This is a genomic window from Dorea sp. YH-dor226 (assembly GCF_039832105.1).
Lineage (GTDB): Bacteria > Bacillota > Clostridia > Lachnospirales > Lachnospiraceae > Dorea_A.
In genome coordinates this window covers 230,686-288,356 of sequence record NZ_JBDOHS010000002.1, presented here as the reverse complement: position 1 = coordinate 288,356, position 57,671 = coordinate 230,686, and the positions used below count along the sequence as shown (strand labels likewise).

Annotated in this window: 53 protein-coding genes, 1 tRNA gene, 2 pseudogenes and 1 other annotated feature (2 of these 57 only partly in view); of the genes and pseudogenes, 49 read left to right on the top strand and 7 right to left on the bottom strand. The window is 42.1% G+C overall.

The window, feature by feature from the left end; translation table 11 throughout:
• From ABE547_RS03180 to ABE547_RS03110, 15 genes and pseudogenes are all read left to right on the top strand, one after another.
• Window positions 1-1,137: the 3' portion of an alpha-glucosidase gene (locus ABE547_RS03180; RefSeq protein WP_347377409.1), read on the top strand. 522 nt of this gene lie to the left of the window's left edge; the window shows 1,137 of its 1,659 coding nt (coding positions 523-1,659); the start codon falls outside the window, past its left edge; it ends in the stop codon at window positions 1,135-1,137.
• Window positions 1,138-1,152: 15 nt separating this feature from the next.
• Window positions 1,153-2,649 (top strand): glycerol kinase GlpK, encoded by a 1,497-nt coding sequence (gene glpK, locus ABE547_RS03175; RefSeq protein WP_347377408.1) that lies wholly within the window; start codon window positions 1,153-1,155, stop codon window positions 2,647-2,649.
• Between the two features lie 2 nt (window positions 2,650-2,651).
• Entirely contained in the window at window positions 2,652-2,819 is a 168-nt protein-coding gene (locus ABE547_RS03170; protein WP_347377407.1) for a hypothetical protein, read from the top strand.
• A gap of 82 nt (window positions 2,820-2,901) precedes the next feature.
• The gene (locus ABE547_RS03165) at window positions 2,902-4,152 is read left to right on the top strand and encodes a 6-phosphofructokinase (protein WP_235249842.1); all 1,251 of its coding nucleotides are present in this window, start codon (window positions 2,902-2,904) and stop codon (window positions 4,150-4,152) included.
• A gap of 207 nt (window positions 4,153-4,359) precedes the next feature.
• Entirely contained in the window at window positions 4,360-5,865 is a 1,506-nt protein-coding gene (locus ABE547_RS03160) for a hypothetical protein (RefSeq protein WP_347377406.1), read from the top strand.
• Window positions 5,850-7,664 carry a hypothetical protein gene (locus tag ABE547_RS03155; RefSeq protein ID WP_347377405.1) on the top strand — a complete coding sequence of 605 codons (1,815 nt, stop codon included), beginning with the start codon at window positions 5,850-5,852 and terminating at the stop codon, window positions 7,662-7,664. The genes ABE547_RS03160 and ABE547_RS03155 overlap by 16 nt, the downstream gene beginning before the upstream one ends.
• A 258-nt stretch (window positions 7,665-7,922) precedes the next feature.
• Window positions 7,923-8,939: a glycosyltransferase gene (locus ABE547_RS03150; protein WP_347377404.1), complete on the top strand. Its 1,017-nt coding sequence runs from the start codon at window positions 7,923-7,925 to the stop codon at window positions 8,937-8,939.
• A 68-nt stretch (window positions 8,940-9,007) separates the two neighbouring features.
• Window positions 9,008-9,625, top strand: a complete 618-nt coding sequence (locus tag ABE547_RS03145; protein ID WP_347377403.1) for a rubrerythrin family protein — start codon at window positions 9,008-9,010, stop codon at window positions 9,623-9,625.
• Window positions 9,626-9,667: 42 nt separating this feature from the next.
• Window positions 9,668-11,416 carry a S8 family peptidase gene (locus ABE547_RS03140; RefSeq protein ID WP_347377402.1) on the top strand — a complete coding sequence of 583 codons (1,749 nt, stop codon included), beginning with the start codon at window positions 9,668-9,670 and terminating at the stop codon, window positions 11,414-11,416.
• A gap of 181 nt (window positions 11,417-11,597) precedes the next feature.
• Window positions 11,598-11,837: a DUF3791 domain-containing protein gene (locus ABE547_RS03135; RefSeq protein ID WP_347377401.1), complete on the top strand. Its 240-nt coding sequence runs from the start codon at window positions 11,598-11,600 to the stop codon at window positions 11,835-11,837.
• On the top strand, window positions 11,834-12,304 hold the full coding sequence (locus tag ABE547_RS03130; protein WP_347377400.1) for a DUF3990 domain-containing protein: 471 nt from the start codon (window positions 11,834-11,836) through the stop codon (window positions 12,302-12,304). Before ABE547_RS03135 ends, ABE547_RS03130 begins: the two co-directional genes overlap by 4 nt.
• Window positions 12,301-12,537: a DUF3791 domain-containing protein gene (locus ABE547_RS03125; protein ID WP_347377399.1), complete on the top strand. Its 237-nt coding sequence runs from the start codon at window positions 12,301-12,303 to the stop codon at window positions 12,535-12,537. The genes ABE547_RS03130 and ABE547_RS03125 overlap by 4 nt, the downstream gene beginning before the upstream one ends.
• A gap of 651 nt (window positions 12,538-13,188) precedes the next feature.
• A complete protein-coding gene (locus ABE547_RS03120) occupies window positions 13,189-14,772 on the top strand; it encodes a hypothetical protein (RefSeq protein ID WP_347377398.1) in 1,584 nt (527 codons plus the stop codon).
• 262 nt (window positions 14,773-15,034) lie between these two features.
• Window positions 15,035-15,304 (top strand): annotated as a pseudogene (locus tag ABE547_RS03115) (polyphosphate kinase 1); the annotation flags it as partial.
• 283 nt (window positions 15,305-15,587) lie between these two features.
• Window positions 15,588-16,844, top strand: a complete 1,257-nt coding sequence (locus ABE547_RS03110; RefSeq protein ID WP_347377397.1) for a saccharopine dehydrogenase C-terminal domain-containing protein — start codon at window positions 15,588-15,590, stop codon at window positions 16,842-16,844.
• Here the strand turns inward: ABE547_RS03110 and ABE547_RS03105 are convergent.
• A complete protein-coding gene (locus ABE547_RS03105; RefSeq protein ID WP_347377396.1) occupies window positions 16,839-17,726 on the bottom strand; it encodes an RluA family pseudouridine synthase in 888 nt (295 codons plus the stop codon). The two genes, ABE547_RS03110 and ABE547_RS03105, sit on opposite strands and share 6 nt — an antisense overlap.
• 72 nt (window positions 17,727-17,798) lie before the next feature.
• Between ABE547_RS03105 and ABE547_RS03100 the strand changes: the two genes are divergently transcribed.
• The 4 genes and pseudogenes from ABE547_RS03100 (at window position 17,799) to ABE547_RS03085 (ending at window position 23,854) form a co-directional block, all read left to right on the top strand.
• The gene (locus ABE547_RS03100; protein WP_347377395.1) at window positions 17,799-18,821 is read left to right on the top strand and encodes an NUDIX domain-containing protein; all 1,023 of its coding nucleotides are present in this window, start codon (window positions 17,799-17,801) and stop codon (window positions 18,819-18,821) included.
• A gap of 163 nt (window positions 18,822-18,984) precedes the next feature.
• A complete protein-coding gene (locus tag ABE547_RS03095) occupies window positions 18,985-20,358 on the top strand; it encodes a peptide MFS transporter (protein ID WP_347377394.1) in 1,374 nt (457 codons plus the stop codon).
• A gap of 132 nt (window positions 20,359-20,490) precedes the next feature.
• The gene (locus tag ABE547_RS03090; protein ID WP_235248995.1) at window positions 20,491-22,278 is read left to right on the top strand and encodes an aminopeptidase P family N-terminal domain-containing protein; all 1,788 of its coding nucleotides are present in this window, start codon (window positions 20,491-20,493) and stop codon (window positions 22,276-22,278) included.
• 232 nt (window positions 22,279-22,510) lie between these two features.
• A pseudogene (locus ABE547_RS03085) lies at window positions 22,511-23,854 on the top strand (aminopeptidase P family N-terminal domain-containing protein).
• Window positions 23,855-23,955: 101 nt separating this feature from the next.
• On the opposite strand, the gene ABE547_RS03080 reads toward ABE547_RS03085, so the two are convergent.
• Window positions 23,956-24,663 (bottom strand): GntR family transcriptional regulator, encoded by a 708-nt coding sequence (locus ABE547_RS03080; RefSeq protein ID WP_347377393.1) that lies wholly within the window; start codon window positions 24,661-24,663, stop codon window positions 23,956-23,958.
• A gap of 260 nt (window positions 24,664-24,923) precedes the next feature.
• Here ABE547_RS03080 and trxA point away from each other — a divergent pair, with 260 nt between their 5' ends.
• A complete protein-coding gene (gene trxA / locus ABE547_RS03075; protein WP_235249922.1) occupies window positions 24,924-25,235 on the top strand; it encodes a thioredoxin in 312 nt (103 codons plus the stop codon).
• Between the two features lie 77 nt (window positions 25,236-25,312).
• Here the strand turns inward: trxA and ABE547_RS03070 are convergent.
• A tRNA-Pro gene (locus ABE547_RS03070) sits at window positions 25,313-25,387 on the bottom strand.
• 123 nt (window positions 25,388-25,510) lie between these two features.
• Here ABE547_RS03070 and dapB point away from each other — a divergent pair.
• Window positions 25,511-26,308 (top strand): 4-hydroxy-tetrahydrodipicolinate reductase, encoded by a 798-nt coding sequence (gene dapB, locus ABE547_RS03065; RefSeq protein ID WP_347377392.1) that lies wholly within the window; start codon window positions 25,511-25,513, stop codon window positions 26,306-26,308.
• Between the two features lie 42 nt (window positions 26,309-26,350).
• Here dapB and ABE547_RS03060 read toward each other — a convergent pair whose 3' ends face one another.
• Window positions 26,351-26,947 (bottom strand): nicotinate-nucleotide adenylyltransferase, encoded by a 597-nt coding sequence (locus ABE547_RS03060; RefSeq protein WP_235249919.1) that lies wholly within the window; start codon window positions 26,945-26,947, stop codon window positions 26,351-26,353.
• 173 nt (window positions 26,948-27,120) lie between these two features.
• Window positions 27,121-27,376: a binding site (T-box leader), on the top strand.
• A gap of 88 nt (window positions 27,377-27,464) precedes the next feature.
• On the opposite strand from ABE547_RS03060, the gene ABE547_RS03055 reads away from it, so the two are divergent.
• The 10 genes from ABE547_RS03055 (at window position 27,465) to ABE547_RS03010 (ending at window position 34,169) form a co-directional block, all read left to right on the top strand.
• Window positions 27,465-28,037 carry a 2-oxoacid:acceptor oxidoreductase family protein gene (locus ABE547_RS03055; protein ID WP_347377391.1) on the top strand — a complete coding sequence of 191 codons (573 nt, stop codon included), beginning with the start codon at window positions 27,465-27,467 and terminating at the stop codon, window positions 28,035-28,037.
• Window positions 28,037-28,339: a 4Fe-4S binding protein gene (locus ABE547_RS03050; RefSeq protein ID WP_235249916.1), complete on the top strand. Its 303-nt coding sequence runs from the start codon at window positions 28,037-28,039 to the stop codon at window positions 28,337-28,339. Before ABE547_RS03055 ends, ABE547_RS03050 begins: the two co-directional genes overlap by 1 nt.
• Window position 28,340: 1 nt before the next feature.
• Window positions 28,341-29,522: a pyruvate ferredoxin oxidoreductase gene (porA, locus tag ABE547_RS03045; protein ID WP_347377390.1), complete on the top strand. Its 1,182-nt coding sequence runs from the start codon at window positions 28,341-28,343 to the stop codon at window positions 29,520-29,522.
• Window positions 29,523-29,534: 12 nt separating this feature from the next.
• Window positions 29,535-30,473, top strand: coding sequence for a thiamine pyrophosphate-dependent enzyme (locus ABE547_RS03040; RefSeq protein WP_347377389.1), 939 nt, complete (start codon window positions 29,535-29,537; stop codon window positions 30,471-30,473).
• A gap of 86 nt (window positions 30,474-30,559) precedes the next feature.
• Window positions 30,560-31,489 (top strand): carbamate kinase, encoded by a 930-nt coding sequence (gene arcC / locus ABE547_RS03035; RefSeq protein WP_347377388.1) that lies wholly within the window; start codon window positions 30,560-30,562, stop codon window positions 31,487-31,489.
• Between the two features lie 63 nt (window positions 31,490-31,552).
• Entirely contained in the window at window positions 31,553-31,738 is a 186-nt protein-coding gene (locus ABE547_RS03030; protein WP_347377387.1) for a ferredoxin, read from the top strand.
• Window positions 31,739-31,820: 82 nt separating this feature from the next.
• Window positions 31,821-32,072 (top strand): YlmC/YmxH family sporulation protein, encoded by a 252-nt coding sequence (locus ABE547_RS03025; protein ID WP_347377386.1) that lies wholly within the window; start codon window positions 31,821-31,823, stop codon window positions 32,070-32,072.
• 77 nt (window positions 32,073-32,149) lie between these two features.
• Complete coding sequence (gene nrdR, locus ABE547_RS03020) at window positions 32,150-32,599, top strand: transcriptional regulator NrdR (protein ID WP_347377385.1); 450 nt, start codon at window positions 32,150-32,152, stop codon at window positions 32,597-32,599.
• A gap of 25 nt (window positions 32,600-32,624) precedes the next feature.
• Entirely contained in the window at window positions 32,625-33,359 is a 735-nt protein-coding gene (truA, locus tag ABE547_RS03015; protein ID WP_347377384.1) for a tRNA pseudouridine(38-40) synthase TruA, read from the top strand.
• Window positions 33,360-33,416: 57 nt separating this feature from the next.
• A complete protein-coding gene (locus ABE547_RS03010) occupies window positions 33,417-34,169 on the top strand; it encodes an exodeoxyribonuclease III (RefSeq protein WP_347377383.1) in 753 nt (250 codons plus the stop codon).
• Here the strand turns inward: ABE547_RS03010 and ABE547_RS03005 are convergent.
• Complete coding sequence (locus ABE547_RS03005; protein ID WP_347377382.1) at window positions 34,166-34,900, bottom strand: SDR family NAD(P)-dependent oxidoreductase; 735 nt, start codon at window positions 34,898-34,900, stop codon at window positions 34,166-34,168. The two genes, ABE547_RS03010 and ABE547_RS03005, sit on opposite strands and share 4 nt — an antisense overlap.
• A 113-nt stretch (window positions 34,901-35,013) precedes the next feature.
• On the opposite strand from ABE547_RS03005, the gene ABE547_RS03000 reads away from it, so the two are divergent.
• The 7 genes from ABE547_RS03000 (at window position 35,014) to ABE547_RS02970 (ending at window position 44,743) form a co-directional block, all read left to right on the top strand.
• Complete coding sequence (locus ABE547_RS03000) at window positions 35,014-38,784, top strand: efflux RND transporter permease subunit (RefSeq protein ID WP_347377381.1); 3,771 nt, start codon at window positions 35,014-35,016, stop codon at window positions 38,782-38,784.
• Between the two features lie 14 nt (window positions 38,785-38,798).
• The gene (locus ABE547_RS02995) at window positions 38,799-39,335 is read left to right on the top strand and encodes an HD domain-containing protein (protein ID WP_347377380.1); all 537 of its coding nucleotides are present in this window, start codon (window positions 38,799-38,801) and stop codon (window positions 39,333-39,335) included.
• 15 nt (window positions 39,336-39,350) lie between these two features.
• Window positions 39,351-40,295, top strand: a complete 945-nt coding sequence (locus ABE547_RS02990) for a DUF1848 domain-containing protein (protein ID WP_347377379.1) — start codon at window positions 39,351-39,353, stop codon at window positions 40,293-40,295.
• A 126-nt stretch (window positions 40,296-40,421) separates the two neighbouring features.
• Window positions 40,422-41,330, top strand: a complete 909-nt coding sequence (locus tag ABE547_RS02985) for a trans-4-hydroxy-L-proline dehydratase activase (protein ID WP_347377378.1) — start codon at window positions 40,422-40,424, stop codon at window positions 41,328-41,330.
• Between the two features lie 4 nt (window positions 41,331-41,334).
• Complete coding sequence (gene hypD / locus ABE547_RS02980) at window positions 41,335-43,710, top strand: trans-4-hydroxy-L-proline dehydratase (RefSeq protein ID WP_347377377.1); 2,376 nt, start codon at window positions 41,335-41,337, stop codon at window positions 43,708-43,710.
• Between the two features lie 153 nt (window positions 43,711-43,863).
• The gene (locus ABE547_RS02975) at window positions 43,864-44,133 is read left to right on the top strand and encodes an acylphosphatase (RefSeq protein ID WP_347377376.1); all 270 of its coding nucleotides are present in this window, start codon (window positions 43,864-43,866) and stop codon (window positions 44,131-44,133) included.
• A gap of 7 nt (window positions 44,134-44,140) precedes the next feature.
• Window positions 44,141-44,743: a TetR/AcrR family transcriptional regulator gene (locus tag ABE547_RS02970; protein WP_347377438.1), complete on the top strand. Its 603-nt coding sequence runs from the start codon at window positions 44,141-44,143 to the stop codon at window positions 44,741-44,743.
• 65 nt (window positions 44,744-44,808) lie between these two features.
• Here ABE547_RS02970 and ABE547_RS02965 read toward each other — a convergent pair whose 3' ends face one another.
• Complete coding sequence (locus tag ABE547_RS02965) at window positions 44,809-45,450, bottom strand: GntR family transcriptional regulator (protein ID WP_347377375.1); 642 nt, start codon at window positions 45,448-45,450, stop codon at window positions 44,809-44,811.
• A 228-nt stretch (window positions 45,451-45,678) separates the two neighbouring features.
• On the opposite strand from ABE547_RS02965, the gene proC reads away from it, so the two are divergent.
• The 10 genes from proC to ABE547_RS02915 all read left to right on the top strand — a co-directional run bounded on the left by proC (window position 45,679) and on the right by ABE547_RS02915 (window position 55,633).
• Window positions 45,679-46,473 (top strand): pyrroline-5-carboxylate reductase, encoded by a 795-nt coding sequence (gene proC / locus ABE547_RS02960; RefSeq protein WP_347377374.1) that lies wholly within the window; start codon window positions 45,679-45,681, stop codon window positions 46,471-46,473.
• Window positions 46,474-46,618: 145 nt separating this feature from the next.
• Window positions 46,619-47,260 carry a hypothetical protein gene (locus ABE547_RS02955; protein ID WP_347377373.1) on the top strand — a complete coding sequence of 214 codons (642 nt, stop codon included), beginning with the start codon at window positions 46,619-46,621 and terminating at the stop codon, window positions 47,258-47,260.
• Window positions 47,261-47,348: 88 nt separating this feature from the next.
• On the top strand, window positions 47,349-47,867 hold the full coding sequence (locus ABE547_RS02950) for a peptidylprolyl isomerase (protein WP_347377372.1): 519 nt from the start codon (window positions 47,349-47,351) through the stop codon (window positions 47,865-47,867).
• A 111-nt stretch (window positions 47,868-47,978) separates the two neighbouring features.
• Window positions 47,979-48,830, top strand: a complete 852-nt coding sequence (locus ABE547_RS02945) for an energy-coupling factor transporter ATPase (protein ID WP_347377371.1) — start codon at window positions 47,979-47,981, stop codon at window positions 48,828-48,830.
• Window positions 48,815-49,672, top strand: coding sequence for an energy-coupling factor transporter ATPase (locus tag ABE547_RS02940; protein ID WP_347377370.1), 858 nt, complete (start codon window positions 48,815-48,817; stop codon window positions 49,670-49,672). The genes ABE547_RS02945 and ABE547_RS02940 overlap by 16 nt, the downstream gene beginning before the upstream one ends.
• Complete coding sequence (locus ABE547_RS02935) at window positions 49,665-50,489, top strand: energy-coupling factor transporter transmembrane component T (RefSeq protein WP_347377369.1); 825 nt, start codon at window positions 49,665-49,667, stop codon at window positions 50,487-50,489. Before ABE547_RS02940 ends, ABE547_RS02935 begins: the two co-directional genes overlap by 8 nt.
• 1 nt (window position 50,490) lies before the next feature.
• Window positions 50,491-51,234 (top strand): tRNA pseudouridine(38-40) synthase TruA, encoded by a 744-nt coding sequence (truA, locus tag ABE547_RS02930; protein WP_347377368.1) that lies wholly within the window; start codon window positions 50,491-50,493, stop codon window positions 51,232-51,234.
• Between the two features lie 158 nt (window positions 51,235-51,392).
• The gene (locus ABE547_RS02925) at window positions 51,393-53,375 is read left to right on the top strand and encodes a sodium-translocating pyrophosphatase (protein ID WP_347377367.1); all 1,983 of its coding nucleotides are present in this window, start codon (window positions 51,393-51,395) and stop codon (window positions 53,373-53,375) included.
• A gap of 203 nt (window positions 53,376-53,578) precedes the next feature.
• Window positions 53,579-54,670, top strand: a complete 1,092-nt coding sequence (locus ABE547_RS02920; protein WP_347377366.1) for a CobW family GTP-binding protein — start codon at window positions 53,579-53,581, stop codon at window positions 54,668-54,670.
• A 21-nt stretch (window positions 54,671-54,691) separates the two neighbouring features.
• Window positions 54,692-55,633, top strand: coding sequence for a GTP-binding protein (locus ABE547_RS02915; RefSeq protein ID WP_347377365.1), 942 nt, complete (start codon window positions 54,692-54,694; stop codon window positions 55,631-55,633).
• A gap of 98 nt (window positions 55,634-55,731) precedes the next feature.
• On the opposite strand, the gene ABE547_RS02910 is transcribed toward ABE547_RS02915, so the two are convergent.
• A complete protein-coding gene (locus ABE547_RS02910; protein ID WP_347377437.1) occupies window positions 55,732-56,880 on the bottom strand; it encodes a sodium-dependent transporter in 1,149 nt (382 codons plus the stop codon).
• Window positions 56,881-57,421: 541 nt separating this feature from the next.
• Here ABE547_RS02910 and nifJ point away from each other — a divergent pair.
• On the top strand, window positions 57,422-57,671 hold the 5' end (the start) of the coding sequence (gene nifJ, locus ABE547_RS02905; RefSeq protein ID WP_347377364.1) for a pyruvate:ferredoxin (flavodoxin) oxidoreductase. 3,287 nt of this gene lie beyond the right edge of the window; only the first 250 of its 3,537 coding nucleotides appear in the window; it begins with the start codon at window positions 57,422-57,424; the stop codon falls past the right edge of the window.

Below are 57,671 nucleotides of genomic sequence, written 5' to 3'. Positions count from 1 at the left end.
AAAGTCAGAAAAGAAGTCTATGATATGATGACCTGGTGGTGTGAAAAAGGAATCGATGGATTCCGTATGGATGTTATCAACATGATTTCAAAAGATCAGACTTTCCCGGATGGCCCGGTGGAAGACGGACTGTATGGCAATCATCAGCCATATGTGTGTGACGGACCGAAAATACACGAATACTTAAAAGAGATGAACCGGGAAGTTCTCAGTAAGTATGATATCATGACGGTCGGAGAAGCCTTGAACACAAAAATAGAGCATGCAATGCAGTATGCCGGAGAAGAGTCCGGAGAACTGAATATGGTTTTCCACTTTGAACATGTATCTCTGGGCGAGACTCTGGTTGGAAAATGGACAAATAAAAAGGTGCCTCTTAAAGAACTGAAGCAGACGCTGAATAAGTGGCAGACACAATTTGAGGGGAAAGCATGGAACAGTCTGTACTGGGATAACCATGATCAGCCAAGAGTGGTGTCAAGGTTTGGAAATGACAGTCCGATGTACCGTGTTGTGTCTGCAAAGATGCTTGCAACCTGTCTGCATATGATGAAGGGAACACCATATGTATTTCAGGGAGAAGAACTTGGCATGACGAATGCTTACTACGACAACCTGGAAGATTACCGCGATATTGAGACAATCAATGCCTATCATGAGCTGACGGAAAACGGGCTGATCACAGAAGAAGAGATGATGGAGTGTATAAAAAATATTGGTCGTGATAATGCAAGAACTCCGATGCAGTGGGATAAGACAGCAAATGCCGGATTCACAACAGGAACTCCATGGCTTAAGGTGAATCCGAATTATCTGCTGATTAATGCGGAAGATGAGAGAAAAGATCCGAACAGTGTATTCCATTATTATAAAAAACTGATTGCACTTCGCAAAGAATATGAGATAATTGTGAATGGAAGATTCGAAAGCCTGATGGATGACAGCGAAGAAATCTATGCATACGAAAGAATCCTGGGGGATGAAAGGATGCTTGTTGCATGTAACTTCACGGATAAGGAAGTAGAATGCTGTCTGTTCGATGCTGTCAGTCAGGGAAAAGAGCTGATATCAAATTATAAGCAGCACAAGAAAGGAATCCTCAGACCTTATGAGGCACGTGTTCTGCTTTATAAATAAAAAGAGGTGAATGGTATGGCAAAATATGTAATGGCACTGGATGCCGGGACCACAAGTAATCGCTGCATTCTGTTTAATGAAAAGGGAGAGATATGCAGCGTTGCACAAAAGGAATTTACCCAGTATTTTCCGAAACCGGGCTGGGTAGAGCATGATGCGGATGAAATCTGGTCCACGCAGCTTGGAGTGGCGGTAGAGGCGATGAGTAAGATTGGGGCGACTGCAAAAGATATTGCAGCAATTGGAATCACCAATCAGAGAGAGACGGTGATCGTCTGGGATAAGAAGACGGGAGAGCCGGTCTATCATGCAATCGTATGGCAGTGCAGGAGAACGGCGGAGTATTGTGACGGATTGAAGGAACAGGGGCTTACGGACATGATCCGTAAGAAGACAGGACTGATCATTGATGCGTATTTTTCCGCAACAAAGATTCGCTGGATTCTGGAACATGTAGAAGGTGCCAGAGAAAGAGCAGAACGAGGGGAACTGCTCTTCGGAACGGTGGAGACGTGGCTGATCTGGAAACTGACCGGAGGAAAAGCTCACGTAACAGATTATTCGAATGCGTCAAGGACCATGTTATTTAACATTAATACACTGGAATGGGATGAAGAGATTCTGAAGATTCTGGATATTCCACGTTCCATGCTTCCAAAGCCCATGCCGTCAAGCTGTATATATGCAGAGACAGACCCGGCTTACTTTGGCGGGGCGATTCCGATCGGAGGAGCAGCCGGAGATCAGCAGGCTGCATTGTTCGGTCAGACCTGTTTTCAGGCAGGAGAAGCAAAAAATACATATGGAACAGGCTGTTTTCTGTTAATGAATACCGGAGAAAAGCCCGTTTATTCGGAAAATGGTCTGGTGACTACGATTGCATGGGGACTGGATGGTAAAGTGCATTATGCACTGGAAGGATCTATCTTTGTCGCAGGAGCAGCGATTCAATGGCTTCGCGATGAGATGAAACTGATTGATTCGGCGGCAGATTCTGAATATATGGCAAAAAAAGTCAACGATACCAATGGATGTTATGTAGTACCGGCATTCACCGGTCTGGGGGCACCGCACTGGGATCAGTATGCACGTGGAACGATTGTGGGAATTACACGGGGAGTCAATAAGTATCATATTATCCGTGCAACACTGGAGTCACTCGCATATCAGGTCAATGATGTGTTAAGAGCCATGGAGGCAGATTCCGGAATATCTCTCAGTGCATTAAAGGTTGACGGAGGAGCAAGTGCCAATAATTTCCTGATGCAGACACAGGCAGATCTTATTGCGGCACCGGTCAAACGTCCGAAATGCATTGAGACAACAGCAATGGGAGCTGCTTATCTGGCAGGTCTTGCGGTCGGATACTGGAAAGACAAGGAAGAGGTTGTCAGAAACTGGGCAATTGATCAGACCTTTGAACCGGAGATTGAAGAGACGACAAGGGAGAAAAAGATCAAAGGTTGGAATAAGGCGGTCAGATATGCATTTGACTGGGCAAAGGAAGATTAGATATGGCAGGGGGAAGTATGATGGAGAAAGAAAAAATAACCTGCCATGGATGCTCAAATGAATGCCAGATGGAAGTGTATATAGAAGACGGAGAGGTTATGGATGTCACGGGAAACCGTTGCATGAAAGGCTATGCTTATGCACAGGAAACGGTGAATATGCATAGATAATCATCATTTTTTCTGGACTTTTCTATCAATATATACTAATATAGTATTTATCGAGAGCAATTTTGGAAGGAAGGAAGAAAAAATGAAAAAAAATGTTATTGTAGGACAATCTGGAGGACCAACAGCTGCGATTAATGCCAGCCTTGCCGGTGTTTATCGTACAGCAAAAGACCGTGGAGCTAATAAAGTATATGGTATGCTTCATGGAATTCAGGGGTTATTAGAGGAAAAATATATTGACCTTTCAGAACACATTAAAACAGAACTGGACGCAGAGCTTCTGAAAAGAACACCGGCAGCGTTCCTGGGATCCTGTCGTTTTAAACTGCCGGAAATTCATGAGAACAGAGAAGTATATGATAAAATCTTTTCTATTCTTGATAAGCTTGAAATTGAAGCATTTATCTATATCGGCGGAAATGATTCCATGGATACGATTAAGAAATTATCCGACTATGCAATTATTACAGGTCATCCGACCAGATTTGTAGGATGCCCGAAGACGATCGATAATGACCTTGCACTGACAGACCATACACCAGGATATGGAAGTGCTGCAAAATATATCGGTACTTCTATGAAGGAGATCATCCGCGACAGCTTCTGTCTGGAATATGCAAAAGGAGTTGTTACAATCGTAGAGATCATGGGACGTAATGCAGGATGGCTGACAGGTTCTGCCGCATTATCCAAGGGAGAGGATTGTGAAGGTCCGGATCTGATCTATCTTCCGGAGATTCCGTTCGATCTGCAGAAGTTCAGCGCGAAGATCAAAGAACTTCTCGAAGAAAAGACTTCTATCGTTGTTGCGGTATCTGAAGGTATCCGTACAGAAGATGGTACATACGTATGTGAACTTGGAAACAGCATTGATTTTGTAGACGCTTTTGGACACAAACAGCTGTCAGGAACTGCATCTTATCTGTCAAGCTTCGTTGCTGGTGAGATCGGATGCAAGACACGTGCAATCGAGCTCAGTACACTTCAGCGTTCTGCATCACATGCTGCATCTCGTGTAGATATACTGGAAGCTTATCAGGTGGGCGGTGCTGCTGTCAAAGCCGCTGATGAAGGTGATTCCGGAAAGATGGTAGTTCTTCAGAGACTGTCTGATGATCCATATCAGTGCGGAACAGAGGTAAAGGATGTTCATAAGATTGCCAACGATGAAAAGCTTGTACCGAGAAACTGGGTAAATGAAGAAGGTACTTATGTAACAAATGAGTTTATCTCTTATGTAAGACCGTTGATTCAGGGTGATGTTTCACCGGTTATGGTAGATGGTATTCCGAGACATCTGTATACACCAAAGGAACTGAGTCACAGAAAATAAAATCACAGGTGCTGTCTGCAATATAGCAGACAGCATTTTTTTCAAAAAATGTAAAAAAGGACTTGTATTTTTACAAAGAATCTAGTAATATATGATTAATCTATATTTCTGAATGAATCCAAATTAATCAATCTGTTAATTTGGAAAATCTATGATCTTTTATCTGATGATCCGGTTAAATTCCCTGAGAAAAAGAGGTGGTGATGAGTGGCACCAGGAAAAGAAGGATATGATGTGCTTCGTCTGATTGAACATGGTCAGATCTGTTATGTAAGTTCTGAACATGTTTATGGAACGACACTGGCACAATATCTAAGGCAGAACCCTTGTGTGGAAAAGAAACAGTTATTTCTGTGGATGCAGGAGATTACCAGACAGTTGGAACTGATCCACAGATGTCGCGGGAATCCCAGTTATAAGTATGTGAATCCATATAGTATCATTATATCAAAAGACAGAAAAATATATTTTATGGATGTTGAGTCCGGGACGAATCAGGAGATGCTTCGTCAGATGAGAAAGCGTAAAGTACGGGAATATTTTCTCCCGGAAGAAGAACGTTATTATCAGAATACCAGTATACAGCTGGACATCTATGGGCTTGGAAGAACGCTGCAATATCTTCTGGCGCACACGGTGCCGGATGAAAAACTTGGCAGGCGTGAAGAAATTAAAATTCAAAGAATGATATCAAAATGCCTGAAATGGCAATCTAAGAAATCGTATCAGAATGTATCAGAAATTCGTCAACAGATCCCAGAATATAAAGTGAAAAGAGAGAAGTTAAAGATCAGATGGAAGTTGCTGGCAACAGTTGGAATCCTGATTGTCGCAGTCCTGGGAAAATATTGGCTTTCCCAGGGCAATCTGGAGGAAAAGACTGCACAGACAGCAAAAGAAGAGGCGAAACTGAAAGAAGAGGTTTCAGAAGAAACGATTACAGTTACTGCAGACAACGAAGAAACTGAGGAAGCGTATATGGATCTGGCAATGGCTTATTTTCTTGATATCGGAGATTACGAAAAATCTCTAGAATATCTGAAAAAAGCAAAAAATACAAATCCATGTGCGAAAGAGCTGGAAGTAGTTGTTTTGTGGTTTTCCGGTGAGAAAATGTCAGAAAAAGATAAAAAAAGTTACCAGGAGCATCTGGAAAACCTGGAAAAAAATGTGCCGGAAAAAGGAGCATATCGATATTTACAATGTCTGATCCGTGGATATCAGATGATGAATACAGAAAAAGCAGCGTCTCATATGATTCGGCTTGGAAACAGATTTCTGCAGTCTGATGAAGCAAAAGAAGATGATGTCGCGGAAGTAAAAGAAGCAATGATCACAGCGTACGAGACACTGGGACAGACAGAAAAAGCGGCAGAATTCTGCGAAGAAGTTCTGGAGAAAGAAACACAGGATGAAAAACGGGAAGGGTTATATAAAAGAGCTGTGATGCTGTATGAAGAATGTGGAAGTATAGATACAGCACTGGAGATATGTTCCAGAGGCGTGAAGGAGATGAATGGTTCAACAGAATTGAAACTGCTGCATATACGGCTGCTATGCGCAGAAGAAAGTATAGGAAGAGATATCTGTGCACAGACGATTCAATCGTATGCAGAGCAGAATCCGGAGATTCTGGAATCCGAAGAATTTGTAAAACTGCAGAGAGAATATGAAATACAAGTGGAAGGAGATACAATATGGGTTGGAAAATGAAACGAGTGGCTGCATTGATAATTATACTGGTGATGCTCTTTGTGCAGTATTCGGGAGGCACAAAGATATCATATGCACAGAATAATGATTTCAGGGTATCTGATGAGGACATGGGAGAAGAGGGAGAAGAGGGAGACATGGAGTCTGAAACAGAGACGGAAAAAGAGCAGGATAAAGAAGATAAGGAAGACAAGGAAGAGGATAGAGAAGAAGAGCTCATAGAGTGCTATCAGCTGCAGATTCCGGAAGAAAACGGAAAAAATGGGTATTATATATCGAAGCCGGAGATAAAAATCATACATATCAGCAACGCAGGAAGCACGAGATACTGTCTGATCAATGAAAAGGGCCAGATAACCGAAGGACTGATAAAAACGAAGGGAGAGGAAGCGGTACTGGCAGATGATGTCTGGTCGGAAGGCAGGAACAGGCTTTCTGTCTGGATGGAAGATGGAGAGGGAAAGATCTTAGATGCGTATTACTGTGAAAAGAGCATCATGATAGATACGCAGAAACCGAAGCTAAGCCTTCAGACACCATATGGTTATGATGCCTGGTATCAGAAAGAACTGCCGCTCAGTGTATCTGCAGAAGAAGAGGAGGGCGGAAGTCAGATTGCGGAAATCGTATGTTATGCAGAGGAGCAGTTTGTCGGAAAAAGTACGGAAAGAACAGCAGTTTTTTCCATTACCAGTGCTTCTGTAAAGGGAAAGGGTGTACATATCAGAGTTACAGCGTCAGATTATGCGGGAAATTATACAGAAGCATGCTGTGAAGTATATATTGACCAGAGTCTGCCAACAGCAGTTCTTGAAGGAATCTCAGATTATAAGATTACAAGTGAACCGGTTCAATTTGCATATCAGGTGACGGAAGAGAACCTGATAGGGGATCTGAAAGCGTGTACGACATGGGAACATACAGATGGGGAAACAACAGAGATACCGGTACAGGTATGGGAAGATACAGAGAACGGGAAAAAGGCTGTACAGATTTTGAGTGAGAACGGGACTTATCGAATGAATCTGAGTGTAAGAGATTGCGCCGGTTATGAAGCCGATGCTTCAGCTCAGGTGATTATCGATAAAGATAACCCGGTGATCCGGTATATCGATCAGCTGAACGGAAGATATCTGAAGAAATTTTGTTGGGAATATCAGACAGAAGACTGGATTCATGATTATACCAGTTTCAGTTATACGGTTCAGCTGGATGGAAAGAATTATCATATGGGAGAGACTGTTGTAAAAGAGGGCAGACACATCCTGACGGTAAAAGCGATTGATTCAGCCGGGAATGTCGGTGAGGCAAAAGCAGAATTTGTGATAGACCGTACGGAACCCAAAATATGTTTTGAGGATGTAGAAGACGGAGAATCTTATGAAAAAGAAAAAACATTTCGTATATCTACAGAGGATAAAACAGACAGAATCGAAGAAATAAGGATGAATGGAGAACTGCAGAAGATCCGCCAAAATAATGGTATCTGTCAGTTCCATGTCCAGGAAGTGAAAAACTATGAGATAGAAGTAAAAGCAGTTGATATGGCAGGAAATCAGAAAATCGCAAGAATCGGCTTTCAGGTGATCCCGGAGAAAACAATGCTGCAGAAGTTAACATGGCCGATCAAAACAAAGATTCTAAAGGAAGAAAAAGCAGAACCGACAGAAGAGAAGAAAGAAACGGAAGGAAATACATACAGGGGAATTATAACAGGAGGCCTGTTGATTATAATTCCGGCTGTGATACTGGGAATCCGGCATCTGAAAAAGCGCCGTAAAAGGGAGGATGCCGGGTAACTGTTTTACCAGTTCCCGGCATGTATTATGAAAAAGTTTATTCAAATAGTATATAAATACTAGATAGCGTCTTTTGTATTTCTTTCATGGTTATAGTATAAGAGAAACCTATGAAGAAAGAATGTTGTAGAAGTGAAAGAATTTTGAAAGATAAATGAACAAATTGTTAACACGGATATTTTGCAAAGATTTTGTTGGAAAATCCAAGAAAATGCTTTATACTTTAAAACAGTTATCGATAAGAAAGGAAGTAGGAGCATGAAATACATTTCATTTGCGATTCCGTGTTATAATTCACAGGAGTATATGGCACATGCGATTGAGAGCATCCTTCCGGGAGGAGAGGACGTAGAGATTATTATTGTAAATGACGGATCGAAAGACAGAACATCTGAAATTGCACATGAATATATGGAAAAGTACCCGAGTATCATTAAAGTGGTTGATAAAGAAAATGGAGGCCACGGAGATGCGGTAAATGCAGGACTTGCCAATGCACAGGGGAAATATTTTAAAGTAGTGGACAGTGATGACTGGGTAGATACAGAGGCACTGGAAAAAATACTTCAGTTTCTGCACCGGTTGGAGGATGAGCAGGAAAGTATTGATATGCTGGTTTCGAATTATGTGTATGAAAAAGTCGGAGCAGCGCATAAGAAGGTAATACATTACCGGAATGTTCTTCCACAGGAAAAGATATTCCGCTGGGATGAGATCGGACGTTTCCACCTGGATCAGTATATTCTGATGCATTCTGTAATCTACCGGACGGATATGCTGAAACTGAGTCAGATCAGTCTGCCAAAGCATACATTTTATGTGGACAATATCTATGTATATTATCCGCTGCCATATGTCCGTAAGATCTATTATCTGGATGTGGATTTTTACCGGTATTATATCGGAAGGGAAGATCAGTCTGTCAATGAAAAGGTCATGATTAAGAGACTGGATCAGCAGATCTTTGTTACCAGAAAGATGATAGACATGTATCAGATGAAGGATATCCAGAGTAAAAAACTTCGTCAGTATATGATGAATTATCTTGCAATTATGATGACAGTATCATCTATATTGTGTATCCGGTCAAAATCCAAAGAAAATCTTGAGAAAAAGAAAGAACTCTGGGAGTACCTGAGTCAGAAAGATTTCAAGACGTTCTTAAGAATCCGTTATGGAATTCTGGGGCAGACGATGAATATTCCGGGAAAGCCGGGAAGAAAGATCTCATCGATGGCATATTCTGTAGCCAGAAGACTGATCGGATTTAATTAAATCAAATCTATGAATAATATAACAGCCATATCATATACTAAGGATAGTGAAGAAAAGGAGTATATGATATGGCTGTTGATTTTAAGAATAGTGAAACAAAAGTAAATTTAATGAAGGCCTTTGCAGGGGAAAGTCAGGCAAGAAACAGATATACAATTGCAGCACAGGAGGCCAGAGAGAAGAAATACTATGCGATCGGGGAAGTGTTTTTGTTTACTGCAGATCAGGAGAGGGCACATGCGAAAAGATTCTATGACCTTCTGAAAAATCTGAATGGAGAGACGATCGATATTGAGGGGAGTTATCCGGTAGATTATGACGACAGTATTACAGGATTACTGCGTGCAGCACAACACAATGAGATGGAAGAGGCAGATGATGTCTATATGGCTTTTGGAGAAAAAGCAAAGGAAGAAGGATTCATAGAAGCGGCATCAGCCTTTTTCCATATTGCCAGGATTGAGGCGGTTCATGGAAAACGATTTGGACTGCTCGCAGAGCTTCTGGAAAGTGGACGATATTACGAAACCGGCCGGACAGGATACTGGATGTGCCTGAATTGTGGATATATTCATAAAGGTACAAGAGTACCGGAAGTATGTCCGACATGTCTGGAAGAAAAGGGATACTTTATTCCGGCAGATCTGGCCCCTTATCTTAGAGGAGATCTGATCGTAGTGTATTAATGAAAATGCATCAAAAAGAATATTGAAACAGAAAGGGACAGTATGACGAGTCAAAAGTTGGAAAATCTGTTGAATCTGGCATTGGATGCCACGGAAGAAGAGAGGGAAAGGTCACTGAATCTGGATGTCGGATATCATCCGATTGAAAGAAAATGGGATCTGATTGTAAAATATTCCGGAAACCTTGATCAGGTGAGAGCACTGGCGGATCAGGTAACAGAACTTCAAAATGAATATGCGATTCTGACCATTCGTGAATCTCTGATTGAGAGGCTGGTGACTGTTCCGGAAGTGGAATATGTAGAAAAACCGAAGCGGTTGTTCTTTCAGGCGGCGAACGGAAGACGGGTATCCTGCATCAATGCGGTGCAGAATACCCGTTTTTCGTTATATGGACAGGGTGTTCTTGTGGCTGTAATTGATTCGGGAATCGATTATACCAATGAAGACTTTCGTAATCCGGACGGAACGACCAGGATTCGTGCCCTTTGGGATCAATCACTGGTACCGGGCGAGGGGAGAAACTCTCCGGAAGGGTATACATTGGGAGTAGAATATTCACAGGAGCAGATCAATGAAGCACTGAGACAGCCGACATCGTTGCTGCAAAGAGAGATGCTTCCAAGTATGGATATCTCCGGACACGGAACAGCAGTTGCCGGGATTGCCGCAGGAAACGGGCGGAGCAGCAATGGGGTGTATGCCGGTGTGGCATCACGAAGTGAACTTCTGGTTGTGAAGCTTGGCAATCCGATGCAGGAAGGATTCCCGCGTACGATCGAGCTGATGGAAGGACTGGATTACGTTCTGCGGAAAGCATTGGAATTTCGAAAGCCGGTAGCAGTGAATATCAGTTTTGGGAATACCTATGGTGCACATGACGGAAGTTCACTTCTGGAACGTTATATCGATGATCTTTCCAATCGCTGGAAAAACTGTATCTGCGTTGGAACCGGCAATGAAGCAGCGGGTGCAGGCCATACTGCCGGTACTCTTCAGGAAGGAGAGGAGAGACGGATTCAGCTTGCTGTTCAGAGCCGTCAGACTGCGATCAGCGTTCAAATCTGGAAGGAATATACGGATCAGATTGAGATTGCGATGATTACACCGGCCGGAGTCCGGGTGGGTCCGCTTCAGGAGATACTTGGTCCCCAGCGATTTGTGGTCGGAGGGACAGAGATTCTTCTGTATTATGGAAAGCCAAGTCCATACAGTACTTCACAGGAAATATATATCGATATGCTGCCGCGGGAAGCTTATATTACGGAAGGCATATGGCAGATTGTTCTGATGCCGCGAAAGATTGTTACCGGAGCATATGAATTATGGCTTCCAAGTGAAAGTGTTCTGAATCGCGGAACGGGATTTCTGTTTCCGACCGATCATACGACACTCACCATTCCTTCTACTGCCGGGCGTGTGATATCGGTAGGTGCGTATGATGCATTGACATTTGCATACGCAGATTTTTCCGGTCGTGGGTTTACCCGAATGTTGAATCTTGTGAAACCGGATATCGTGGCTCCGGGCGTGAATGTGACAACTACCGTGCCGGGAGGAGGATATGCAAGTTTTTCCGGCACTTCTTTTGCAACTCCGTTTGTCACGGGAAGTACGGCACTCTTAATGGAGTGGGGAATTATAAAAGGGAATGATCCGTATCTGTATGGAGAGAAAGTGAAAGCCTATCTGAGAAGAGGGGCGAAAACACTGCCGGGATTTACAGAATATCCGAATCCACAGGTTGGGTATGGGGCATTATGTTTGAGCGAAAGCCTGCCTAAGAGATGAAGTTAACAAGAAACGAAAAATTAAAAAATGCTGTTGGCGGGACAATACTTTAACAAAAATGAAATTATACAATAAATTAAAATGAAATTATACAATAAATTAAAAGTGTTGGAAAAGATATTGACATGTATTATAATAATAGAATTAATCAACAAATATTAAGTAAAGGAAGGTCGAATTTGTGATACAGGATGAAAAAATAAAAAATTCCAGTGAGTTGGAGTTTGCTGTGTTTTGCATTGAAAATGTGGCGGCAAAGCTGGGGGTAAATGCAGAGTATGTCTATCAAGCATTTACTGAAAAGAGTGATATTCTGAACGGATATATCGTGCCGGAATATGAAGTGCTGCATACTCAGAGCCGGGAATATATCGTAGACGACATTCTTGACGTGATGAAAGAAAGGGGTGTGAAAGTATGATTCTCTATCATGGTTCCTTTTTAGAGATTGCCAAACCGGATTTGGTTCATTCCCGTTCTAATGTTGACTTCGGACGTGGCTTCTATGTCACGCCACTGCATGAGCAGGCTGAAAAGTGGTGCGGAAAGTTCAAACGGCGTGGAAAAGACGGTATTATTTCTCGATATGAGTATGATGAAAGCCGGAAAGTTGAACTGAAAATTTTGAAATTCGATTCGTATTCCGAGGAATGGCTGGATTTCATTCTGAACTGCCGTAGCGGAAAAGATTCGACAAATTATGATCTTGTTGTGGGCGGTGTTGCCAATGATAAGGTATTCAATACGGTGGAACTGTTTTTTGACGGATTGATTGATAAGATGGAAGCCATCAACCGTCTGCGATATGAAAAGCCGAACCTGCAAATTTGTTTCCGCACAGAGAAGGCATTGTCTCTGCTGCATTTTGAAGGGAGTGAAATATTATGACAGCTAATCCGATTTTACTTCAGAAAAAATACAGCCGTGTCATTGAGTGCTTTGCTAAACAGCAGGGATTTTCACTGGATACGGCATTGGATTTCTTTTACCATTCCGAGACCTATCAGCTGATTCGTGACGGTGTATCGGATATGCACTGCATGAGCGATGCGTATCTGGCAGAGGAACTGGAACAGGAATATGCTGAGAAAATGCGGGATACTAAGGAAGAACAAATTTGAGGATAAGCTGAATGGTGCGGTTTTAAGCCATTTTCATGGCAAAAAAGCCGCATAATTTTTCGCCATGTGTGCAAAAATCCGTCCAGTGGACGAATTTTTTTTGTAGCAATGACTTGACATCCTCGTGGCATTATGTGTAAAGAATAGTTTCCCAGTGTAAATTGTCTTTATGTGAATATGACAAGTAAGTCCGGATTGTGAATATTTGCTTGATAATTCTGTAGATTGAAAAAAATAATGTGATAAAATAAGAACAAAATTATATCAGGGAGTTAAATGAGATATAAAATGTATCCAACGATTAACATGAAAGCTACTGGGATTCTTTTGCGCCAGATCATGGAGCAGAAGAATATGTCAGTAAAGGATGTTCAGAGGTATTTAAATTTATCTTGCGTACAAAGTGTATACAGATGGCTTAGTGGGCGTAGTATGCCATCAATTGATAATTTGTATGCTTTGTCAGAGCTTTTTCAGATGCCGATAGATGATATGATTGTCGGGAACAGAATCTATCAGTTCCCAATTAATAACAACCCTTTATATTTTCGAATGAAAGCATATTATAAGGGGATTATGGGTTGTTGTACAGCATAACTATTCTGGAGTCGTCCTGCGCTTGAATAATGATTGTATTGAACTACAAGTTCAATGACAAATTATGGAAAAGGTTTTAAAATTGTTCTATCAATTTTTGAAGTGCGGGAGGAAGAAAAGATGGGAACTTTTGCAGGTTTATTTCAGAAGGCAGGAGCGAAAATACCGGATGATAAAAAGGAAGAGTTTAAAAGTCGTATTGAGAAATTATTCCAAGCAGGTGGTATGATGGAATTGGAGCGAGTACAATTGTGCGATAGGAATGTTAATGTATTGAAACAGGCTTCCATGCATGAGTACGGAATGGATTTTTTTTATAATTATTTTGAAGATGCTGCTTGGGAGAACGCGGGATTTGATATAGAGGGAAGCAGTGTATGGAGTGAAAAGATTGGCTGGAGTGAATTTCATTTGGTTGTTGTCGCAGCATATGTTCTGGAAAGCCTTTATTTGAATGGGCCTGCAATTGTGATGGTGAATGGTAAGTTTGTAACTGCACACAGGTATGTTGGATGGATTAATTATCTGTTCCAGGAAGATTATCCTAAGAAGAATGATGATCTATGGGAAGTATTTGAAACTATGCATGACCAGGAAGATGAATACGGCATGGATTTGGACATGTATGACTGGGATGATTTAATATATGATATATACGGATTGATTGGATACTATGAGATTCGGGCTGTTTTATCTGGATCTGATGCTGTGGATGAAGAATTTGATAAAATGATGAACAGCAAAGAAAAAAGAAAAGGCGATGACAAAAAGACTTTTTTTGACTATAGCAGGGCGTTTAAGGCAACAGTTATAGATTATCGTAAAAAGAGTAGTTGGGATAAAACAGAACAACTTTCACGAATCATGGAAATGCTTCGTTTATACTTTGAGCAGGAAAATATGTCTCTTGAAATCTGTAAAAAATATGAGGATAAAGATTTGGAGATTATCTGTCTTTTGGCTGCATTGACAGACGCTCCGGCATATTTGGTCAAGGTCGTATCAGAGATATATGAAAAAGATTTCTGGGAATTATGGAAAGAGATGGAGGGTGCTTCTCCAAAAAGAATTTATCAGAAAGTGAGTCAGAAGACAATAATGTCGGTTTCTACCAAGGATTTTTTTCGTATAACAGCTGATGATATGATTCTATTTTGGGGAGAGGATAAAAATATTCAGTTTTCGCATGAAATAAAGGAGTGGTTTGTCGATTTAAGAAAACAGTTTGAAGATATTTTAAGAGAAGAGTTTATGCCTCAAAATCCTTTGCTATGGATTTTAGATCTAATGAAATATGCGGATGAGAATTATTATCGTGTATACACATTTTCGGATTATTTTGAGGAGACAATCCTATACTTAAGTGATAAACGTTTTTTGGCATTATGGAAGATTTATGAGAAGATGCTGCATGATCATGAGATGGAAGAAGCGGGAAATGTAATTTTTGTTCCTGATGGCCCGGAATACGAGAAGATTGGTATACATTATTGGGGTACACAGCCCCGTCGCCGGTTAAAAACGCAATGGGATATGATGAAAAAGGAAGAGAAGAATAACAAGGCAAGAGTAACATTTCGCCGTTATATGGCACTGGTGGCAAATAGAAAATTGAGGAAAGAGGTGTTTGGTTTTTGAATAGGAAATTTGCTCTAAAAGGTGCGATTGCAAAAGCAAAGGCAAACGCAGTACAGGGAATTCCCCAACTGATTCAGATTTGAAATCTTACATAAAATTAACATAAGCGTTCCGTAAATTTGACATAAAAGAGTTATAATTTCTCTGATTATGTGGATATAAAACTTTTGAGAAAGGAACTGTTCAGATGAAGAAATCAGAGAAAAAATCAGAGAAAAAAGCAGAGAAAAAGAAAGAAAATACAACGAAAATCCCATATATGATGAACCGGGAACTGTCATGGCTGAAATTTAATGAAAGAGTATTGAATGAAGCAGGAAATCCGAGAGTGCCTCTGGCAGAACGATTGACATTTGCAGCAATCTATCAATCGAATCTGGATGAATTTTACAGAGTCAGAGTCGGTACACTTATGGATCAGATGGAATCTTCAGAAGTGGTTCGTGAAAATAAAACAAATATGACCAGCAAAGAACAGGTAAAGGCAATTCTGAAAGCGACCAGAGAATTGGATCAGAAAAAAGAGCAATTAGAAAAACCGCTTTTTCTTGACGTGAGAGTATATTATTTTGTAAAATACAGTATAAACAAAAAAATGAATATATCCGGTGAACGGCTGCCCTAGACACCGAAAGGGGCCGAAGAAGCAAACCCAGAGTTCATGCATCTTACTCTGGCGGAAACTGACAGGCAAAAGGAAGGCAGTCTGACGGAACTTTGGAGAGAATGCAAAATGCATCGCCTACGAGGCTAGAACCAACTGGCAAAAGGACAGAGAATCATAGATGACTTTTATTTGTGTGGAGGAAGAAGCTATGAGAATGATGTTGGTTGGTGCGGGAGCAGTGGGCGAAAGTATCCTGAAGATCTTGCAATGGCGTGACCAGGAAGGAGCCTGGCTGGAATATGTGCTGGTGTGTGATTTTGAAAGGAAGCGTGCACAGGAAGTGGTTGAAAAACTGGATCGGGATGACAGGTTTGAAGCTGCGGCAGTGAATGCTACGGAGAAGGAAGCCATGATACGGTTGATCCGGATGCATCAGATTGATTTCCTGATGGATGCTGCCCCGCCGTTTGCCAGCAATTATATTTTTGACGCAGCTTATGAGACAGGAATAGATTATGGGAATATGGGAACCTGGTCGGTCCCTATGGAACATCCGGCTTATGGACCGGGGATCGAGAACAGCTATGAAGAACCTATGACAAAGTATAATTTTGACCGATTTGATGCATGGAAGAAACGCGGCAATATGGCGTTAATATGTATGGGAATCGATCCGGGAGTCGTTAATGTGTTTGCCAAGTATGCCGCAACGCAGCTGTTGGATGAGATTCGGGAGGTCCATGTCAAAGACGGCGGCAATCTATCTGTTCCGGGTTCGGATCCGGATGATATTATGTTTGGGTTCAATGTGTGGACTGTATTGGATGAAGTCATGAATCCGAATGTGGAGTATGACGCATCCAGAGGAGGACTGCTGGTGGACAGACCATTTGCAGGAAAAGAGGTCTGGGAGATGCCGGATGGTGTCGGACAGAATACACTGGTGAAGGTGGAGCATGAAGAAGTCGTCACCATGCCAAGATATCTGAAGCAGTATGGGCTTCAGCGGGCAACGTTCAAGATCAGTCTGGATGAGAGTCTGATCACGGCATTAAAAGTCATTGATAAGCTGGGACTTCGCAGCATTCATCCGGTGCGAATCGGTGAGACAGAAGTGATCCCAAGAGATGTGGTGGCAGCTTGTGCTCCGCAGCCCGGGGATATCGGGAGTGAGATGACCGGTGAGATGTTGGTCGGAGTACAGTGCATTGGGAAAAAAGATGGAATGGATAAGTCCTATTTCCTGTATCAGGCCTTTGATAATCAGGAATCCATGAAAAGATGGGGGTCGCAGGCGGTTGTTGCACAGACGGGATTTGGTGCAGCGCTGGCGATTGAACTGATAGGAAAAGGCATCTGGAAGGATGCCGGAGTCTATTCTCCGGAATATTTTGACCCGCTTCCATATATGGCATTGATGGATGAAAGCGGGTATGAGTATCATATTGAAGAAATGAAATTATAAAAGTATATTCTGCATGTCTTCCGGTAACGGTGCGGTGAATTCCAGCATCGTTCCGGTGATCGGATGTGGAAAACAGAGCCGGTGGGAGTGAAGTGCCTGCCGGCTTATATATTCCATATCGGGGTTATACAGATAGTCTCCGATCAGAGGATAACCCAGATATTTCATGTGGATCCGGATCTGGTGTGTGCGGCCGGTTTCCAGTTTCAGTGAGACCAGACTGTGATCATTGGCTTCTTTTACAACTTGATAATGGGTAATGGCAGTCTCTCCGTGTTCCCAGTCTACGGTCCGTTCAATGATGGTGCCGGGTTTGCGGGCAAGAGGAGCGTTAATTGTACCGGACTGTGGAGTGACGTGCCCACGGACGATTGCCAGATATTCCCGATGGATCTCTCTGCGATAGACCATGGCGGACAGAATATTGCCACTGACCAGATGCTTGGCAACGACCGTAAGTCCGGAGGTGTCGCGGTCCAGTCGGTTGCAGCACCGGAAGATAAATGGCTTTTCCTGTGACTGGTAATACCAGGCCAGTGCATTTGCCATGGAATTGGTGTAGTTGTTCAGGGAAGGGTGAATCGGCATCCCTGCAGGCTTATTGATCACGATAATGTCTTCGTCCTCATATACAATATCTAATGGGATCTGTACAGGAGGAATCTTTTCGGAACAGGCAGTTTCCTGAATGCAGACCTGCAGCCTGTCACCGGCATGAAGAAGCTGGCGCATATAATAATGTTCCCCATTCACAAGAATGCTTTTTGGCATTCGTTTGATTTCTGTAAGATTCTGTCCGGAATATCCGTGTCGTCTTAAGAATTGCTCGACGCGAAGTCCGTCATCTGTTTTTTCTATCATATATTCGATCGTTCGATTCATTGCATTTTCCTCACATTTTAGCTATGATATCTACGGATTGCATTATACCATAAAAAGTTAGGAGTTGAAACTATGACAGGATTAAGTACATTATGCTATATAAAAAAAGACGGAAAGTATCTGATGCTTCACAGAACGGTGAAGAAAAACGATGTGAACAAAGATAAGTGGATTGGTGTCGGAGGACACTTTGAAAAAGAAGAAAGTCCGGAAGAGTGTCTGTTAAGAGAAGTTCGGGAAGAGACCGGCTATACGCTTACTTCCTATCGGTACCGGGGCATTGTCACTTTTGTATCCGGAAATGGGGTGACAGAGTACATGTCTCTTTTTACGGCAGACGGATTCGAAGGAGAGCCGATTGCATGTAATGAAGGAGAATTGGAGTGGGTAGATATTGAGGAAGTATGGAAGCTGAATATCTGGGAAGGAGATAAGATTTTCTTTCGTCTGATCGATGAAAATCAGGAGTTCTTTTCTCTGAAACTGGTTTATGACGGCAGGGATCGCTTAGTGTCTGCAGCTTTGAATGGGAAGCCGATGGAATTATTTGATATTCTTAATCCAGATGGCAGCAAGAGCGGACTTGTAAGAGAACGGGGAGTAACGCACAGGGAAGGAAGTCTGCATGCAACGGTTCATATGTGGGTTGTAAGACCGAACCAGAAGAGCGGATATGATGTACTGCTGCAGAAGCGGAGTGCAGTTAAGGATTCGAATCCGGGAAGTTATGATATCTCATCTGCCGGGCATGTGGCAGCGGGAGATGAATGTCTGGAATCAGCTGTCAGAGAGATGGAAGAGGAACTGGGAATGTGTGTCAGGAAAGAAGATCTTCATTACGTAGGAATTCATCACGGAAAATTTGAAGCAGTGTTTCACGGAAAGGTATTCCGCGACAATGAACTGAGTTCTGTCTACGTATATACAGAGCCGGTGGAAATCAACAGCCTCAGACTTCAGGAATCAGAAGTGGAAGAAGTAATATGGATGGATTATGAAGAGTGTCGTCAGAAAGTACATGAGGGAACGATAGATCATTGTATCTATGAAGATGAATTTCGCATGGTAGGAGAGTACTTGAATACCTCTATATAAAAAATGGCTAATTAATTCAAGAGAACTTGACAACACGTTAGTCGCAATGTATAATTCATTTAAATTATCAATAATTTAAAATTACTTATTTACACATCTTGTATCAAACAGAGAGGATGATTTTGTTGAGAAAAGGTGTGGGGGAAAAGGAGGACGAGTAAAAATGAGTACTCAAACAAAAAAGAAGCTTCCAATGGGCTTCTGGGCATGCTCTACGACAGAGATTTTTGAACGTTTTGCTTATTATACCGGACGTTCTATTCTGTTAGTTTTCGTAGCAGCAAGTGTAGCATCAGGTGGTCTTGGTCTGTCAGAAGGAACTGCTGCAACTATGCAGTCACAGTTGACAGCATTTTCTTACGGACTTCCTATTCTTTGTGCCATTATTTGTGACCGTTTGATCGGTGCAAGGTATACTACTCCGATTGGTATGCTCCTCTGCGGTATTGGTTACTGGATTGGATCTATGGCAACAAGCGGCGGAATGGTATATGCGATGATCTGGTGTATCAGTATCGGTCTTGCATTCTATAAGACTGGTCCATTGATCGGACGTATCGTATCCAGCGATCAGCTCGACAATGCATATTCTGTACGTTATGGTCTTGTTAACATCGGTGCATGTGCAGGCCCGTTCCTTGCAGGTATTCTGTATCAGGATGTATTTGCAAGTGGAGATATGATGGGATACAGACCATGCTTCAAGATTGCAGCAGTCCTGATGTTCTTAGGAGCAATCTGGTTCACGATCGGAACACGTTTCATGGGTGAAGCTGGTAAGACTCCATTTAAGAAAGAACTGACAGAGGAAGAAATTGCACGTGAAGCAGAGCTGAAGGCTAAGAATAAGGAAGAGAAGAAGATGCCTTATACAACGCTTGAGAAGAAGAGAATTGCTGCAATCATTCTCATCTGCATATTTGCAATCGTATTCTGGGTATTCTGGTATCTGGCATACCTGCCTGTATATTATTTCTGGGGCGAGAACGCAAACTGGGTAATCGCAGGTTACAACGTTCCGCTTACATGGTTTGATGCGGCAAATGCTTTATTCTGTGTACTTGTTGGTATGTTTGTAACTCCGAAGCTCTGGAGCTATCTTGCAAGCAGACCAAAGGGAGATATGAGTATTTATAAGAAATGTGCATTGGGTATTGGTACTCTTGGTATTGGATATCTGTTCTTTGCACTGATGGATGTTATCCGCGGCGATGGACAGATCAGCTGCCTGTGGCTCTTGATCTTTGCAGTCCTGATCACATTAGGTGAGATGTTCTTCTCTCCACTGGGAAATGCATTTATTGCGAAATACGCACCAAGCCGTATTTACTCTACAATGCAGTCTGTATGGGGACTTGCAATTTTCTTCGCAGCAATCAGTTATGGATACGTATACAATGCATTGTTCGGAGGAGCGATCAAGTTCACAACTGCATGTATTATCATTGCAGTGATTGCATTCGTTGCAGTTGCACTTCTGGTTGTTCTGGACAAACCGTTAACAGCATTGGTTGAAAAGAAAGACGACGAAAAATAAGAAAAATAAAGTAGAATTATAGAGTAAAATGATGTAAAATGATATTAGGATTGCAGGAATACATACAAGTTGCCTGACAATCCTAATATTATTAGGGAAAAAACATTACTATTTTACAGGAGGCGTTATAACATGAGTATTCCAGAGAGATTAACAAATCTGCGCGCGAAGATGGAGGAAAAAGGAATTGATATCTATGTTGTTCCGACAGCAGATTTTCACCAGAGCGAATATGTTGGGGAATATTTTAAAGCAAGAAAATATATCACAGGTTTTTCCGGTTCAGCAGGTACAGCTGTCATTACCAAGGATGAGGCACGTCTTTGGACAGATGGACGTTACTTCATTCAGGCAACTGCACAGCTGGAAGGGACAACTGTTGAATTGATGAAGATGGGTGAGCCGGGAGTTCCGGAGCTTACAGATTATCTGAAAGATATATTAAAAGCAGGCGATACCCTTGGATTTGACGGACGTGTAGTATCTGTCGGAGAAGGACAGGAGTATGCAGAAATTGCAGAAAAGAAGGGAGCAAAGGTTGCTTATCATGAAGATCTGATTGATCTGATCTGGACAGACCGTCCGGAGCTTTCAAAAGCACCGGCATTTGCTCTTGGAATTGAATATGCAGGAGAATCAGCAGCGGATAAATTAAAGAGAACCCGCGAAGAGATGGAAAAAGCAGGAGCAAATGCACATGTGCTTACAACTCTGGATGATATCTGCTGGACATTGAATATTCGTGGAGATGATATTGAATTCTTCCCATTGATCCTTTCTTATGCAATCATCACAATGGATGGCATGGAACTATATATTGACGAAAATAAATTAAATGATGAGATCAAAGCGCAGCTGGCGGAGTTAAACGTAAAACTTCATCCATACAATGACATATATGAAGATATCCGCAAACTGGATGACAGTACAGTGCTTATGCTTGATCCGGGTAAGCTGAACTATGCTTTATACAATAACATTCCTGAGAACGTGAAGAAAGTGGAAAAGAGAAATCCGGCGATTCTGATGAAAGCGATCAAGAATCCGGTGGAAGTGGAGAATATTCGCAAAGCACAGATCAAGGACAGCGTTGCACATGTAAGATTTATGAAGTGGCTGAAAGAAAATGTTGGCAAGATCACAATTACCGAGATGAGTGCAACAGATAAGCTGGATGAATTTCGTGCTGAGATGGGCAACTTTATCCGTCCGAGTTTTGAACCGATCGCATCTTACGGAGAGCATGGTGCAATCGTACATTATACTTCATCACCGGAGACAGATGTGGAACTGAAAGAAGGCAGTTTCTTCCTTACGGATACAGGTGCAGGATTCTGGGAAGGTTCTACAGATGTAACGAGAACATATGCGCTTGGTGAGGTTTCACAGAAGATGAAAGATGACTTTACACTGGTTGCAATCAGTAACCTGTCACTTGGAAGTGCAAAATTCCTGGAAGGATGTACAGGTATGGTACTGGATGTTCTTTCCAGAAAACCATTCTGGGATCGTAATCTGAACTTCAATCATGGAACCGGACATGGTGTGGGTTACCTTTTGAATATTCATGAGGGTCCTGCAGGATTCCGGTGGAAATACCGCAAAGGAGAAACAGAGGTACTCCATGAAGGCATGGTTATTACGGATGAGCCGGGAATCTATATCGAAGGTTCTCACGGAATCCGTCTGGAGAATGAGCTTCTGTGCTGCAAGGGTGAGAAGAATGAGTACGGACAGTTTATGTACTTTGACGCAATCACATTGATTCCAATGGATCTGGATGCAATCAATCCGGATATCATGACTGCAGAAGAGAAGAAACTTCTGAATGATTACCATAAGAAGGTATATGATACGCTTACTCCATATCTGAATGAAGAAGAAACAGAATGGCTTGCGAAGTATACAAGAGCAATTTAAGATTGGATATATGAATATTGTCAAAACCGGGATATATCATTTTCGATATATCCCGGTTTTTGCATGGAAATGCTTTCTGGCATAAGGATAAAAACAGGTTCAAATTCCCATATAAATCTTGACAGAAAATTGAGAGAAGAGTATAATAATATACAGATTATTAATAATTAATTATCTTTAATTCAGGAATGATCAACTGTAGAAAAGTCAAGATCAATGGAGAGGTGAAAAAATGAGTATTCCTGAAAGATTGAAAAAATTACGTATAAAGATGGAAGAAAAAGGAGTCGATGTATATATTGTTCCGACAGCTGACTTTCATCAGAATGAATACGTAGGCGAGTAGGAAGAATACGCCAAAGTTGCAGAAGAAAAGCAGGCAAAAGTTGCATATCATGAAGATCTGATTGATCTGATTTGGGAAGACCGTCCGGAACTTTCCAAAGCGTCTGCATTTTCACTTGGAGTCGAATATGCAGGTGAAACAGCAGCAGATAAATTAAAGAGAATTCGTGAAAAGATGGAAAAAGCCGGGGCGAATGTACATGTCCTTACAACTCTTGATGATATTTGCTGGACTTTGAATATCCGTGGTGATGATATTGAGTTTTTCCCATTAGTACTTTCTTATGCCATTATCAGGATGGACAGTATGGAATTGTACGTTGATGAAAATAAATTAAATGATGAGATCAAAGCGCAGCTGAATGAATTGAATGTACATCTGCATCCATACAATGATATCTATGAAGACATTCGCAAGCTGGATGGAGAAACAGTAGCATTGATTGATCCCGGAAAATTGAATTATGTTCTGTACAACAATATACCTGAAAATGATAAAAAAGTGGAAGCAGAGAATCCAACAATGCTTATGAAATCTGCAAAGAATCCGGTAGAAGTAGAAAATATCAGGAAAGCGCAGATTAAAGACAGTGTGGCGCATGTCAGATTTATGAAGTGGCTGAAGGAGAACGTAGGTAAGACTAGAATTACTGAGATGAGCGCTACAGAAAAACTGGATGAATTACGTGCTGAAATGGGCAATTTTATCCGCCCGAGCTTTGAACCGATTGCATCTTATGGTGAGCATGGGGCTATCGTTCATTATATATCTACACCAGAGACGGATGTGGAATTAAAAGAAGGAAACTTTTTCATGACAGATACAGGAGCTGGATTCTGGGAAGGTTCTACAGATGTAACAAGACTTTTGAATATCCATGAGAGCCCGGCAAGTTTCCGCTGGAGATATGTCAAAGGTGACACGGCAGTATTGCAGGAAGGTATGGTTATTACGGATGAACCAGGTTTCTATGTGGAAGGATCCCATGGTATTCGTCTGGAAAATGAGCTTCTGTGCTGTAAAGGTGAGAAAAATGAGTATGGACAGTTTATGTATTTCGATGAGATTACATTAATTCCAATGGATCTGGATGCAATTAATCCTGATATTATGACAGAAGAAGAGAAGAAGCTTTTAAATAATTATCACAAGAAAGTATACGACGCCATTTCCCCTTATCTGAATGAAGAAGAAACAGAATGGCTTGCGAAGTATACAAGAGCAGTTTAATATCCAAATGGCCTATTGATAGAAAAGTGCCGGGATGCATCAGTGTGTGCATCCCGGCACTTGTAGTTACTTGAAGATATTATGAAATATACGATAGTGTTCTAAGGAAAGACCGGTGGCTCAATAATATCAAATGAGAACGGGAAATCTGCCTCAGACATCCCCTTTTCTTTGATCATGTAGTCCACTGAATTTTTGTAATGACTGGAAATCATATTGCAGATAGCCTGACAGTCTTTGCTCAGATAAATGTCATAAATTTCTTTGTGGACGTCATATTGTCTGTGTGTTACAGAATCTTTATGATCAGTCTGCTGATAAAATGTGAAAAAAGTAGCAAAATCCAAGGAAGACCATGCTTTTGTAAGATAAGGCATATGTGCTTCGTGGATCAAGACAGTATGAAATTTGTTATCATAGATAATAGGTTCTGTAAAGTCAGAGCCATCCATATCCTTCATGTAATCCAGTATGGAGGCCATTTCCTCCATCGCTTTATCCGAGATATTGCCTGCACAGGCGCGTGCTGCAGTAAGCTCATAAGATCCTCTGATTAACAGTGCTTCAATTACATTCTGGAAAGAGATATCCCTTACGGAGCAGCCGACATTACGGGTATATTCTACCAATCCCTCCTGCTCCAGCTGGCGAAGCGCTTCACGCACCGGACCATGGCTGACACCAAAATTAGTGGCTAATTCTGATTCCGTGATTCTCATTCCGGGCTCGAGTTCATGGTATAGTATTTTTTTTCGAATAGCATCTGCAACTTGTTCTCGCAGAGTTTTGTGATGAATTATATTTTTCATATGCAACGTTCCTTCTTTGTTTATATAATATCATTCTACCACAAGAAGGAACTGTAATAAACATAAAAATTATTCATAAATATTAATTTTTCTTTTGTATTTATGAAAATACATGAATGCTTAGGGGCAGTAGGAACAGATATACATTTGTTATAAAGATGAAAAAATTATATTTCCTATGATAATATTGCGGATTTTGTTGAAAAATGGGTTATAATAGAAAAAAATACAAAATCAAAAAGAAGAAAGGAAGATTAGATATGGCAGTCGTACATTTGACGAAAGATAATTTTCAAAAGGAAGTATTAGAAACTAAGATTCCGGTGCTGGTTGATTTCTGGGCGACCTGGTGTGGTCCCTGCCAGATGGTAGGACCGATTGTAGAGGAGATGGCAGAAGAAGTTACAGATGCCAAGATATGTAAGGTTGATGTTGATGATCAGCCGGAGCTTGCAAGGCAGTACAGAGTGATGTCCATCCCGACATTTCTGGTGTTCCGGGATGGAGAAGTTGTAAAGAGGGACATGGGTGCAAAGCCAAAACATGAGTTGATGGAGCTGCTAAAAGCTTAAACAGCAATGATAAGACCAGATTCCAGCCATGAGAAAGGCATAGCTTCCGGATATATCGAAAGCTATGCCTTCATTCATCGGGGTAACAGGATTCGAACCTGCGACCTCACGGCCCCCAGCCGTGCGCTCTGACCAAACTGAGCCATACCCCGATACAACTATTCTACCGAATTGCACCAGATAATGCAAGCTTTATTTTCCTTTGGAAATTCGTATGGTATAATAGCCTTAATGATAGAAGGCGTATTTGAATATATGCGAAAGGAGCTTGGATTATGAAAGTAATGGTAATAGGACCGAGAGGTAAAATGGGGAAATTAATCACACAGGTGGCTGCAGGAAGAGAAGATATGGAATTGTCAGCGGCTGTTGGCCCGAAAGGCGGAGAGTATATCGGTAAAGATCTGGGAACCGTGGCTATGGTAGGACGTGATCTGGGAATTCCGGTTACGGATAATCTGGAAGACGTAATTGATTCATGTGACGTAATCATAGATTTCTCAACGAAAGAGATGGCAATGCAGGTATTGGATGCGGCAATTGCTCATAAAAAAGCTCTGGTCTGTGGTACAACGGGATTTTCGCAGGAAGAGATGCAGCGTTTTTGTGACGCGGCAACAGAGATTCCGATGCTGTATGCGGCAAATACTTCCAAACTGGTCAATATTATGAATAAATTGTTGGAAATTGTTACAGAAACACTGAAAGACGAGATCGATATTGAGATTTTGGAAATGCATGATCAGTGGAAAAAGGATGCACCAAGTGGAACATCAAAGGAGATGGGTGAGATTATGGCACATGCGCTTGGAAAAGAGCTGAAGGATATTGCGGTCTATGGACGGGAAGGGGCATCACCGAGAGAGACGGGAACGATCGGATATCATTCTCTGCGTGCCGGTAATATTCCAAGCAGCCATACCGTATATTTTGGTGGTATGGGTGAACGACTTGAGATCACGCATCATTCCTATAACTGGGAATGTTTTGCACGAGGAGCTTGTGACTGTGCAGCATACCTGGCAGATAAAGGACCGGGATTCTATACGATTAAAGATGTATTGAACCTGTAATCATTAAAATGGATTGTTGCAAAATATTTGCAACAATCCATTTTAATCTTTGATCAGGTTAATATCTTTCTCGTCCAGACGCATCTTTTCCAGGCGTCTGATTCTTTCATCCAGATGATGATCCGTCAGATACCGGTATACACTTTTGGGAACCAGCTGTGCCCATTCCTGATCTGTCGCGATCAGATTGCGAATCTTGGACCCGGTGATTCCTTTTTCTTCCGGTGCCTTTTTCCATAGCACGACAACATTCAGACCAAGACTTTTCAATCTTTTGTATTTTTCCTCATCCCAATCATCAAAAATGCCCATATAATACACCGCATCTTTTGGTGCATACTGCAGGATGTATTCCGGATAACTGATTGGAAACGGAATGATCTCATATTCTGATTCCGGTACACCGAATTCTGCCATTGCCCCTTTAATGATTTCGCTTCGTTCAAAATAGGTAAGTGGATTGGCCGATTTTGCGGAACGATTAATATCCAGAGGAATATCCCTGGTGTGAAGACTGTCCGGATTGGTAATGCCGATATAAAGCTTTCGACATCTCATCTTTGCAGCAAGTATGTATTCCATATGTTTTAAATGCAGTACCTGAAATCTTGCATGAATTACGCCCGTTTCTGCTAACATGTATATTCTCCCCTCTTCTGTCCAGTGTTTACTTTCGATATTAGTATACTCTGATTGATGAGATAATTGCAAGCCCTTGCAATATCTTGTCGAATTCTGTGAAAAAGAGGTTGACGTTTGTGAAAAAATAGGGTAAAATCACAATATGCAAAAAACAGATTGCACTCTATAATTATAATTCGATGAAGAGAAAGAGTAGGAGCAGATGACTCACCTACAGAGAGCTGCTGGTGGTGGAATGCAGTGGGAGCATTGTTTTGAAAATCATCTCTGAGAAGGAAGACCGAAAGGAAACATCCGATATCCATTAAGTCTTCTCGGGGGTTTCCCGTTACAGAAACCGCGTATGATAGTGCGTTGTATTCGTACTTGTTTTTTAGAAAACAGGGTGGTTGCGGAATGATGATGAGATATGGATCCGTCCCTTTTGGGGATGGATTTTTTTGTTCTTTATAAAAGTTTGTTCCGTAATGCCATAGGAACAGCCAACGCAATAGAAAAGAAAGGATGAGAAAAGATGAGTAATCATACGGAAATCAGATGGCATGGCCGTGGCGGTCAGGGTGCCAAGACTGCAGCACTGCTTCTGGCAGATGTAGCATTTAAAACCGGAAAATATGTACAGGGCTTCCCGGAATACGGACCGGAGCGTATGGGAGCGCCGATCACAGCGTACAATCGTATCAGTGATGAACAGATTCGTGTACATTCTAATATTTATGATCCACAGTATGTAGTGGTTGTAGATGAATCCCTGCTCGAATCAGTGGATGTGACAAGCGGATTGAAAAAAGAGGGAGCAATCCTTGTGAATACACAGCGTTCCAAAGAGGAGATTATTCCACATCTGAAAGGATATGAAGGAAAAGTATATACCATCGATGCATATAAGGTTTCGATGGAGACCATGGGAAAATACTTCCCGAATACACCGCTTCTGGCCGCAATCGTCAAAGTGGCGGGTATTATGGATGAGGAAGTATTTCTGAGAGAGATGAAAGCCTCTTTTGAACATAAGTTTGCAAGTAAGCCGGAAGTAATTGACGGCAATATGAAGGCTCTTGAAATGGCGTTAAAGGAGGTACGGTAATGGCAACAGATATCAGTAAATTAGGCGTAAAGACAAAATGGCAGGATCTGACGGAGGGAATGATCGTTGCAGGGGCAGGAACCTCCAGAGATTTTAAGACCGGAGAATGGTCTACCAATAAACCGGTATTTATTGAGGATAAATGTAAGCAGTGTCTTCTTTGTGTTCCGGTATGTCCGGACAGTTCTATTCCGGTAAAAGATATGAAGAGAGGCGCATTTGACTATGATCACTGTAAAGGATGCGGCATCTGTGTAAAAGCATGCCCATTTGGCGCAATTACGATGGAAGGGGTGAAGTAAGATGGCAAAGAGAGACAGATTATCAGGTAATGAAGCGGTGGCAGTAGCGCTCAGACAGATTAACCCGGATGTATTTCCGGCATTTCCGATTACGCCATCTACAGAGATTCCACAGTACTTTGCTTCTTTTGTGGCAAATGGTCAGGTAGATACGGAGTTTATCACAGTGGAAAGTGAACATAGTTCCATGAGTGCGGCAATCGGAGCAGAAGCAGCAGGAGCAAGAAGTCTTACAGCTACTTCTTCCTGTGGTCTTGCGTATATGTGGGAAGAATTGTATATTGCAGCATCCAACAGACTCCCTGTGGCACTTGCACTGGTAAACCGTGCACTTTCCGGTCCGATTAACATTAACTGTGATCATTCAGACAGTATGGGAGCAAGGGATTCCGGATGGATTCAGATTTATGCAGAGAACAATCAGGAAGCATATGATAACATGGTCCAGGCATATCGGATCGCAGAACATCAGGATGTCAGACTTCCGATCATGATCTGCCAGGATGGTTTTATTACCAGTCATGCGGTAGAGAATATTGAACTTCTGGAAGATGAAGAGGTTAAAAATTTTGTTGGAGAATATGAACCGGAGAATTATCTGTTGAATCCGGAGTGTCCGATGGCGGTGGGTCCTTATTCCATTACCGATTATTATATGGAAGCAAAGCGTAATCAGGCAGAAGGAATGAAACATGTAAACGGGGTCGTTCTGGATGTAGCAAAAGAATTTGCTGCGCTTTCCGGAAGAGAATACGGATTGTTTGAAGAGTATTGCATGGAAGACGCTCAGAGAGCTGTAGTGATCATCGGATCTGCATCAGGAACCACGAAAGACGCTATAGATAAGCTTCGTGCACAGGGAGAAAAAGTCGGAATGATCAAGATTCGTCTGTTCCGGCCGTTCCCGGCTTCCGAGATTGCAGAAGCATTGAAAGGTGTAAAAGCAGTTGCGATCATGGATCGTGCGGAGAGCTATACCAATCAGGGCGGTCCGCTTGGAGCTGATGTGATGGCGGCATTGTTCAGAGCGAGATCTGAAGCGCTGGCAGTGAACTATATTTATGGACTTGGTGGTCGTGACGTGCGCGTAGAAGATATGGAAGCCGTATATGAAACCCTGAAACAGATCATCGAAGACGGCGATGCAGGAGAGACCTATCGTTATATGGGAATCAGAGAATAGGGGGCGAAGAAGATGAGTTATAATTTTAAAGAAACGATGAATAAAACGGAGCGTCTTGCTCCCGGGCACAGAATGTGTGCCGGATGCGGCGGTACGATTGCTGTAAGAAATGTACTCAGAGGACTCCACGAGGGAGATAAGGCTGTAATCGGCAATGCAACCGGCTGCCTGGAAGTCTCAACATTTACATATCCTTATACCGCGTGGGAAGACAGCTATATTCACAATGCATTTGAAAATGCAGGAGCAACATTAAGCGGAGTGGAAGGTGCGTATAAAGTATTAAAAAGAAAAGGAAAACTGGACGAGACATATAAGTTTATTACATTCGGCGGCGACGGCGGTACTTATGATATTGGTCTGCAGTCTCTGTCAGGAGCTATGGAACGGAATCAGGATATGGTATATGTGTGCTATGACAATGGTGCGTATATGAATACCGGAATTCAGAGATCTTCAGCGACTCCAATGTATGCGGATACAACGACGACTCCGGTTGGAACTGAAAGTAATGGAAAGCCACAGAACAGGAAAGATCTGGCAGCAGTAATTGCCGCGCATGATATTCCATATGTCGCACAGACTACATTTGTGCAGAACTTTAAAGATCTGCATATCAAATCTGAAAAAGCGATCTATACACCGGGAGCTGCATTTTTGAATATCATGGCTCCATGTCCGAGAGGGTGGAGATACAATACTCCGGATATTATGGAAATCTGTAAGCTGGGAGTTGAAACCTGTTACTGGCCGCTGTTTGAAGTAGTAGAAGGAAAATGGATCCTGAACTATGAGCCGAAGAAAAAACTTCCGATTGAAGACTTCTTAAGACCACAGGGCAGATTCAAACATCTGTTTAAAAAGGGAAATGAATATCTTCTGGAAGCATTCCAGAAAGAAGTGGACAGAAGATGGGAAGAACTTCAATTCAGATGTTCCAGAAATGCATAAAACAAACGTTGTAATTTCGTGAAAAAAATACTATAATTTTCTTATATTTTATTGAAGACAAACATAGAAAAGCAGAGGTATAGATTATGAAGAAAAGAGTAGTAGTTGCATTAGGACACCGTGCACTTGGCACAACACTTCCGGAACAGAAAGAAGCGGTAAAGAATACATCAAGAGTTATCGCGGACCTGATTGAAAAAGGTTATCAGGTGGCGATCACGCACAGCAATGCACCACAGGTGGGAATGATTCATACTGCTATGAATGAATTCGGAAAGGAACATGAAAATTATACAGCCGCTCCGATGTCAGTTTGCTCTGCTATGAGTCAGGGATATATCGGTTATGACCTTCAGAATGGAATCCGTGAAGAACTGATGAACAGAGGTATTTACAGAACGGTCAGTACGATTCTGACGCAGGTGATCGTTGACCCATATGATGAAGCGTTTTATACACCGACAAAGGTACTGGGACGTTATATGAATGTGGAAGAGGCGAATGCAGAACGGAAAAAGGGCAATTATGTGGTGGAAGAGCCTGGAAAGGGTTATCGCCGTATTGTATCTGCGCCGAATCCGGTCAGTATTGTTGAGATCGATGCAATCCGGGCACTTCTGGATGCAGATCAGATCGTTGTTGCCTGCGGAGGCGGAGGAATTCCGGTTCTGGAGCAGGATCATCATCTGAAGGGAGCCGGAGCTGTCATTGAAAAAGATCTGACTGCCGGAAAGATGGCAGAAGAGATAAATGCAGATATGCTGATCATTCTGACCAGTGTTGAGAAGGTAAAAATCAATATGGGAAGACCGGAGGAAGAAGAACTCGGGGAGATCAGTGTGGAGCAGGCTAAGGAATATATGGAAGAAGGTCACTTTGGCAAGTATAACATGTATCCGAAGTTCAAAGCTTCGGTCGAGTTTATTGAAAAGAGAGAAGGAAGAAGCGCATTGATTACTTCTTTTGATAAACTGAACGAAGCGTTAAAAGGAAAGACCGGCACAATCATAAAATAGAGATTATGATTAAAAACCGGAAAGCGGGACATACTATCTGAAAAAGACAAGGAGGAATGTCCCGTGAAAGCAAAAGTGAATGATGGATGTATTTCCTGTGGCGCATGTGTCGCAACCTGTCCGGAAGTATTTCGGTTCAATGATGACGGACTGGCGGAAGCGTATGCAGATGTATTGCCTGAGGATGAGAATACAGCACAGGAAGCAAGAGATGCATGCCCTGTGGCAGTCATTGATATTGAAGATTAGGTAAGAAGTATCCGGAAGGTGAATTCTGGATACTTTTTTCATATATTATTATAAAAGCAGGTCTTGAACAGGGGGAATATGTATGCGTCTGTCAGAGCTGGAAGATAAGGAAGTTATCAATGCATGTGACTGTAAAAGGCTGGGATTTGTAGTGGATCTGATCATAGATGAATGCAAAGGAAATATAGAAGCATTGATCATACCGAAGAGCGGAAAGTTATGCGGTTTGTTTGGTGAGGGAGCAGAATATGTCATTCCATTCCAGTGCATTAAGAAGATCGGGCCGGATATTATACTTGTAGAGATACACGAAGAAAAGAGAAAAGAAAAGTAATTTGACTTATAAGAGTATTGCAGATATACTGTATTTATCTAGAGAAATAAGAACATAGACAGAAAGGAACGATCAAGATGAAGTGCCCATATTGCAGCCATCCGGATACAAGAGTTATCGATTCCCGACCGGCGGAAGATGGAAATTCTATCCGCAGAAGACGTTCGTGTGACGTTTGTGGAAAGAGGTTTACTACCTATGAAAAGGTTGAAACAATTCCGCTTACTATAATAAAAAAAGATAATACCAGAGAACAGTACGAGCGAAGAAAGATAGAAAATGGCGTCCTCAGGGCATGTTATAAGCGTCCGGTGGCGACGTCAGATATTCAGAAGACGATTGATCGTATAGAGACGAAAATCTTCAGCCTGGAAGAAAAAGAAGTTCCCAGCAATGTGATCGGAGAGATTGTGATGGAGGAACTGAAAGGACTGGATGAAGTGGCTTATGTAAGGTTTGCATCTGTATACAGAGAATTCAAAGATGTGAATACTTTTATGGATGAGTTGAAAAAAATATTAAAATGAGATACAAAACAGATTAGGTGATGATATGAGAACGTATAAGTTAACCATTTCTTATGATGGAAGCAGATATCAGGGATGGCAGAGACAGGCGACTACCGACAATACCATTCAGTTTATTCTTGAACGGAGTATTGGCAAGCTGGTTGGCTATCGTGTACATGTTGACGGTTCGGGGCGCACCGATGCCGGTGTTCATGCCCGGGGTCAGGTGGCCAGCGTAAAGCTGTCAAAGCTGTATGATACAAAAGAACTGAAAGATTCACTGAACAGGTATCTTCCGGAAGATATTCGTATTATTAAAGTGGAGCTTGCAAAGAATGGTTTCCATGCCCGGAAAAGCGCAAAAGGGAAGAAATATGAATATTATATTGACTGTCGGGAAAAGCCGGATGTGTTCTCAAGAAGATATTGTTATCATTATCCGGAAAAGCTGGATATTGAGGCGATGAGAGATGCAACAAAGTATCTGATCGGCCCGAAGAATTTTACCAGTTTTACCGATGACAAGGACTGCAAGGATCCGATTCGGAAGATTACGAATATCAAGATTGTAAGCAGTGGAGAGAAAGTGCGGATCACCTATTATGGTACTGGATTTTTATACCATATGGTGCGGATATTGACAGGTACTCTTCTGGAGATCGGAACCGGAAAAAGAGATGCATCAAAGCTTCCGGTTGTGATAGCTGCTGAAGATCGGAGTCTGGCGGGATTCCTGGCTCCGGCAAGAGGCCTTTTTCTTAGAAAAGTCTATTATTAAAATATAGCATGCGATGAAAGTGGATGTCGCGTTTTATCATATGAGGGAGGACAGAAGATGAAATTTATTTCATGGAATGTGAATGGAATTCGTGCATGTGTGCAGAAAGGATTTCTGGATGTGTTCAGAGATCTAGATGCAGACGTGTTCTGTATACAGGAATCTAAGATGCAGGCAGGTCAGTTGGAATTAGAACTTCCCGGATACTGTCAGTATTGGAATTATGCGGAGAAAAAAGGATATTCCGGCACGGCAATTTTTACAAAGGTGGAACCATTGTCAGTAGCTTATGGAATCGGAGTGGAAGAGCATGACAAAGAAGGTCGTGTGATCACTCTGGAATTTGCGGATTATTATTTTGTGACGGTATATACTCCGAACTCACAGAATGAGCTGGCAAGGCTTTCTTACAGGATGCAGTGGGAGGATGAATTCCTGAGTTATTTGAAAAAGCTGGAAGAAAAGAAGCCAGTGATATTCTGTGGGGATCTGAACGTCGCACATAAAGAAATTGACCTTAAGAATCCAAAGACTAACCGGAAAAATGCCGGATTTACGGATGAGGAACGTGAAAAATTCACGGCACTACTTGAAGCTGGATTCATTGATACATTCCGGTATTTTTATCCGGATGTAACAGGAATCTATTCCTGGTGGTCCTACAGATTCAGTGCAAGAGCCAAGAATGCAGGGTGGCGTATTGATTACTTCTGCGTCTCGGAATGCCTGAAAGACCGCCTGAAAGACGCGAAGATTCTGACGGATGTTATGGGATCAGATCATTGCCCTGTAGAGCTGGATATCGATTAGAGATATCCGCCGTCTACTCCGATGATCTGACCAGTCATATATGCGGGTGCGTTGGCAATATCCCAGATAATCTGTGCGATTTCATCCGGAGTTCCATATCTTCCGGCGGGAATTTCTTCTTCCAGAGCCTCCCGCTCTCGGGCGGACAGCTGACGGTTCATATCTGTGTCAATGACTCCGCAGGCAATGGCGTTTACCTGGATATTGCTTGGAGCAAGCTCTTTGGCAAGTGCCCGTGTGAACCCGTTTACTCCGGATTTGGCAGCAGAGTAGGCGACTTCGCAGGAGGCTCCGGAAGTTCCCCACATGGAGGAGATATTGATGATTTTTCCGGATTTCTGCGATACCATCGGAAGGATGGCTTCCCGACAGCAGTAAAAAACGGAAGACAGATTCGTATGAATGACATGCTCCCATTCTTCGATGCTCATATCGGTCAAAAGCCCGATGTAGGAAATACCGGCGTTGTTTACAAGGACATCCAGATGGTCACATTGCTGATAAATCTGTGTATAGATCTGTGCGACATTCTCAGGATTCCCTACATCACCGGGAACCAGTGTGCATGGCACCTGAAAACGAGTTTCTATGGTTTCTTTTACATTTTCTAAAGCCTCCAGGGACGAGGCACAATTCAAAAAAGTATGATATCCTTTTGAAGCAAATAATATTGCGGCGCTTTTTCCGATTCCGCGGGATGCACCTGTAATAAAAACAGTTTTACGATTCATATCTGACTCCTGATTTTATATATTTTAATTTTGTTTTTCGGAGTTTTATTATATAATGAAAGTAATATTCATGTCCAGACGATATGGAAGATAAAAATGAAAGAAGGCATCCAATGTTATCAGGATTTAGTGTGAAGAAACCTTATACAGTAGTTGTGGGAGTTGTATTGATTATCATATTAGGTGTTGTGTCATTTACACATATGACGGTTGATCTTCTGCCAAGCATAAACCTTCCGTACGCACTCGTTATTACAGGATATGTGGGTGCAAGTCCGGAAGAAGTGGAAGAGATTGTTACCAAGCCGGTTGAACAGACAATGGCGACTGTCAGCAATATTAAAACGGTGCAGTCGATATCCAGCGATAATTCTTCGACGGTGATCCTGGAATTTGATCAGACAGCGAACATGGACTCGGTTACGATAGAGATGAGGGAGAGTCTGGATCAGATTAAGGGGTATTGGCCGGAAGAGGTATCGGATCCTATTATCATGAAGCTGAATCCGGATATGATGCCGGTTCTGATTGCGGCAGTCAGTGCCAGGAGCGATGATGCGGCAGAAACGAGTAAGGTGATTGAAGAAAAGGTTCTTCCGGAGATTGAAAGTGTAGAGGGCGTAGCCTCTGTGACAACGTCCGGGAGTATAGAAGAAACAGTTGAAGTTACGTTAAATGAGGAGAATATCAATCAGCTGAGTGATGAGATCCGGGCTGAACTGGAGCGCAGGATCAATGAAGCAAAAGAAGCCCTGGATGAGGCAAGACAGCAGGTCGAGAACGGAAAAGCAGCACTGGATCTTGGAAAGGAACAGGCTGCATCCGGACTTGCATCGGCAGAATCCCAGCTGTCGGTGAAAAGCGAGGAGCTGAAACAGGCTCAGCTGGAGATTAACGAGAAGATGGCTGAACTGAATCTTGCAGAATCCCAGGTCAGTCAGCAGCTTATGATTATACAGCTTGAACTTACATCACTGAAGTCTGTACAGGAACAGTATCAGAACCTGAAGCAAATGCTGGAACAGGATCTGACGGAGGAACAAAAAGCACAGATTCAGGAACAGATGGAACAGCTTCGGGTATCACTGGAAGAGCGGGGAATTACTTTTGAGACGCTGGAGGAATCGATACAGAAAGTAGAAGCTCAGGAACAACAGCTGCAGGATGCGCTTTCGCAGATTGTGGATGGGAAGGAACAACTGTCTGCAATGCAGAAACAGGTGAATGACGGGGCATTGTCTCTTGCGGAGGCGAGAGGACAGCTTGCCTCTGCTCAATTTACAGCGGCTGTGGGAATTGGAGAAGGAACGGCACAGATCGCGACGGGAGAAGCGGCACTTCAGATGCAGGAAGCGCAGCTTGAGTCATCACAGGGAGAGGCACTTGCAGGGGCTGACGTTGCGGGAATTTTGAATGCGGATACCATAAAAACGATTCTTGCGGCTAATAACTTTCGAATGCCGGCCGGATATGTTTCAGAGGACGGGCTGAATTATCTTGTGCGGGTAGGAGACAAATTCAGGGATATAGATGAATTAAAGAATCTTACCATTCTTGATATGGAAGGAATTGATCCGATCCGGTTGTCTGATGTTGCAAGTGTAGAACTTGTGGATAATTCAGATGAAACATATGCGAAGATAAATGGCGAACCGGGAGTCATGCTGGTGATCCAGAAACAGACCGGTTATTCAACCGGAGATGTCAGTGACAGAGTACTGGATAGATTTGAGAGGATCAAAGAAGAAAATGAGGAAATACAGACAGTTACACTGATGGATCAGGGAGTCTATATTGACATGGTGGTTCATTCTGTTTTGGAAAATCTGGTGTTTGGTGCCATTCTGGCAATTTTGATTCTTCTGGTATTTTTAAAGAGTATCCGTATGACTCTGGTGATTGCATGTTCTATTCCAATCAGTATTACGACAGCTCTGGTTGCCATGTATTTTTCAGGGGTGACACTGAACGTTATATCATTGTCCGGCCTTGCGCTTGGGGTCGGAATGCTGGTGGATAATTCGATTGTTGTGATTGAAAATATCTACCGAATGCGTAATGAAGAGGGGAAAACTGCCAAAGAGGCAGCGGTTCAGGGTGCAAAGCAGGTGAGTGGTGCAATTCTGGCCTCTACACTGACGACGATCTGTGTATTTCTTCCAATTGTATTTACGGAGGGGATTACAAGGCAGCTGTTTGTGGATATGGGACTTACAATTGCATATTCGCTGTTGGCAAGTCTTCTGGTGGCACTGACGGTGGTACCGATGATGTCAGCCGGAATGCTGCGTAAAACGAATGCAAAGGAATCCATGGTGTTTACCCGTATCCGGAATGTATATGGACGTATTCTAACCATATTATTAAACAAAAAGATTCTGGTTCTGATCGGAGCTCTCGCTTTATTTGCAGGCAGCATTGCTCTTGCATATTCAAATGGAACAGAATTTATTCCGACAATGGAAAGCACACAGATCAGTATGTCGCTCGAAACAGAAAAAGGAACCAGTCTGGAAGATACTGCAAAAGTGGCTGATCAGGTGATGGAAAGAGTTGGGAAGATAGAAGATATAGAAGATATTGGCGGACTTGTGTCTTCCTCAGATATGATGGGGACGCAGACGGAGAGTAATAAGATCGAGATCTATGCAACGACCAGAGAAAATCCGTCCATGTCGAATGAGGAATTGAAAAATGAGATTGAAAAAGTAACCAAAGATATCAGTGGTGAACTGACAGTGAATATGTCCAATATGGACATGAGTTCCCTGGGAGCCTCGGGAATCAACATCCAGATCAGAGGAAAGGATCTGGATCAGCTCCAGAAAATAGCAGGAGACGTCAAACGTCTTGTAGAAGATGTCAAAGGGACAAAAAATGTATCTGACGGAACAGAAGAAAATACAGAGGAACTTCGGGTGATTGTCGACAAAGACAAAGCGGCTTCACAAGGGCTCACCGTTGCTCAGGTATATCAGAGTCTGTACGGAAGGCTTGCGGCATCACGTGTGGCGACAGTACTGTCGACAGATACGGATGATTATGATGTGTATGTTTTGGATGAAGCAGATGAAAAATTGTCCAGAGAAGATATTCGGAATATGACTGTTACCGTAGAAAAGCAGGATGGAAGTAAGGAGGAAGTAAAACTTGCAGATATAGCATCTTTTGAAGATGCATCCGGTCTGAAGGCGATCAGTCGGAAGAACCAGAGCCGCTATATGTCTGTGACTGCAGAAATTGCGGATGGTGATAATATTGGAATTGTCAGCAATCGCGTCAAAAAGGAATTAAAAGCATACGAAGTCCCGGAAGGATATGAGGTAGAGATGACGGGAGAGGATGCGACCATTAATGAAGCGATGACGGAACTCTTTAAGATGCTTGGTCTGGCAATTGTGTTCATGTATCTGATTATGGTTGCGCAGTTTCAGTCTCTGCGTTCTCCGTTCATTGTTATGTTTACAGTACCACTTGCGTTTACGGGAGGACTTCTGGCACTGTGGCTGTCCGGAATGTCCGTCAGTGTCATTGCGATGATCGGATTCGTAATGTTGTCCGGTATCATCGTAAATAATGGGATTGTTTTTATTGATTATACAAATCAGCTTCAGGAACAGGGGCTGGAGAGAAGAGAAGCACTGGAAGAAGCGGGAAAAGCAAGACTGCGTCCGATTGTCATGACTGCTCTGACAACAATCCTTGGTCTGTCTACTATGTCTGCAGGCTTTGGAATGGGGGCAGATATGGTGCAGCCGATGGCTGTTGTTACGATCGGAGGGTTGATCTATGGAACAGTGCTTACGCTGATCGTAGTACCATGTATATATGATATGTTCCATAAAAAAGAAAAAGCAAGGTTGCGTGAGGAGATAGAAGAATAAGGAGAGGTACCATCATGATCAACAAAGCGATTGAATTTGCCACAAAAGCACACGAGGGACAGGTAAGGAAAGGAACCAAACGGCCGTATATCGTACATCCGATAGAAGTCGGGGATATCGTATCGACAATGACAAGAGATGAAGAGGTCATCAGTGCGGCAGTACTGCATGATACGATAGAAGACTGTGAAGGAATTACGAAGGAACTTCTGGCAAGGGAATTTTCAGAACGGGTAGCGGATATTGTTGTACAGGAGAGTGAGGATAAGTCCAGGACGTGGATGGAACGGAAGTCCGCAACAATTACGCATATCCGAACTGCTCCCAGGGAAGTACAGATGGTCGCTCTGGCAGATAAACTGTCCAATATGAGAGATATTAATCGAGATTATCCGGTGGTTGGAGAAGAACTGTGGAATCGCTTTCGTATGAAAAATAAAGAGATAATCGGATGGTATTATAAAGGAATGCAGGAATCTTTGAAAGAGGCTTTTGCCGGTGTGGAGGCGTACGAAGAGTATTGCCGTCTGGTACGTAAGAACTTCGGATAAGTCAGGAGTGCGAATATGATTATAAGTGCAAGCAGGAGAACGGATATCCCGGCTATCTATCCGGAATGGTTTGTGAACCGGCTCAGAGCCGGGGAGGTTATGGTGCCCAATCCGTACAATCGAAAAAAAGTAAAAAGAATTGTGCTGTCGCCGGATACGGTGGACTGTATTGCATTCTGGACAAAAAATCCGGAACCGATGCTGCCGTTTTTAAAAGAGATAGATGATATGGGATATCAGTACTATTTTCAGATGACAATTACAGATTACGAAGAAGAGATGGAGACAAACCTTCCTTCCATGGCGGAATCTATGGCAACGTTTCTTCTTGTCAGTGAGATGCTGGGAAAAGAAAGAATGGACTGGAGATTTGATCCCATTCTTCTGACAGAAAAATATACGATTTCCTATCACCTTGAGAAGTTTGAGATGATGTGTGAATGGCTTCATGAGGCGACGACAAGGTGCATATTCAGTTTTTATGATTCATATAAAGGAAGTTGTTTCCTGGAACCGGAAAGAGAAGACATGGAAGAACTTGCAAAAGGGTTGTCAAAGATTGCAAAAAAACATCACCTTCCGTTATATACATGTGCAGAAAAAATCGATTTGAGCAGGTACGGTATCTGTCACGGTGCCTGTATTGACAAGGACAGAATCCGCAGTCTGATTGGATATAAGTTGGATCTTAAGAAGGATTCCGGACAACGCAGAGAATGCGGATGCGCAGAAAGCATTGATATCGGAATGTATGATACCTGTACACACGGATGCAGGTATTGTTATGCGACCGGAAGCCTTGAGAGTGCAAAAAAGAAATTCGATCAGCATGATCCGGAATCTCCGATTCTGAGTGGACATCTGAGAGGTGATGAGGTGATTACAGATCAGGATCTGGAATCCAGCAGAGATAATCAGATTTCATTGTTTGATTTGCCGGAAATGTACACGGATTTTTAGTAAAAACAGAGAAAATGTATCGGAGTGGAAATGATGGTTGTTAAATACTTGACAACTGTGCGTGATTTTGGTATTTTTAGACTATAGTACGAACGTTAGTCTAAAACAAATTTGAGAGGTGAAAATATGAGTCTGATCACTAGTATACAGAAGTACTCGATCCATGATGGAGATGGAATCAGAACTACAGTATTTTTTAAGGGGTGCCTGTTAAAATGTGTATGGTGCCATAATCCGGAGACTCAAAATTATAAAAAGCAACCGTCCTATGACAGGGAAAGGTGTGTTGGCTGTCTGAGCTGTGAGAAGGCCTGTCCGCAGAAAGCAATCCATGAAGAGAATGGAAAAGTGGTTACTGATCTGAAATTGTGTGATGCATGCGGAACCTGTACAGATTATTGTAATCTGAATCTTCGGGAAATAATTGGAAAAGAATATACCGTGGATGAACTGGTGAAAGAGCTGCGTAAAGATGAAATGTTCTATGAGGAATCCGGCGGTGGTGTTACATTATCCGGCGGGGAAGTTATGACAGCCGATATGGATTATGTGGAAGAGTTGTGTAAAAAGCTGGTTCATCATGGAATTACAGTAACGATCGATACCTGCGGTCAGGCGCCTTATGAGAATTTTGAACGTCTGCTTCCGTATGTAAATACGTTTTTATATGATATCAAGACGATGGATAATGAGATACATAAAAAGTATATTGGAGCAGGAAATGAACTGATCCTGTCCAATCTGGAAAAGATCAGTGCGGCCGGAGCCAGAATATATATCCGGATTCCTACGATTCGGGAAGTAAACGGAACGGACAAAGCAATGAACGACATCATTGCCTATCTGAAAGAGAAAAACATTCAGGTTGCACAGGTAAATCTTTTGCCGTATCACAATACCGGATCCGGTAAATATGTAAAGATCGGCAAAGTTTATGAAGGAACAGAACTTCATGCACCATCAAAAGAAGAGATGAATCATTTTGTGGAACTTTTTAAATCAGCTGGATTCCATAATATAAAAATAGGAGGTTAAAGACATGGAAAAAAGAGGAATGAACGAACGTATTCAGGCATTGCGTGAAAAGAGCGTGAATACACAGCCGCACATTGACCTGGAACGTGCAAAGAGTGAGACGGAAACTTACAAAAAATATGAAGGAGAGATGTCAATTCCGGAACTTCGTGCACAGGTTCTGTATGACTATTTTTCCACCAAGACACTTTACATTGGAGAAGGTGAACTGATCGTTGGAGAGAAAGGAGATTCTCCGCAGGCATCTCCTACATTCCCGGAACTTTGCTGTCACACTGTTGAAGACATGCATGTTATGAATGATCGTGAACTGATTAATTTTAAAGTAAAAGAAGAGGATTATGATTATCAGGAAAAGGTAATTATTCCATATTGGGATCATCGTTCTACCCGTCATAAGATTCTGGCAAATATGACAGATGAATGGAAAGCTTGTTACGGAGCAGGTATTTTTACCGAGTTTATGGAGCAGAGAGGACCGGGTCATACGGTTGGTTCTTTCAAAATTTATGAAAAAGGATTTCTGGATTATAAAGAAGATATTCAGAAGTCTCTGGATGCTTTGGATTTTTACAATGACAAGGAAGCATTTGACAAGAGAAATCAGCTTCGTGGTATGGCAAAAGCCTGCGATGCGATCATGGTTCTTGGAGAGCGTTACGCAGCATATGCAAGAGAATTAGCTGAAAAAGAAGCTGATCCAAAGAGAAAAGAAGAACTTCTTCAGATTGCGGCTAACTGTGATGTTGTACCTGCACATAAGCCGGAGACATACTGGCAGGCAATTCAGATGTACTGGTTCGTACATCTGGGAGTAACCAGTGAGCTGAATCCATGGGATGCATACAGCCCGGGACGTCTGGATCAGCATCTGAATCCATTCTATGAAAAAGATGTGGAAGCCGGAATTCTGGATGATGAAAAGGCACTGGAACTTCTGGAATGCCTGTGGGTAAAATTCAACAATCAGCCTGCACCACCGAAGGTAGGAATTACATTAAAAGAAAGTAGTACATATACAGATTTTGCAAACCTGAATACAGGTGGAATTACTCCAAACGGTGAAAATGGTGTCAATAATGTCAGCTATCTGATCCTTGACTGTATGGATGAGATGAAACTTCTTCAGCCAAGTTCAAATGTACAGATCAGCAGAAAGACACCACAGAAATTCCTGAAACGTGCATGTGAAGTGTCTCGTAAGGGATGGGGACAGCCGGCATTCTATAACACAGAAGCGATCATTCAGGAGCTGATGAATGCAGGAAAGTCACTGGAAGATGCAAGACGCGGCGGAACGAGCGGATGTGTAGAGACAGGTGCATTTGGTAATGAGGCATATATCCTGACAGGATATTTCAACATTCCAAAGATTTTTGAATTAACGCTGAATAATGGTTATGATAAGATGACTGATCAGCAGCTTGGTCTGAAGCTTGGTTATGCAACAGATTTCAAGACATATGAAGAACTGTATGATGCGTTCAAGAAGCAGATGAAATACTTTATCGATATCAAGATCCAGGGAAGCAATGTGATCGAAAAGATCTTTGCTGAGTATATGCCTGTACCGTTCCTTTCTATTATTACCAATGACTGTATTTCCAAAGGAAAGGATTATAACAGCGGCGGAGCAAGATATAATACAAAATATCTGCAGGGCGTAGGAATCGGAACAATTACAGACTGTCTGGCAGCAGTAAAATACAATGTATATGATAAAAAGACATTTACAATGGAAGAACTGATGCAGGCTCTGGATGATAACTTTGAAGGACATGACAGAATTCTGAATCTGGTCAGAAACAAAACACCAAAATATGGTAATGATGATGACTATGCAGATGATATCATGAGAGATGTATTTGAATATTACAGAAGTCAGGTGACAGGACGTCCGAATATGCTGGGAGGTATGTATCGAATCAATATGCTTCCAACTACCTGTCATGTATATTTCGGTGATGTTATGATGGCAAGTCCAAATGGACGTTTGGCACATAAGCCGGTATCTGAGGGTATCTCTCCGGAAAAGGGTGCAGATGTAAACGGACCGACAGCAGTTGTAAAATCCTGTGCAAAGATGGATCATCTTCAGACAGGCGGTACACTTCTGAATCAGAAGTTTACTCCAAGCGTAGTAGCAGGTGAGGAAGGTCTGGATCAGATGGCAAACCTGGTACGTACTTACTTCAATATGGATGGACATCATATTCAGTTCAACGTAATTGACAGAGAAACATTGATTCAGGCACAGAAGCATCCGGAGGATTACAAAGATCTGATCGTGCGTGTGGCTGGATACAGTGATCATTTCCGCAATCTGAGCAAAGCTCTTCAGGACGAGATCATTGAAAGAACAGAACAGTCATTTAATTAATCGTAGGTTCCTGTAAAATGTCATTTATACACAGACTGTTACAAAATGTAGCAGTCTGTGTATTTTTTGTATAATAAAAATTGCTTTTTTCTCTTTTTGCGATTACAATGGTGTAAGTGACGATTCTCAAATACAGAAAGCAGTGAGAGAAAGATGGCAGAAGTGAGAAGAAGAATGAGATTTCATGGAAGAGTACAGGGTGTCGGCTTTCGGTATACGGCAAAATATCTGGCACAATCTCTTCGTTTGACCGGATGGGTAAAAAATGAATATGACGGTACGGTTCTTATGGAGATTCAGGGAAGGGAAATGCTGATACATGAATTGATGAAAGGGCTGAACCGCAGTAATTTTATTCAGATTGACTGGATTGATACAGAAGATATTCCTGTAGAACAGGAAAGTAGTTTTTATGTACGATGACATTGGCATGAGAGGGGAAAACATGGAAAAGAGAAGTGTAAAAAGCAAAATTGTATCAGCTGCATGGCAGTTGTTTTATGAAAAAGGATATAATGGAACGACGGTTGATGATATCATCGAATTGTCAGGAACTTCAAAAGGTTCTTTCTATTATTATTTCAGTACGAAGGACGAGCTTTTGAATACATTGTCCATGATATTGGATGATTATTATGAAGAACTGGAGCGGGAGCTGGACCCACAGATGAACAGTTTTTCAAAGCTGCTTTATCTAAATGATAAGGCGCATTCCATGATGGAGGAAAAAATCAGTATTGATCTGATCACATCGCTTTATTCCACGCAGTTAGTGGCACAGGGGAACAGACATCTGCTCGACCAGAACAGAAATTATTACAAGCTGATCACAAAAGTTGTGGAAGAAGGACAGAAAAGAGGACAGATCCGGTCTGATGTTTCGGTCAGTGAGATTACAAAGTATTATGCAATGTGCGAACGTGCTCTGGTGACGGACTGGTGTCTGAATAAAGGAGAATATTCTCTGGGCGAGTACAGCAGAGAGTGTATGCCGATGATGATGGAGCATTTTAAAGAGGAGAACATTATATAAAAGGGGCATTGTTCCATAGATGAGTAATCATCTGTGGAGCAATGCCCCTTTTTTGAGAGAAAGTATTAATGCCTTATTAACGCTGTGTCATGTCCTATTCTAAAATGATCCTTCTGAAGAATGGCATAAGCTTTTTCATAATTCCCCTTGCGCATATAGGTCACCATTTTTTTCAGATTTTCATTGGTTACCGGAATATGCATACCGTTCTTAATGGAATACTGGCCGATCCGGATTAATTCTGACAGATTATTTTCATAGATTCGGTTAATCCGTTCATTTTCAAATATACTGATAATCTCCATATGCATGGCAGTATCCGCCACTTCCCAGTCATACAGATCACCGGCCGCGGCACACATTCTTACGACTTTTTCTTCGATTCGATAAGAGTATTCCTCATGACGACCGGAAGTAAAGATCAGTCGGAAAGCGGCTCCTTCCAGTAATTCACGCAGTTGATAGATCTCATTGATATCTGTATCCGTAATCTCTTTTACAGTCATGGATTTGTAATAATCTGAGACGATTAGTCCTTCGGACTGCAGCATCTGGATAGCAGTGCGCACGGGACTTCGACTCATGCCAAGCTCACGTGTCAGCATGGATTCTGTCAGAACCATTCCGGGAGGATAAGTCAGATTCAGAATATTCTGTTTGATTTTTTCATAAGCCTGATCGGCAAGAGATGTGTTTTTTTCAGCCATAAATATTACCCCTTTTATTTGAATCCTGTGTCGAAATTCTCGAACGCGATAACTGGAATGAAAGTATACGTTTTTATATATTGTATACAAATTATAACGCTTTTTCGGGAAAAAATCAAGAATAAAAGGTTGACTTTTATGACGGAAGATGGTATATTCATCTTAAAGGAAGTTGTATACAAATTAAATAACTGTATACAAATACATACGTTGAAAGGATGGGGAAATATGAAATTAGGATTTATTGGTACAGGTAACATGGCATCTGCCATCATGGGTGGAATTATTAAGAATCAGGTTATTCCGGCAGAGGAGATCATCGGTGCAGATCTGTTTGCACCAGGAAGAGAAAGAGTAAAAGAACAGTTTGGAATCAATGTAACAGACAGTAATAAAGAAGTAGTGGAAAAAGCAGAAGTAATTGTATTGTCTGTAAAGCCTCAGTTCTATGCGAGTGTAATCGCAGAGATTAAAGATGATATCAGAGAGAATCAGATTATCATTACAATTGCTCCTGGAAAGACGCTTGCATGGCTGGGAGAACAGTTTGGAAAAGCTGTAAAGATCGTTCGTACCATGCCAAATACACCGGCTATGGTAGGTGAAGGCATGACAGCTGCATGCCCAAATGAATATATGAAAGAAGACGAGATCACATATGTTAAGACACTGCTGGAAAGTTTCAGCCGTGTAGAGATCATTCCGGAACGTCTGATGGATGTAGTTGTATCTGTAAGTGGAAGTTCACCGGCATATGTGTTTATGATGATTGAAGCTATGGCTGATGCAGCAGTATCAGGAGGAATGCCAAGACCGCAGGCTTATCAGTTTGCTGCACAGGCAGTGCTTGGTAGTGCAAAGATGGTACTGGATACAGGAAAGCATCCGGGAGAACTGAAAGATATGGTATGTTCACCGGCGGGAACGACAATTGAAGCAGTTCGTACACTGGAAGAACTGGGATTCAGAAGTGCGATCATTGAAGCTATGAAAGTATGTGAAGAGATTTCCAAAAATATGTAGAGTGTTGAATCTGAGGGCAGATGCTGATGAAAAAGGCATCTGCCCTTGCTTCTTTTCGGGAATGTGTGATAGAATCTCTCTCATAGGTTATGGTGTGTACTCCTTCGTACGAAGCACTTCAAAATAAAAAGACTGGTGAAGATATATGAAGAAAGAATTGGATTATTTTACAATAGATGAAGCATTTGGCGGCAATCAGGAATGGTTCACCAATGTAGTTATGAATATCGGGGGCTGCGGTGCAGCGACTGCCTGTGACAGCTGTATTTATTTTGCCAGGTATAAAGGCATGAAGGAATGGTATCCTTTTGATGAGGAACATCTTACAAAAGAAGAATATAAAGCGTTCAGTCAGATCATGAAGCCATATATCCGGCCGCGTGTCGGAGGTGTGAAAAAACTGGAATGGTATATCGATGGTCTGAACAGGTACATTCGGGATGTGAATGAACAAAAGGGTGTCAATACGCAGATTACAATGGAAGCATTTTCAGGAAATCACACTTGTAAAGATGCGGGAGATAAGATTCGCAGCCAGATTGATTCCGGCTATCCAGTACCGTATCTGATGCTGAAGCACAAAGATACACAGAAATTTCAGGATTTTATCTGGCACTGGTTTTTAGTAGTCGGATATGAAGAACTGAAAAATGATATGCAGATTACGGTTGCCACGTATGGTGAAGCTACTGAATTTTCCCTGAAAGAATTATGGGATACGGGATATGAAGAAAAGGGAGGAATGATTCTGTATTCAGGTCTGGAGAAAACAGAATTGAAAATATGAGAAAGAAATAGTCTTTACGGATGGGAAAATATCCGTTACAATTAAGAAAGTGTACAATGAAATTATGAAAGAAAAGAGGAAACATAGAATGGAAAACCCAATTATAACAATTGAAATGGAAAATGGAGACGTGATAAAAGCAGAGCTTTACCCGGAGATTGCACCGAACACAGTGAATAATTTTATCTCTCTTGTAAAAAAAGGGTATTATGACGGATTGATCTTTCACCGTGTGATAAGAGGATTCATGATTCAGGGCGGATGCCCGGACGGAACCGGTATGGGTGGTCCTGGATATAATATTAAGGGTGAGTTCCTGCAGAATGGTTTTGCAAATGCACTTGCACATACAGAAGGAGTTCTCTCTATGGCACGTGCAATGCATCCGGATTCTGCCGGATCCCAGTTTTTTATTATGCATAAGAATGCTCCTCATCTGGATGGTGCATACGCTGCATTTGGTAAAGTTGTGGAAGGTATGGATGTAGTGAATAAGATTGCAGAAACGGATACAGATTACAGTGACCGACCGCTTACAGAGCAGAAGATGAAAAAGGTGACAGTAGATACGATGGGAATTGATTATCCGGAGCCGGAGAGAGCATAACAGAATCATTATAAAACTTATGAATCAGAGTAATTCTGGCAATGATGTGCTGCGCCTTATGGGGCAGCACATTTCAAATAGCAGGAAAGCAGACAGTGGAGGTGTGAGCCGATGGATATGGTTCAGACAGAAAAACTGATATATGAATATGAAAAACGGGATGAGGACGGCAATGTGATCGGAACATCCAGAGCAGTTGACGGGGTAGATCTTGATGTAAAAGAAGGGCAGTTCATTGCTATTCTCGGACATAATGGATCCGGGAAGTCTACATTTGCGAAACACATCAATGCGATTCTCGTTCCTACGGAGGGGAGTATGTGGGTGGATGGAAAGAACACCAGTGATCCGGGAGAAATATGGAACGTAAGACAGACTGCCGGAATGGTATTCCAGAATCCGGATAATCAGATTATCGGCACTGTCGTAGAAGAAGATGTCGGTTTTGGTCCGGAGAATCTTGGAGTGCCTACAGATGAGATCTGGCAGCGTGTGGAAGAAAGTCTGAAAGCAGTAGGGATGATTGAGTATCGGCATCATTCTCCGAATAAACTGTCCGGAGGTCAGAAGCAGCGTGTAGCGATCGCAGGTGTTGTAGCGATGGAGCCAAAGTGTATTGTGCTGGATGAACCGACAGCCATGCTGGATCCGGTAGGACGAAAAGAGGTTCTGAAGACAGTTCAGAAGCTGAGAAAACAGAAACATGTTACAGTGATCCTTATTACACATTATATGGAAGAAGTTGTGGATGCGGACAGGATATTTGTTATGGATCACGGACGAATTGTTATGGAAGGAACACCAAAAGAGGTGTTCTCCAGAGTTGAGGAATTGAAAAGTCTCAGACTGGATGTGCCGCAGGTGACGATCCTGGCCGATGAACTTAGAAAGAAAGGGCTTAATATACCGGCTGGTATATTAAGAAAAGAAGAGTTGGTGGATATATTATGTCAATTAGAATAGAACATCTGAATTATGTATACAGTGCGGGAACCGCATATGAAAAACATGCTTTAAAGGATATCTGCCTGGAAATACCTCATGGAGAGTTTGTTGGAATCATTGGTCATACAGGGTCGGGAAAATCAACATTGATACAACATTTGAACGGGCTGATGAAAGCAACAAGTGGGGCCTTGTATTATAATGATGAAAATATCTATGCAGATGGATATAATATGAAAGAGCTGCGCAATCAGGTGGGACTGGTCTTTCAGTATCCTGAGCATCAGCTGTTTGAGGTAGATGTAATGTCAGACGTATGCTTCGGGCCGAAAAATCAGGGCCTGAGTAAGCAGGAATGTGAAAAGCGGGCGCTGGAGGCACTTAAGCTGGTAGGACTGAAAGAGAAATATTACAAATCTTCTCCTTTTGAACTGTCGGGAGGTCAGAAGAGAAGGGTGGCAATTGCCGGTGTCCTGGCGATGCGGCCGAAAGTTCTGGTTCTGGATGAACCAACGGCAGGACTTGATCCGAAGGGAAGAGACGATATTCTGGAACAGATTGCTTATCTGCATAAAGAGAGTGATATGACGGTCATTCTTGTATCGCACAGTATGGAAGATATTGCACGATATGCGGATCGTATTATTGTAATGAATAAAGGAAGTGTCATGTATAATGACAGGCCGAAGAATGTATTTGCACATTATCAGGAACTGGAGCAAGTCGGGCTTGCGGCACCGCAGGTCACCTATATCATGCATGCGCTTAAGGAGAAGGGATTCCCGGTGGAAGTCAATGTGACTACAGTAGAAGAAGCCGCAGGAGAGATCCTTCGGGTATTGGAGAAGAAGAATGATTAGAGATATAACGATTGGACAATATTATCCGGCAAAAAGTATACTACACAGATTGGATCCAAGAGTCAAACTGATGGGAACGCTGTTGTATCTGGTGTCTTTGTTTCTGTTCAGCAGCATTTCCGGCTATCTGATTACGACGTTATTTCTGGCAATTGTCATATATCTGTCAAAGGTTCCGCTGAGCTATATTGTAAAAGGTTTGAGGCCGATCATTATGCTGCTGATGATTACGGTTATTTTTAATCTGTTTCTTACCAGAAGCGGGGATGTACTGTTTCATGCGTGGATATTTACGATTACAGAAGGCGGTCTTCGCACAGCTGTCTATATGGCGATACGCCTGATTTATCTGATTATAGGGTCTTCGCTTATGACATTTACAACGACGCCAAACGAGTTGACAGATGGCATTGAAGCACTTTTGTATCCATTGAATAAGGTTCATGTCCCGGTGCATGAGATTGCTATGGTAATGTCAATCGCACTCAGGTTTATTCCGATTCTGCTGGAAGAGACAGATAAGATTATGAAGGCTCAGATTGCACGTGGAGCAGATCTGGAAAGCGGGAATATGATTCAGAAGGCGAAAAGTATGATCCCGATTCTGGTGCCGCTGTTTGTATCGGCGTTTCGAAGAGCCAATGACCTTGCTATGGCAATGGAAGCGAGATGTTACCGTGGTGGAGAAGGCAGGACAAAGATGAAACCTCTTCGTTATGAGAAGTGTGATTATGTGGCATATCTTATTGTGATCGTATATGTGGTCGCTGTTGTATTGATTGGAAGATATGTACCTCTCCATATAGGAATGTTGTGATATGAAAAGAATCAGGTTAGTTGTTGCCTATGACGGAACGAATTATTGTGGCTGGCAGGTGCAGCCGAATGGAGTCACAATTGAAGAAAAATTGAATAATTCGATTACTGAATTGACGGGGGAAATTATTCATGTTACAGGTGCGAGTCGTACGGATTCAGGGGTACATGCACTTGGGAATGTGGCGGTATTTGATACGGAATCATCCATTCCGCCGGAAAGGTTCGCCTATGCGCTGAATCAGAGACTTCCGGGGGATATTGTGGTGGTTTCTTCTGATGAGGTTTCATCCCTCTGGCATCCCAGACATCAGGATCATATTATAAAAACTTATGAATATCATATTTATAATGAAAAGGTACCGAATCCTCTGAAAAGCAGATACAGCGCGTATGTATCGTTTCCTCTGGATATCGAACTGATGAAGCAGGGGGCATCTTATCTCGTGGGGGAACATGATTTTTCCAGTTTCTGCAATGTAAGGACGAATGCGGTAGATACTGTCCGCACGATATATGATATTGAGATCTGGAAGGCAGGGCCGGAGATTACAATTCGCGTGACCGGAAATGGTTTTTTATATAATATGGTCAGAATTATAGCGGGAACTTTGATCCGTGTGGGAAGAAAATTTTACACTCCGGAGAAGATAAGAGACATTATGGAAGCAAAAAAACATACTTCGGAGGGAGTTACGGCACCTCCGGAGGGGCTTGTCCTTGTGAAAATCCAGTATGAAGAATAGAAAAATAATTGGCAAAATGACATCTTCATTTTTGTGATAATTGCAAAAAATTCTTCATATCAAAAAAGAAAAAACAAAAAAACTTCAAAAAAGCTCTATACAAAGCCAATTTTTATGTTAATATATAAAATACATTAATTCACAGGGAGGATTGAATTATGGAAATGTTTTTGAAAATTGTTCCGTTCCTGGGTATTTTGGGCCTTTTGTTTGCAGCATACCTTGCAGCAAGGGTAAATAAGCAGGAACCAGGAACAGACAGAATGAAGGAGATTGCATCTGCAATCAGTGATGGAGCACAGGCGTTCCTGACAGCAGAATATAAAATTCTTATCATATTCGTTGCGGTACTCTTTGTGCTCATTGGTGTCGGTATCGGAAACTGGATTACAGCAATTTGCTTTGTTGTTGGAGCATTGTTTTCTACACTGGCAGGCTTCTGCGGAATGAAGGTTGCTACGAAGGCAAATGTCAGAACAGCAAATGCAGCGAAAGAAAAGGGAATGAATAAAGCTCTTTCCATTGCATTTTCCGGTGGAGCAGTTATGGGTATGTGCGTGGCTGGATTTGGTGTCTTTGGTGTGAGCGTTATCTACCTCATTACGAGAAATGTAGATATCATTACCGGATTCAGTCTTGGAGCATCTTCTATTGCATTGTTTGCCCGTGTTGGCGGTGGTATCTATACGAAAGCTGCAGACGTAGGAGCGGATCTGGTAGGTAAGGTTGAAGCTGGTATCCCTGAGGATGATCCGCGTAACCCGGCGGTTATTGCTGACAATGTAGGTGATAACGTAGGTGATGTTGCAGGAATGGGTGCCGATCTGTTTGAATCTTATGTGGGAGCTTTGATTTCGGCTTTGACTTTGGGAATTGTATATTTCCAGGAGGAAGGAGCTGTATTCCCGTTGCTTATCGCCGGACTGGGTCTGGTTGCGTCTATTCTGGGAACTTTCTTTGTAAAGGGTGACGAGAAGTCCAACCCACATAAAGCATTGAAGATGGGATCTTACGTAGCGAGTGCTCTGGTGCTGATTATTTCTGTTGTGTTAAGCAGATATTTCTTTGGGGATTTCAGAGCAGCAATCGCGATTGTTGCAGGACTGGTTGTTGGTCTTCTGATCGGTATTATCACAGAGGTATATACATCCGGTGATTATAAGTCTGTAAAAGAAATCGCCGAGCAGTCTGAGACCGGATCTGCTACAACGATTATCAGTGGTCTTGCCGTTGGAATGAAGTCTACAGCTATCCCAATTCTGTTAATCTGTGTAGGTATCTTTATTGCATATCAGTCATGCGGACTTTACGGAATCGCTCTTGCGGCAGTTGGAATGCTGTCTACGACTGCAATTACGGTTGCAGTAGATGCATACGGACCGATTGCTGATAATGCAGGTGGTATTGCTGAAATGTCCGGGCTGGAGCATGAAGTTCGTCAGATCACAGATAAACTGGATGCGGTTGGAAATACAACAGCTGCCATGGGTAAAGGTTTTGCAATTGGATCAGCGGCATTGACGGCTCTTGCATTGTTTGTGTCTTATGCAGAAGCTGTTAAGCTTGAGACAATTGATATTCTTGACAGCCGTGTTATCATCGGACTTCTGATCGGTGGTATGCTTCCGTTCCTGTTCTCTGCCATGACGATGTCATCTGTATCAAAAGCAGCATATCAGATGATTGAGGAAGTAAGACGTCAGTTCAGAACAATGCCGGGAATCATGCAGGGAACGGAGAAGCCGGATTATAAATCATGCGTTGCCATTTCTACAACAGCAGCACTGAAGGAGATGCTGGTACCGGGTATTATGGCAGTAGTTGCTCCGTTAGCTGTTGGAATTCTGTTAGGACCTGCTTCTCTTGGAGGACTTCTGGCAGGAGCACTTGTTACAGGTGTTATGATGGCTATCTTCATGTCTAATGCAGGTGGTGCATGGGACAATGCGAAGAAATATATCGAAGATGGAAACCATGGTGGAAAAGGAAGCGAAGCACACAAAGCAGCTGTAGTTGGAGATACAGTTGGAGATCCGTTTAAGGATACATCAGGTCCATCTATTAATATTCTGATCAAGCTGATGACAATTGTGTCACTCGTATTTGCACCATTATTCCTGTCTATTGGCGGACTGCTGTAACAGGAATACCATATCTTTGGATTACAGACAGTATTGTCGGATATATCCGACAATACTGTTTTTATGTGGCAGGAGAATTCACAATCTGTTTTGTATTCTTTGTTACGGAGAAAAAGGATAGGACTGGAAAGGAAAAGAAGATTGTGATAAGATATGTGACGATGGGATTATTGAAGATATAGTATAGAAAAGAGGCAATGAATATGACGAAAGTGGATATTATATCCGGATTTTTAGGCGCAGGGAAAACGACATTCATAAAAAAGCTGATTCAGGATGTATTTTCGGGAGAAAAACTGGTGCTGATTGAGAATGAATTTGGAGAGATCGGCATAGATGGAGGTTTTCTGAAGGATGCAGGCATTGAAATTACAGAGATGAATTCAGGATGTATCTGTTGTACGCTGGTTGGAGATTTCAATGTTGCACTTCAGAAAGTTCTGGAAGAATACCGGCCGGATCGAGTGATTATTGAACCGTCTGGTGTAGGTAAGCTGTCAGACGTTGCAAAAGCGATTGAAAATGTAAAGAAAGATGCGGACATTGAGATTGATGGAAGAATTACCGTGGTTGATGGTAAAAAAGCAAAGCTTTATATGAAAAATTTTGGCGAATTTTTTGAAAATCAGGTTGAGCATGCATCAACAGTTGTAATCAGTCGTACACAGATGATGAGCGATGAAAAGATTGAAGAGTGTGTTCATATGCTTCGGGAAAAAAATGCAGAAGCGACCATTATCTCAACACCATGGGAAGAACTGGGAAAAGATGCAATTTTGCATGCGTTGAACAAAGGGGTTGATCTTGAGAGTCTGCTGGAAGAGTCTGATGATCATGAACATCATCACCACCATGATCACGACCATGACCATGAAGAGTGCTGCGACCATGAACATCATCACCACCATGACCACGATCATGACCATGAAGAATGCTGCTGCCATGAGCATCACCACCATGATCACGATCATGACCATGAAGAATGCTGCGGTCATGAGCATCATCACCACCATGCAGATGAAGTGTTTACAAGCTGGGGAAAGGAAACGGCGCATAAGTATACAGAAGAAGAGCTGGATTTTCTGTTGAAAGTGCTGGCAGAGACGGATGCATACGGAACGATACTTCGATCAAAGGGTATTATTCAGATGACAGACGGAGTCTGGAAACAGTTTGATCTTGTGCCTCAGGAATATGAGGTAAGAGAAGGACAGGCAGACTATACAGGAAGAGTGTGTGTGATCGGAACAGATCTGAAAGAAGAAGATCTTTTGAAATTGTTCCATATTCAGTAGGAAAGTAAAGAGGGTGATATTATGGTAACGCCTGTATTTGTGGTAACCGGATTTTTAGACAGTGGAAAAACCACGATGATAAAAGAAACATTGATGGAGCAGGAATGGATCGAACCGGGACTTACTCTTTTATTAATGTGTGAGGAAGGGGAAGAAGAATATACACAGGAATATCTGGATGAAAAAGAAATGGTATTACTGAAAATAGACGATATTAGCCAGCTGAACACAGTGTTTTTTAAAAATTGTGAGAAGAATTATCATCCGGCCCAGATTGTAATTGAATATAACGGAATGTGGAAGCTGGAAGATCTGCTGACGATCAAATATCCCCGGAATTTTGAGCTTCAGGGTGTATATTCAACGGTAGATGGAACAACTTTGGATATGTATCTGACCAATATGAGAAATATGCTGATGGAACAGCTCGCAGAATCAGAACTGATTGTTGTTAACAGATGTGCGGAAGGAGTGGATCGTTCCGGATTCCGACGTGCACTTAAGGTTCAGAATCCAATGGCCCAGTTAATATTTGAGGGCATTGACGGCAAGATTATTGAACCTTCGGAGGAAGATCTGCCATATGACGTCAAAGGAGATAAAATTGTAATTGAGGATATGGATTTTGGAATCTGGTATGTAGATGCATATGATCATCCGGAATTATATCTTCATAAAGAGATCGAGTTTAAAGCACAGACATTTCGCCCACGTGGAATGAAGGATGATATGTTTGTTCCTGTTCGTCAGATCATGACCTGCTGTGCGGCAGATGTCCGATATTATGGGTATCCATGTAAAGCGGGAAAAAAGATACAGATTTCGAAGCGAGCATGGGTTCGTGTCAGAGCGAGATTTGAATATGAATCTCTTGCTGCATTCGGAAGCAAGCAGCCGGTATTATATCTGATTGATATGGAACCGGCAGAAAAGCCATCAGAAGAAGTAGTATATCTTGGGTAGATATGATGTGTTTTTAAATAAAAAGGAACTTTTCTCGAATATAGATATATAAATCTGTATTCAGGAAAAGTTCCTTTTGTAATAAAAAATGATCTGTTTTATTTGATGAATCCGAAGCAGTTCAGAATAACGATAAGTGTGAGAATCGGAACAGCAACTGTCATGACTATCTTGTCATACATGCTTAATTTTCCGTCACGTCCATCTTTTGTCAGTTCTTTTTCATATCCTTTGAATCCCCACACTTTATAGCAATAGAACGCAGTCAGCAGGCATCCTAATGGAAGCAGCACATAACCGGAGAAACAATCAACCAAGTCATAAATATTGTAATAGGAGATACCTGTGCCATAGGACCACCATGGGAGTTTGAGTCCGCTCAAAAGTCCCATGCCCTGACTCAGTGAACAGAAAATTCCGCCTATGAAGATCAGACCGGCAGTGATCCAGGTTGCCTTGCGGTGATTAATGTGGAACTTTTCTTCTACACATTTCACCGGAATTTCCAGAATTGTAAAGAAAGTAGAAAGAACGGCAAATATGATTGCTGTATAGAAGAAAAGACCAAGTATGTTACCGCCAGGTAGTTTTGAAAAGATCTCTGTCATGGCAAGGAAGATCAGGGAAGGACCTGCTGCCATCTCGGAGCCGGATCCGACAACTGTAGGGATGACTACAAAACCTGCAGTCAGTGCAACAGCCGTATCACAGACTGTAACCATCATAGAATCTTTCCGAATATTTGCGCTGTCTTTTACACTTGCACCTAATGTAACAAAGATTGCCCATCCGATACCGACAGAGAACATTACCTGCATACATGCGTCAGCAAATGTTTTCCAGGTGAATTTGGAAAAATCAGGAATCAGATAGAACTTTAATCCATCAATTGCTCCGTCAAATGCAAATAAAGCCCAGAATCCGCAGATGAGGAGAAGGACAAACAGTAAAGGCATGATTATCTTTGTTACTTTCTCGACAAGTTCAGTAATACCCTTTGACAACAGCAGAACAATGATGATCATCAATGTTCCGGCATAGATCAGAGGTTCGATCGGATCAAAAATAAAGTTCATATAGTAAGCGGCCTTATCAGAACCAAAATGTCCTCCAAGGAGATACGTTATAGCGTATTTCAAAACATAACCGCTGACAATGATATAGTACATATCAATCATGAAAGTACAAAGCACATTTACAAATCCAATAAATTTGAATTTTGGATTTACAACTCCGTATACAACGATGAAGGCACCGCCGCCTCCGCCGTAAGCGAGGTAAGGGGATTTTCATATGTTTCCTAGTCCGATGGCGGCACCTGCTGCCACCATAATGTAGCCAAATCGTGAACCAAAATTGGCTGAAGCCTTTTTCGCGTTACTACTCATAACATCACTCCATTCTCTGTTTTTGGATATAGAGAATTAAAAAAGGATGCGCTCACAAGCTTTGTGAGAGCATCCTCGCTTAATTCAACTTTTTATATGACAACAGATAGTTAGAAAATTGTCAAGGTATTCTGAATATTCAGGGTGCAAAGTGATAAATATTCAGAATGCGGAATGATTTCGGGATAGAATAACTATCTGAGGATGAATAAAGCAGACAAAAATGTCGGATAAAGAAAGGCTGGAAATCAGAAAAAGAGCGACAGATAAAAGGATGGATGTACCGAAAAAGGAACAAAATAACGACAAGAATGGCTAGACTTTTGGAAATGCAGGGACTATAATAATTATACACGTCAAAATATATGATTTGTATTATTATTAAGGAGGAACAACAAAAATGGCAAGAAAAATGAAGACCATGGATGGTAATCAGGCAGCAGCTCATGCATCATATGCTTATACTGAAGTTGCAGCTATTTACCCTATCACCCCATCATCCGTTATGCCGGAACATGTAGATGAGTGGGCTACCGAAGGCAGAAAGAACATATTTGGACAAACTGTCCAGGTAACAGAGATGCAGTCAGAAGCAGGTGCAGCAGGTGCAGTACACGGTTCCCTGGCAGCAGGTGCTCTGACAACAACCT

What these genes read in the sequence shown, in the direction of transcription:
- glpK (WP_347377408.1), top strand. Translation starts at nt 1,153, where the DNA reads ATGGCAAAATATGTAATGGCACTGGATGCCGGGACCACAAGTAATCGC.
- ABE547_RS03170 (WP_347377407.1), top strand. Translation starts at nt 2,652, where the DNA reads ATGGCAGGGGGAAGTATGATGGAGAAAGAAAAAATAACCTGCCATGGA.
- ABE547_RS03165 (WP_235249842.1), top strand. Translation starts at nt 2,902, where the DNA reads ATGAAAAAAAATGTTATTGTAGGACAATCTGGAGGACCAACAGCTGCG.
- ABE547_RS03155 (WP_347377405.1), top strand. Translation starts at nt 5,850, where the DNA reads ATGGGTTGGAAAATGAAACGAGTGGCTGCATTGATAATTATACTGGTG.
- ABE547_RS03150 (WP_347377404.1), top strand. Translation starts at nt 7,923, where the DNA reads ATGAAATACATTTCATTTGCGATTCCGTGTTATAATTCACAGGAGTAT.
- ABE547_RS03145 (WP_347377403.1), top strand. Translation starts at nt 9,008, where the DNA reads ATGGCTGTTGATTTTAAGAATAGTGAAACAAAAGTAAATTTAATGAAG.
- ABE547_RS03140 (WP_347377402.1), top strand. Translation starts at nt 9,668, where the DNA reads ATGACGAGTCAAAAGTTGGAAAATCTGTTGAATCTGGCATTGGATGCC.
- ABE547_RS03130 (WP_347377400.1), top strand. Translation starts at nt 11,834, where the DNA reads ATGATTCTCTATCATGGTTCCTTTTTAGAGATTGCCAAACCGGATTTG.
- ABE547_RS03125 (WP_347377399.1), top strand. Translation starts at nt 12,301, where the DNA reads ATGACAGCTAATCCGATTTTACTTCAGAAAAAATACAGCCGTGTCATT.
- ABE547_RS03120 (WP_347377398.1), top strand. Translation starts at nt 13,189, where the DNA reads ATGACAAATTATGGAAAAGGTTTTAAAATTGTTCTATCAATTTTTGAA.
- ABE547_RS03110 (WP_347377397.1), top strand. Translation starts at nt 15,588, where the DNA reads ATGAGAATGATGTTGGTTGGTGCGGGAGCAGTGGGCGAAAGTATCCTG.
- ABE547_RS03105 (WP_347377396.1), bottom strand. Translation starts at nt 17,726, where the DNA reads ATGAATCGAACGATCGAATATATGATAGAAAAAACAGATGACGGACTT.
- ABE547_RS03100 (WP_347377395.1), top strand. Translation starts at nt 17,799, where the DNA reads ATGACAGGATTAAGTACATTATGCTATATAAAAAAAGACGGAAAGTAT.
- ABE547_RS03095 (WP_347377394.1), top strand. Translation starts at nt 18,985, where the DNA reads ATGAGTACTCAAACAAAAAAGAAGCTTCCAATGGGCTTCTGGGCATGC.
- ABE547_RS03090 (WP_235248995.1), top strand. Translation starts at nt 20,491, where the DNA reads ATGAGTATTCCAGAGAGATTAACAAATCTGCGCGCGAAGATGGAGGAA.
- ABE547_RS03080 (WP_347377393.1), bottom strand. Translation starts at nt 24,663, where the DNA reads ATGAAAAATATAATTCATCACAAAACTCTGCGAGAACAAGTTGCAGAT.
- trxA (WP_235249922.1), top strand. Translation starts at nt 24,924, where the DNA reads ATGGCAGTCGTACATTTGACGAAAGATAATTTTCAAAAGGAAGTATTA.
- dapB (WP_347377392.1), top strand. Translation starts at nt 25,511, where the DNA reads ATGAAAGTAATGGTAATAGGACCGAGAGGTAAAATGGGGAAATTAATC.
- ABE547_RS03060 (WP_235249919.1), bottom strand. Translation starts at nt 26,947, where the DNA reads ATGTTAGCAGAAACGGGCGTAATTCATGCAAGATTTCAGGTACTGCAT.
- ABE547_RS03055 (WP_347377391.1), top strand. Translation starts at nt 27,465, where the DNA reads ATGAGTAATCATACGGAAATCAGATGGCATGGCCGTGGCGGTCAGGGT.
- ABE547_RS03050 (WP_235249916.1), top strand. Translation starts at nt 28,037, where the DNA reads ATGGCAACAGATATCAGTAAATTAGGCGTAAAGACAAAATGGCAGGAT.
- porA (WP_347377390.1), top strand. Translation starts at nt 28,341, where the DNA reads ATGGCAAAGAGAGACAGATTATCAGGTAATGAAGCGGTGGCAGTAGCG.
- ABE547_RS03040 (WP_347377389.1), top strand. Translation starts at nt 29,535, where the DNA reads ATGAGTTATAATTTTAAAGAAACGATGAATAAAACGGAGCGTCTTGCT.
- arcC (WP_347377388.1), top strand. Translation starts at nt 30,560, where the DNA reads ATGAAGAAAAGAGTAGTAGTTGCATTAGGACACCGTGCACTTGGCACA.
- ABE547_RS03025 (WP_347377386.1), top strand. Translation starts at nt 31,821, where the DNA reads ATGCGTCTGTCAGAGCTGGAAGATAAGGAAGTTATCAATGCATGTGAC.
- nrdR (WP_347377385.1), top strand. Translation starts at nt 32,150, where the DNA reads ATGAAGTGCCCATATTGCAGCCATCCGGATACAAGAGTTATCGATTCC.
- truA (WP_347377384.1), top strand. Translation starts at nt 32,625, where the DNA reads ATGAGAACGTATAAGTTAACCATTTCTTATGATGGAAGCAGATATCAG.
- ABE547_RS03010 (WP_347377383.1), top strand. Translation starts at nt 33,417, where the DNA reads ATGAAATTTATTTCATGGAATGTGAATGGAATTCGTGCATGTGTGCAG.
- ABE547_RS03005 (WP_347377382.1), bottom strand. Translation starts at nt 34,900, where the DNA reads ATGAATCGTAAAACTGTTTTTATTACAGGTGCATCCCGCGGAATCGGA.
- ABE547_RS03000 (WP_347377381.1), top strand. Translation starts at nt 35,014, where the DNA reads ATGTTATCAGGATTTAGTGTGAAGAAACCTTATACAGTAGTTGTGGGA.
- ABE547_RS02995 (WP_347377380.1), top strand. Translation starts at nt 38,799, where the DNA reads ATGATCAACAAAGCGATTGAATTTGCCACAAAAGCACACGAGGGACAG.
- ABE547_RS02990 (WP_347377379.1), top strand. Translation starts at nt 39,351, where the DNA reads ATGATTATAAGTGCAAGCAGGAGAACGGATATCCCGGCTATCTATCCG.
- ABE547_RS02985 (WP_347377378.1), top strand. Translation starts at nt 40,422, where the DNA reads ATGAGTCTGATCACTAGTATACAGAAGTACTCGATCCATGATGGAGAT.
- hypD (WP_347377377.1), top strand. Translation starts at nt 41,335, where the DNA reads ATGGAAAAAAGAGGAATGAACGAACGTATTCAGGCATTGCGTGAAAAG.
- ABE547_RS02975 (WP_347377376.1), top strand. Translation starts at nt 43,864, where the DNA reads ATGGCAGAAGTGAGAAGAAGAATGAGATTTCATGGAAGAGTACAGGGT.
- ABE547_RS02970 (WP_347377438.1), top strand. Translation starts at nt 44,141, where the DNA reads ATGAGAGGGGAAAACATGGAAAAGAGAAGTGTAAAAAGCAAAATTGTA.
- ABE547_RS02965 (WP_347377375.1), bottom strand. Translation starts at nt 45,450, where the DNA reads ATGGCTGAAAAAAACACATCTCTTGCCGATCAGGCTTATGAAAAAATC.
- proC (WP_347377374.1), top strand. Translation starts at nt 45,679, where the DNA reads ATGAAATTAGGATTTATTGGTACAGGTAACATGGCATCTGCCATCATG.
- ABE547_RS02955 (WP_347377373.1), top strand. Translation starts at nt 46,619, where the DNA reads ATGAAGAAAGAATTGGATTATTTTACAATAGATGAAGCATTTGGCGGC.
- ABE547_RS02950 (WP_347377372.1), top strand. Translation starts at nt 47,349, where the DNA reads ATGGAAAACCCAATTATAACAATTGAAATGGAAAATGGAGACGTGATA.
- ABE547_RS02945 (WP_347377371.1), top strand. Translation starts at nt 47,979, where the DNA reads ATGGATATGGTTCAGACAGAAAAACTGATATATGAATATGAAAAACGG.
- ABE547_RS02940 (WP_347377370.1), top strand. Translation starts at nt 48,815, where the DNA reads ATGTCAATTAGAATAGAACATCTGAATTATGTATACAGTGCGGGAACC.
- ABE547_RS02935 (WP_347377369.1), top strand. Translation starts at nt 49,665, where the DNA reads ATGATTAGAGATATAACGATTGGACAATATTATCCGGCAAAAAGTATA.
- truA (WP_347377368.1), top strand. Translation starts at nt 50,491, where the DNA reads ATGAAAAGAATCAGGTTAGTTGTTGCCTATGACGGAACGAATTATTGT.
- ABE547_RS02925 (WP_347377367.1), top strand. Translation starts at nt 51,393, where the DNA reads ATGGAAATGTTTTTGAAAATTGTTCCGTTCCTGGGTATTTTGGGCCTT.
- ABE547_RS02920 (WP_347377366.1), top strand. Translation starts at nt 53,579, where the DNA reads ATGACGAAAGTGGATATTATATCCGGATTTTTAGGCGCAGGGAAAACG.
- ABE547_RS02915 (WP_347377365.1), top strand. Translation starts at nt 54,692, where the DNA reads ATGGTAACGCCTGTATTTGTGGTAACCGGATTTTTAGACAGTGGAAAA.